Raw genomic sequence first — 40,969 nt, 5'->3', positions numbered from 1 at the left:
GAGTAGAATCAATACCGTGCGGCTTGTACAGCGAAATATTGCGTTCAGGACTCAAAAATCGTGCCAGACAGCCGTGGGACACGCCCGGCCATGACGGGAAGAGGGGGGTGCCTGGAACAGGCAGGGGACGCGGCCGGATGTTGAGAGCGAGGTGAGGGATTTCAGGCCGGTTTGCCAAGGGCCAGTAGGGCGGTGACCATGTTTTCGACGCCCATTGTCGCGTTCCATTGGCTGGCGGCGGTTTCGGCTCGGGCGGCGATGGTGTCGAAATCGGCCAGCGCCTGGCGGGTGGCGGCAACGATGCTGGTGGCGTTGTAGGCCTCGAAGGCGGTGCCGGGGCCGCCGTATTGGTCCAGCAGGCGGGATAGGGTCGTCTTTCCGGGCACGACCAAGGGGATGGCGTTGGCCAGGGCCTCGGTCGCCACGGCGGAATAGGAGGCAATGAACCGCGCGGGTTCGTAGGGGCAGAGGATCAGGTCGGATTGCCGCAGCAGGTCTTCCCACAGGTCGGGACCGGCGGTTTCCTCGTTCAGGGTCAGACGGTATTCGACGGCGGCGTGGGACCGCATCTCCTTCTGGACGCGCGGCATGAAGTCGGGCGCGCCGTTGTGGACCAGCAGCTTGATGTCGGGCTCCAGCGCCAGCAGCAGGCGGGCGATCTCCGGCATCAGGTGATAGCCCTTGTCCTGGCGTTGGTGGCCGAGCACCGAGACGGTGATGGGGCGGCGGCCGAGGCGGGGGGTGACGGTGGCCTTGGCGAATTGCGGCAGCGGCAGGACGCCGACCGGCTTGGCCAGCAGCAGGGCATAGATCGCCGAGGCGGCCGCGTCGAAGGTGACCATGTGGAAGCGGGCCAGATCGGGTTCGGTCAGGTGGCAGGCGGCGTGCCGGTAGAACATCGCGCGTGGGTCGTTGCGGTAGTCGCGCAGCCGCAGGCTGAATTTGCCGGCGTTGTCGCCGACGCCGAACTGGACGTCGACCGCCGGATCGGTGCCGAATTCCATGACGATGTGCGGTCGTTTCTCGGCCGGCAGGGTGGCGGACCATTTGACCAGCGCCATGAACTGGGTCGGCTGGGCAGAGTTGAGGTAGACGATGTCGTCCGCGGTGATGCCTTGCAGGCGCTGCAGGTCCTCGACCGTGGCGCGCACCGAGGTTTCGAAACAGTTGAGCCAGCCGGCGATCGGGTCGCCGTCGGTCTGCCAATAGGTGTAGGCCCTGAAGAACGGCAACGCGTGCAGTTCTTCCTTCAGTTCAGGGATGATGGTGGACAGGCCGAGGACGATGACGGTGATGCCGCGTTTTTCCAGCTCGCGCAGGATGGAGCGGCAGGAACTGGCGTGGTGGCCGAGATTGTCGCGCAATCCGGGGTCGGCGTAGATGACTCGCATGCCGGGTCAGGCCCTCAGGATGGGTTCGAGTTGGGTGCGTTCGGCTACCAGCCAGCGGTGGATGTCGGTCAGGATGGTGGCGACGTCCCGGGTTGGCCGCCAGCCGGTGGCCTGGGTGATGGTTCGGCTGTCGCTGACATACCAGGGGATGTCGGCGGGGCGGGTCTCGGGGTCCTGGCCGATGTCGAGGGCGCGGCCGGTCAGGGCGGCGCAGTGGCGGGTGAGTTCTCGCAGGGAGACGCTGACGGCTTGGCCGCCGCCGACGTTGAAGGTGGCGCCGTCCATGGCGGGCCAGTTGGTGGTCTGGAGGCGCAGCAGGTCGAACAGGTCGTCGACATGCAGGATGTCTCGGACCTGGATGCCTTGGCCGCCGAAGCCGCTGTAGGACAGTGGCCCGCCGAACAGGTGCCTCGCCATCCAGAGGACGACGAAACCCTGGTCGACCTTGCCCATCTGCCAGGGGCCGGCGAGCACGCCGCAGCGGTTGATGACCGCTTTGAGGCCGTACATCGCGCGGTATTCTTCGATCAGCAGTTCGGCGGCGAGCTTGGTGGCGCCGTAGAGCGAGCGGGCGCCGGTGAGCGGGAAGGTTTCGGCGATGCCGGCGGCTGACCAGCCTTGGCCGTCCTCGGTGAGTGTGAGGCGATCTTGCTGTTGGTGCAGCTTCAGGGCGCGTAGGGCGGCGATGGGGTAGACGCGGCTGCTGGACAGGAAGACCAGGTCGCCGCCGGTGCGGCGCAGGTGGTCCAGGCAGTTGATCAGGCCGGTCAGGTTGGTGTTCACCAAGTAGGCGGGGCTTTGGCCGTAGCCGGCGTGGACGCTGGGTTCGGCGGAGCACTCGATCATCAGGTCGACGGGGCCGATTGCGTCCAGGTCCTCGGGTGACCGGACGTCGCCGTGGTGGAAGGTGACGCCGCCGGCGCGCAGACGTGGCAAAGCGAGTTCGCTGCCTCGGCGTTTCAGGTTGTCGAGCGCGATGATTTCGGTGTTCGGGGTGTGGCGCTTCCAGTTCAGCGCCAGGTTGGAGCCGACGAAGCCGGCGCCACCGGTGACCAGGATTTTGCGGTAGTCCGCCATCGGGTCAGGTGGTTTCCATGCGGGCGGTGACGCCTTCGTGGATGTCCTCCATCAGGGTCTTGATGTCGTATTGGTAGTGCCACTCCGGATAGGCGGCTTGGAATTTGCTGACGTCGCTGATCCACCAGATGTGGTCGCCGATGCGGTTGTCCTCGGCGTAGCTGGTGTTCATGGGGCGGCCGGTTAGGGATTCCGCCATGGCGATGGCTTCGAGCATCGAGCAGTTGGAATGGCGGCCGCCGCCTAGATTGTAGACGGCGCCTGGGGTGGGGCGCTGGAAGACGTGCCAGAATGCGTTGGCGACATCGCGGACATGGATGTTGTCGCGCACCTGTTTGCCCTTGTAGCCGAACACCGTGTAGGGGCGGCCGGTGACGGCGCAGCGCATCAGGTAGGCGAGGAAACCGTGCAGTTGGGCGCCGGAGTGGCCGGGGCCGGTCAGGCAGCCGCCGCGGAAACAGGCGGTGCGCATGCCGAAGTAACGGCCGTATTCCTGCACCAGCACGTCGGCGGCCACCTTGGAGGCTCCGAACAGGCTGTGCAGGCAGGCGTCGATGGGCATGTCCTCGGGGAAGCCGCGTTCGGCCCATTGGTGGTCGGGGGCTAGTTCGTAGCGCGTTTCCTGCTCGATCAGGGGCAGGTGGTTGGGGCGGTCGCCGTAGACTTTGTTGGTGCTGACGAAGATGAAGGCGGCGTCGGGGGCGTGTTGGCGGGTGGCCTCCAGCAGGGTCTGGGTGCCGTTGGCGTTGATGGTGAAGTCGGCGACGGGGTCCTTGACCGCCCAGTCGTGTGAGGGTTGTGCCGCGCAGTGGATGACGGCTTCGATGTCTCGACCGTAGCGGGCGAAGATATTGGTGATGGCCTGGGCGTCGCGGATGTCGGCGTTCTGGTGGGTGTAGCCTGGTTGGGTGGCGAGGAGGTCGACCTGCCAGCTTGTGCTGGCCTCGGGGCCGAAGAAGGTGCCGCGCATGTCGTTGTCGATGCCGACGACGTCCAGGCCCCTTTCGAGAAACAATCTGGTCGTTTCCGACCCGACGAGGCCGCCTGAACCCGTTACAATCGCTATGGACACCGTTTTTCGTCCCTCCTGCTGCCCCGGGTGTGGTCCGGTTTTGGGCCAAACGGCTGTTGGCGGTTAACCGTCGAGGACGTGTCGCGCCCACGCACCGCTTTTTAACACAGAGGCAGAATGAGGACCACCGAGGACGCGGAGATGGAGCGATCGTTTCTGGGGATCGGTGGATTATTCGTGGGAGGCGACCTTGACTATTTTCCTATAAATTCCTTTATCCCTCGAAACCACGCCGGACGCGCTTATGTCCCTGCAAGATGCTTTTTCCCGACAGATCATGGCCTTTCACGGGGCCATCATGGACAATTGCGACCGAGCGGCGGGGGCGGATCGAAGCGATACGATGGCGCTGCGGCTGCGGAACAATGCGGTGGCGCTGGCCAAGATGCAGCTTGCCATGCTGGCGCTGACCAAGACCGAACCGGCGATACCGGGCGCGGAGGGTGGTGCCGAACCGGACGTTGGGCCGGACGAGGAGCCGGCCGAATCTGTGTTGGTAGAACCCGAACCAATGGCGTCTGACGGCGAACCGGTGGCGTTTGGCGGCAAACGCGTGCTGGCGGGGGATGCGCTGTCGCGTTTTGTGTCTCGCCCGCTGGGGGCGGGTGAATCGCCGCACGAGGTCTGGCGGCGTGAGCTGGACAATGACCCGGTTCGACGACGGCGCAACGCAGTGTTACCGGGGGCAGGCTTCCGGTCGCCGTCCTCGTGATGTAAACGGCCCGCCACCGTAAGCCGGAGCCTGCATGACCGCCCCGTTTTCACCGGCGTCCCTTGGGGCCTTCCCAAGGTTGGACGTGACGACCCCTTTGATTCTGGCGCTGCCCAAGGGGCGCATCCTGTCGGAATGCGGGGCCCTGCTGGCCCGCGCCGGTGTGGTCCCTGCCCCGGATTATGCCGATGAGGACAGCCGCCGCCTGCGGTTTCCGACGGATAATCCGTTGCTGGATGTGGTGCGGGTGCGGCCGTTCGATGTCGCCACGTTCGTCGCGTTCGGGGCCGCGCATATCGGAATCTGCGGCGCCGACGTGCTGATGGAGTTCGACTACCCCGAGGTTTACGCGCCTTTGGACCTGGGGATCGGCAAGTGCCGGGTGTCGGTGGCGGAGCCCGCGGAGACGGCGGGGACCGACGACCCGTCCCGGTGGTCGCAGGTGCGGGTGGCCTCGAAATACCCCAATATCGCTCGGCGGCATTATGCCAGCCGGGGCATCCATGCCGAGGTGGTGCATCTGAACGGGGCGATGGAGTTGGCGCCGGGGCTGGGGCTGTGCCGGGTGATCGTCGACCTGGTGCAGACGGGGTCGACGCTGAAGGCGAACGGGCTGGTGGAGACGGAAGTGATCGCCGACGTCACCAGCCGGCTGATCGTGAACCGGACGGCGTTGAAGACCCAGCCCGAGGCGGTGGGGGCGTGGATCGCTCGGTTTCGGGCGGCTTTGGAGGGGTAGGTTCGCGTTGATGGGTTTCGGCGGTTCCGTCGCGAAATGCGACGGATTTCCGGGGTCAGCAGGCCACTAGCATTGATTGGGTGGGCCGATTCACCCGACGCTTGGGAACCAAGCGTCGGGATCGGCCCTCTACCGCAACGCCACCGCCTCGACCGGCGATCGCATGCGCCGCATCGGGTCGAACGGGGCCAGATCGATCAATCCGGGCTGGCCGGTCACCAAATCCGCCAGCAGCCGGCCGGCAAAGGGGCCGATCGTCAGGCCGGCCGCGCCCAGGCCGTTGCCAACCGCAAGGCCCGCCACGCCCCGCACCCATCCCAGTAAGGGCCTTGTCTCGGCGCCAACGGGACGGAAGCCTACCCGGGTTTCGATCATCGTTGCCTCAGCCAGGCCGGGTGCGATCCGGAGTGCCTCGGACAGCACCTCCGCCTGCCCGGCGGCGGTGACCCGGTAGTCGAAGCCGGCGGCGGTTTCCCGCGTGGCTCCGGCGACAATCCGGCCGTTGTCGAACGGCACGATGTAGTGGCTGCCCGGCGGCAGGATGACCGGCCAGTCCTGCGTCTCCACGCCTTCCAGCCGCAGATGCATGATCTGGCCGCGTTGCGGCTGCACCGGCAGGCCGAGACCCAGCGGCCGCAGCACAGGATCGGCCCAGGCGCCGGCGGTGACGATCACCCGATCGGCGGGGATGCGTTCGTCCCCTATGTCCACGCCGACGATGCGGTTGGCTTCGACAGCGAGCGTCGCGAGGCCTTGCATAACGGGGGTTCGGGCGGCCCGCAGCAGTGCTGCCGCCAGGCGGCGCCCGTCGACCCGGGCGCCGCCGGCGACGTGGACGCCACCCAGGTTCGGCCGCAGCGGCGGGAACAGGGCCTGCGCCTCGGCCGGGGACAGGCGCGAGACCTGGTCCATCGCCGGCGCATGGCGTTGGCGGGCCGAACGCTCCATCCAGGCCAGTTCGTGCGGGTCGCCGGAGACCAGCATTGCCCCGGTTCGGCGGTAGCCCAGGTCGGTCTCTCCGGCTTCCGCCAGTGCCGCGATCAGGTCGGGGTAGTATTCGCCACCACCGGCATACAGGCGGTAGAATACGGGGTCCTCCACGCCGGATACCCAGGGACAGATGATGCCGGCACCGGCCGCGGTCGCCCGCCCATCCAGATGCGCGTCCACGACCGTGACGGCAGCCCCTGCCCGGGTCAGGTGGAACGCCGCGCTGGCCCCCAGCACGCCGGCCCCGATAATGACGATGCGCATGACAACTCCCTTCGCTGGCATGACCCAGAGCAGGTTCACGGGTGTGATCTCAGCCCTCACTGCGAGGGCACCCCGGTGTGGGTGTCACATTCGGCGGGAACGCGGGGATGTCAAGTCCGTGACACAGACCTACCGTCACCCCGAACCCGGCAACATTGCCGCCGGATAAACGTAAACATTGAAATGCGCGGCCGTGATCTCTACGCTAACGAGGTCTGCCAAGGGGATGGGGTTCCCCGAAACCGCCCTTACCGAGGGCTGATGACCCCTACCGCACACGATGCGGTGGGGTCCTGCACACCTCCATCGCGTGTCATCGAACCTCCACGCTCCGGCGTGGCACGACATGGAGGACATCATGGACAACATCTGGCTCGCGTCCGCCCTTTGGATCGGCCTCGCACTGATTGCGTCTGTCCTATCGGTTTGGGTCGCCATCTCGGTCGCACTGACCGAGATCGTCGTGGGCGCCATCGCGGGGAACATCATCGGCCTGCCGCTTGCGCCCTGGGTCAACTTTCTCGCCGGTTTCGGCGCGATCCTGCTGACATTCCTGGCCGGCGCCGAGATCGATCCGCAGGTCGTGCGCAAACATTTCTGGTCAAGCATGAGTATTGGTGTCGTCGGTTTCCTGGCACCTTACGTCGGCGTGTTGCTGTTTGCCCGTTACGGGATTGGCTGGCCCTGGCCACAGGCACAGATAGCCGGAATTTCACTGTCCACCACCTCGGTCGCGGTCGTCTACGCGGTCATGGTCGAGACCGGCTTCAACCGGACGGAACTCGGGAAGATCATCCTTGCCGCCTGCTTCGTGAATGATCTTGGAACCGTGCTGGCCTTGGGCTTTGTGTTTGCCCGCTTCGATGTCTGGCTGGGCCTGTTTACCGTGGCGACGGCAGTCGTGCTTTGGCTGCTCAGCAGGTTCGCACCGCGCCTGCTCGAAGCACTTGGGGACCGGGTCAGCGAGCCGCAGACGAAGTTCGTGACTTTGGTTCTGCTCTTCCTTGGCGGTCTGGCCAGTGTCGCGGGAAGCGAAGCGGTACTGCCCGCGTATCTTGTCGGTATGGTCCTTGCGCCAACCTTCCTGAAGGACCGCGAATTGCCGAACCGCATGCGGATCGTGGCCTTCACCATTTTGACACCGTTCTACTTCCTGAAGGCGGGCTCGCTGGTCGAGGCGCACGCGGTCATAGCCTCAGCGGGCCTCATCCTGATCTATCTCGCAATCAAGATGATGACGAAATTCGCGGGGATCTTGCCGTTGACCCGGATTTTCCGCTTCGAACCACGAGATGGGATGTACACCACGTTGCTGATGTCCACGGGCCTGACGTTTGGAAGTATCTCGGCGCTGTTCGGGCTGACGAACCATATCATCGATCAGCGCCAGTATACGATCCTTGTCACCGCGATTATCGGCAGTGCGGTGGTCCCGACACTGATCGCGCAACGCTGGTTCCAGCCCCAATACAAGCCGATCGAGGAGACCGTGGCGGTGACGGTCGCCGGAGAAGAAGCTTCCACGCCGATTGCGGCGCGCGGCGGATGACGATGTGGGTGGGTCTCGGTGCACGATCTGAGCACGTTGCGGCTCACAAACATGAGAACGGCTGTTGCACAGACACACGCTTCTGGCTCTGCGACGAAGACAGGACTAATCTCCGGCCTCCGCAGAGCGACTGTAGGCTGCAACGATCATGCCGAACGTGATCCTCGCCGTGGTGGAACTTCCAGACGTGGCCTCCCGCGTGTTGGCCGCTGCTGGATGTCTCGCGCAACTCACTGGCGCCGTTCGGATCAATGGGCTCGCGATCCGCCTTCCCCCCATCGAGACGGTGATACGAACAGAGGAAATCCTGAGTGAGAAGGCTGAACGCCGCATCCGAACGGAAGAGCGGCAGCGGGCCGATCGCCTGAAGGGCATCTTCGATGCCTGGGCTGTTACGGTGACACCGCAGACGGTCGTCACCACATGGCACGATGTGGAGGACCGCGCCGACAAGGTCGTCAGCGAATGGGGACGCCGGGCCGATTTTATCGTGCTGAAACGCCCATGGCAGCACACGTCGGAAACTGAGAGGCAGGCGATCCACGCGGCACTGTTCGAGACCGATCGGCCGATCCTGATGGTGCCGCCAGACCGTCCGCCGACATCATTCGGCAAGCGCGTGGCCATTGCCTGGCGGCAGGACAGCCGCACGTTGAAAGCCATGCTGGCCGCCTTGCGCTGCCTTCAAGGCGCGGAACACATCGACGTCCTGGCGGGGGTGCGGAATGGCGCGCCGCAGCCGCGACTGCCTGAGATCCTTGAGGAGCACGGCATCAAAGCCGATCTGCATGTGCTGCCGGTGACCGGCGACAGGGTGTTCGGCGAGGTGTTGCTCACCAAGGCCCACGCGCTGGGCTCCGACATGCTGGTCGTCGGAGCGTTCGCCCGTCACCCGATCCGGAGCCTGTTGCTAGGCGGCGTGACCCGCCACATGCTGACTCACGCCGACCTCCCTGTGCTGATGCGCCATTGATGGAGGGGCCGCTATGGCGGATGTGTTGCTGGTCGTGCTGGTGCGTCCGGACCGGGCGCCCGCCCTGCTGAACGCGGCATTGCGGATGAGCGATCTGGTGGACTGTGCCCGGATCAATGTTCTCGGGGTTCGCGAGCCCAACCCGATCCCGCCGCTGTCCGCCGAGGTTCTGATCGACGAAGCGGCTTCGGTCCTCGCCGGACGGGCACGCGAGGGCGAACGGATCACCGCGCTGAAAACGGCTTACGATCGATGGGTCGGCGAGGCCGGCGAGCGCGCGGCGATCACCCGTTGGGTCGAGGCGGAGGGCAGCGCGGCGGCCGTGGTGGGTGAAAGGGGCAGCCGTGCCGATATGGTCATTGCGAGTGCGCCTGCCGAGGATGATCACCTGGTGCGGCAGACGTTCCGAACGGCGCTGTTCGGGACAGGACGGCCGATCCTGACGGTTCCGGCAAACGCCGCGACGGCGTTCGGCCGCTGTGTCGTGATCGCCTGGCGGGATGACAAGCAGACCGCCCGAGCCGTGATACCCGCCCTGCGCTGCCTGACGAGGGCGGAGCAGGTGCATGTGGTCACCGGGATGGCCGACCGCGTCGAACGCCCGGTAATGCCCAGGATCCTGGTCGAACACGGTGTCCGCGCCGACCTGCATGTGCTTCCCATCGGCGCCGGGCCGTTCGGCCAGATGCTGCTGGATAAAGCGCATGCGCTGGGTGCCGACCTGCTGGTGATGGGGGCTTACGCGCACAGCCCGCTCCGCGAACTCATCCTGGGTGGTGTGACCCGCTATATGCTGACCCACGCCGATCTGCCCATTTTGATGCGGCACTGACTATGGGGGCGGTACTGCCTCAGCGGTCCCCCTTCGGTGCTGATTCACAACCGGTCGCGCAGACGCCGGCGCCCCAAGGTCCGGACGGTCGCATCCGGGGCCATGGCCTTGATCGCGGCCTGCATTTCGGCGCGTTTTTCGTGGATCGAGGCGATCACCGGGCCCATCGCCACGCCGACGTCGACCAGCACGGCCTCGGACAGTTGCAGGCTGGCCTCGATGGTCTCGGGCACCGCGTCGGAAGCGCCGGCACGATAGAGATGGGCGGCATGGGCGGCGTCGCGGGCTCGGGCGACGATCAGCAGATCGGCTCGTTCGGACCGGGCGCCGGCTACCAGCGCGTCGGCCGCGCCCGTGTCGTCCAGCGTCACCACCAAAGCGCGGGCGGTGTCCACATGCACCCGCCGCAGCAGCGCGATCTGCGTCATGTCGCCGAAATAGACTGGTTTGCCCTGTTTCCGCTGGGCCGCGACGCGGCGCGGGTCGCTATCGACCGCGACGTACGGCACCCGGTGCGCCTCCAGCATCGCCGCCACGGTCTGGCCGACGCGGCCGAAGCCGGCGACGATGACCCGGGGCAGCGCATCGGTCGTTTCCGGGATCAGCAATGCCGGGTCGATGGCGTTCGTCGGGGTCAGGCGCGGTGCGAGCCGGTTGCCGACGGCGGACAGCAGCGGGATCGTTGCCATTGTCAGCGCCGTTACGAACAACACCTCGCTGGCGGTGTCCGGTGCCAGCAGATGGGAGCCGATGGCCACCGCCACGATGACGAAGCCGAACTCGCCGCCGGGTCCGAGCAGGAGGCCGGTTTGCAGGCCGGTTGCCCAGGGCAGGCCGAACATGCGCACCAGCGGGGCGACGATCAGCAGTTTGAGCAGCACCATGGCGCCGGCGCCGCCGAAGACCAGCAGGGGGTGAGCGGCCATCGTGCGGATATCCAGGCTCATGCCGATGGAGATCAGGAACACGCCGACGAACAGGCCCTTGAACGGTTCGATGGTGACCTCGACCTGGCGGCGGTATTCGGTCACGGCCAGCAGCATTCCGCCGATCAGAGCACCCAGCGCCATGGACAGGCCCGCGGCGGCGGTCGCCAATCCTGTGGCGATCACCACCAGCAGGCAGGCGGCTACGAACAGCTCGGCACTGTGGGTGCGCGCCACGCTGCGGAACAGCGGGCGCAGCACCAGGCGGCCGAGGGCGACGATGGCGGCGACCGCCAGCACCGCCTGGCCGATGGCGAGACCGATATCCGTGGGGCTGGCCGCATGGCTGGCGGAACCGAGCGCGCCGACGGCGAACAGCACCGGGACGACGGCGAGGTCCTGGAACAGCAGGACGGCGAAAGCGGTGCGGCCGGTGGCGGTGTTGAGCCGCTTTTCCTCCGCCAGGACCTGGATCGCCACGGCGGTGGAGGACATCGCCAGTGCGAGGCCGATCACCACGGCACTGTTAAGGGCAAATCCCAGCGCCAGGGCGGCGGCGGCGAGGGCTGAGGCACACAACACGACCTGAAGGCAGCCGAGGCCGAAGACCAGGCGGCGCATCAGCCACAGACGCTCGAACGACAATTCCAGGCCGATCATGAACAGCAGCAGCACGACGCCGAGGTCGGCGATCGGCCGGATCGAGTCCGGGTCGCCGATGGTGATCGCCGAAAGCCAGGGCAGACGCGGCGCGAGCGAGGCGATGCCGAACGGTCCGACGACGATGCCGACCAGCATGAAGCCGAGCACCGAACTGACTCGCAGCCGGTGGAACAGCGGAATGACGACGCCGGCGGCGCCGAGGACGACCAGGGCTGCCTTATAAAGCGATATGTCGACCGTATGTGCTTCCATATGGACAGGCTAGCAGGATCGGGCCGCGCGATGGGTGTGCTTTGACACTCAAGGGCCTTGAAGCTTGCTGGTGCGGGCGGCAAGAGCCTCGGGTGCCCGATGCGGGCGGTCTATGTCCGGGCCGAGAATCTGGCCGGATGTGATTTTGGTCCGCGTTGACACTGACTCGTCAGGTTCGTCGTGAGCGGTGTCAGTGTCGGCCGTTTGTCGGGGTAAGGTGCTGGATCAGATGGCCCGGACTTAACGCCGGGCCATGACGAACCGAGAGCCGAACTCAACGCCGGGCCGTGACGAACCGAGAGCCGAACTCGACGCGGATTGGTATGATGCAGCGGCGACCGCCAGCGGACATGGCCGCGGACAACGGGGCACGCATTGCTTACCCCGAACGATCCTGCGACAGTGGCGGCCTGGATTTGCGGGCATCGCGGACTAATTCACGCATCTCTGCTTGAGCGCTATCCAATCTGCGGGCACATTCCCGCGCGGCGCGCCAGCCGGGGCGAGCCGCACCATCAGTCCGGCATGTCTTCAACCCCTCGGGGGAGCCTTCCCGTATGCGGCGTATCGCCCTGCTCTTACTACCGCTGGCTTTCGGCGGCTGCGCCTACAAGACGTGGTGGAATGCACCTTTCACCACTGGATCCAACCCAAACGCTCCGGTCGTTGATAGTGAAAACGCGCAACGGGCGCTGGGCGCTGCCATCGTTGCACCCCCGTTGCTACCGGAGCCGGGCGACATCTGGCCCGGCCCGTTGCCGCCAGCGCCAACGTTGCAGGATCTGGAGCAGCAAGGGCAGGTGACGGAGCCTGAGCAGCCGGTGCCCGGGTCGCCGCTGAGCCGCGGCACTGCGCCGCCCTATCCTTCGCCGCAGCCCTCGACCGGCAGCTCGACGCCGCCAGGCGCGAACCAGCCGCCGGTTCCGCTGCAATCCGCGCCGCCGCTATCCAGCTATGCCGCGCCGCATGCACCCGGACCGGGACGCCAGCCGGCCGGGCAGATTTACCAGACCCCGGGTGGTCCGGCGGTGACCAACGGCGGCGGGCCGGGCTATCAGACCACGACAACGCCCGGCGGCGGCAGCTCGATCATCGTGCCGAACGGCAACGGAACGAGCACGATCATCCACTCCGACGGGCGTATCGAGACGGTGCCGACGCCGAAGTAGCCGCTATTTCGGGTCTTGTGCGGCGAGGCGAGCCGTCAGTAGCCGGGTGCGGGCGCGATGCAGCGCGCGTTGGATCGTGCCGATGACGCCCGGGCTGGGACGGCGCGGGCCGGGGTTGATGTCCCACGGCAGGCGGGCGGCTTCGGCCACGGCGGCCGATGCGGAAATGCCGATGTCGGCGCGTTCGCGGGCGGTGAGCTGCGGCAGGGCCCGGCGGGTCAGGCAGGTGCGAAGGGCCAGGCGCAGCAACGGGAACAGATGACGCGCATCCGGCTGGCTGGCGGTCGCCCGGGCAGGCCGCGAATGGGTCACCATGAAGTCGGACATCGGATGGCTTCCTGAACGGATAAAGCTTGCGGCTTGTTTGTCAGCCAAACCTTGGAATCAGTAAAACAAATTGCTCTTATGATTCTGATAAAATATATTGATGAGCATGTTGACCGCCCCCAACATCGACCCCGAACTGCTGCGCGCGTTCCAGCTTATCGCCGAGGGTCATAGCTTCACGCAGGCGGCCGAACAGCTTGGCCGGACCCAGTCGGCCGTTTCGATGCAGATCAAGCGGCTGGAGGACATCCTTGGGCAGTCAGTTCTAAGCCGCGGCAAAGGCGGCGGTATCATGCTGACGCCGCATGGCCGCTATCTGCTGGGCCGGGTTCGGCTGATCCTGGCGCTGAACGACGAAGTGGTGGCGACGTTCCGGGCGCCGGCCATTTCCGGCGTCGTCCGGCTGGGCACCCCGGACGACTACGCGCTGTCGCATATTCCCGGCGTGCTGCGGCGCTTCGCCGAAACCCATCCCGCGGTACAGGTCGACGTGCTGTGCTCCTCCTCCACCGACCTGGTGGCGAAGCTGACGGCGGGCGAACTCGACCTGACCCTGGTGTCGGACGGCAACCAGCCGCGCAACTGGCCGTCGGTTTCGTTGTGGCGGGGGCCGTTGAGCTGGATCACCTCCACCCGCTATGCGCCGCACCGGCAGAGCCCGTTGCCGCTGGCCATGGCGCATGAGGAATGCGGCTGGCGGGCGTCGGCGCAGGATGCCTTGAACGATGCCGGCATCCGCTACCGGATCGCCTATTTGTCCGGCACGCAGGTGGGGACTCACGCGCCGGTGCTGGCCGGGCTGGCGGTCACCGTTTCCGCACTGACCGTGCTGCCGGAGGGCGTGCGGGCGATGCGGCCCGAGGAAGGCCTGCCGAAGCTGCCGGAATTCGGCATCGTCATGCTGAAGGGGCGCAACGCCGCCCAGCCGGTGACGGATGCGCTGGCGGAACATATCGAGGAACGTTTCCGGCTGGATTTCACCGCTCGGGATGCGGCGTAAGTGCCCGACGCGAAATAATCGCTCCCGGGAAAGGACGTCTACTTGATATCATCTGTGCCTTTTCCGAGATCAGCACTGGAAGGCGTGGATGGTGGGCCTGCGCCCACCATGACGTCGAGAGGCCGGCGCTCTAGCGTTTTGCTTGATCGGATGATTCACGCGCTCTGGACGTTCCGCCCAGCGCGATCATGCTCCAGACGATTCGGTTATTTCTCGTCGGCCCTGAGCACCTGTCACCATTTGTTACCCGATTTTAGGACTTTGTTTACCCTTCTTGCGCATGGTCCGGGAGAGCGATCGTCGGACGTTGCGTCGGGCCCTAGGCGCTCTCAAGCAAAAGAGTCATGGCGGGATGAGCGTCGCGGGCAATGTCATCGAGCGGTCGGTCCCCGGTTGGGGGAGGCGGCCGGTTGAACAGGCGGCTTCGGCGATGGACGACGCGGTGGTGGGCCGAACATCGCCGGGCGATCGAGTGCCGGCGTGTTGTGGGATGACCGCCGGCCGGGCGTTCTACTCGATCGAGGAACAATTTGGCCGTCCGGCCGTGCTGATCCTGACCGGCGCCGAGGCGCTGCCCGGCCTGTCCGCCGCGATCGGCGGCATCGCCCGGTGCCTGGATGCGTTTGCCGTTCGGGGCGCCGATGTTCTGCTGATGGTTGATGACAATCCGGCATGGCTTTGGCCGGACGATCCGCTGCCCATTCGAACCATCGATTGCGGCGATTTCCTGCGCCGATGCGGCGTCGATGCCCGGCAATCCGCGCTGCTGGTGCTGGACCGGAACGTGCGGATCGCGATGCGGTCGGACGTGCATGCGGATGCCGTGACAGCCTGCCTGGATTGCCTCGATGCTTTGCCGCGGGAGGAACCGCGCGATGCCCCCCTGCCCGCCCCTGTCATCGTGTTGCCCAACCTGCTGCCGCGGCCGTTTTGCCAGGACCTGATCGATCTGTTCGAGAGCAGCGTGACCATCGACGGCACGGTGTCCCGGATCGACGCCGACGGGACGGCCCGCAACGTGGTCGATCATGCCAAGAAGCGCCGGCGGGATATGCGGATCGCACCCGAGGACGACCTGCACCGGACCTTGGAACATCTGCTGCTCAGTCGATGCGCACCGGAAATCGCCAAGGCGTTCCAGGTCAATGTTACGCATATCGACCGGATACTGGTGTCCCGCTATGACGATTCAGGCGGCTGGTTCCGCCGCCACCGGGACAACACGGCGGATAATGTTGCGTTCCGGGAGTTCGCGATCTCGGTGAACCTGAACACCGAGGGATACGAGGGCGGTCATCTGCTGTTTCCGGAGTACAACGACCATCGCTACAGCCCGCCCACCGGCGGCGGGTTGATCTTCTCGGCCGGCATCCTGCACGAAGCGGCGCCGGTCACCGCCGGGCTTCGTTACGTGCTGCTGACGTTCTTCCACAGCGATGCCGCGGAGGCCCGGCGCCTGGCCGGTGATGCCGGGACGCTATAGGCGCGGCGTCAGGCGGACATGGGCCGGATGGTCCGGTTGCGTGGTGACGATGCCGATCGGCAGCACCTGCCGTGCATCGACACGCGTCATGCGGAACCGGCCGATCAGCGCGGCGAGGACCAACGTGGCCTCGGTCATCGCGAACTGGGCGCCGACGCAGATCCGGGGGCCAGCGCCGAACGGCATGAAGGCGAAGCGCGGCGGCGCCGGCTGGTCTGGCATGAACCGAGCCGGGCGGAACAGCGCGGGATCGTGCCAGAGGGCGTGATGACGGTGCAGCACCCAGGGGGCGATCATCACCAGCGCCCGCGGCGGCAGCACAAGATCGCCGATCCGGTCCGCGCCGATCGCCTCCCGCACGATCAGGAAGGCGGCCGGGAACAGCCGCAGCGTCTCATTCACCACCGCTCGGGTGCGGATCAAGGTGGCCGTGGTGGCGTAGGCGGTTTCGGGTTCGATCGTTGCGTTTATGGCTTCCTCGGCGAGCCAATCCTGTTCCTCCGGCGCCTCGGCCAGCATAATCAGCGCCCAGAACAGGGTCACCGCGGTTGTTTCATGTCCGGCGAGGATCAGCGTGGCGACCTGGTCGCGAAGCTGCCCGGGGGAAAAGCCAGCCCCGGTTTCAGGATCGCGCGCGGCCCGCAGCAGATCGAACAGATCGCGCGGCGTTTCGGGCTCCGGCGTCGCCAGGCGGGTAGATAGTATCGTTTCCATCAATCCCATCCAGCGGCGGCGAAACCGAGCTCGGCCGATGTCGCTGGGCGTTGGGATCGATGGCGGCAGCAGCATGTCGAGCAGGCGCGGCTGGGCGTATTTCTCGCCGAATTCCGTCAGCATTCGGCGCATGGCAGGGCCGTACCGGTCCATCTCCAGCGAGAACATCGAGCGGCCGGCGATATCCAGCGCCAGGGTCTGCATGGTCGCCAGCAGGTCGAGCGGCTGACCGGATTGGGCGGTCAATCGCGCCAGGGTTTCGTTGGTCGCGGATACGATGTGACGCGCCAGCATCGGCATCACCCGCGGCGCCAGGGCGGGTGCCACGGTTCGGCGCTGTAGTTTCCAGTCGTCGCCCTCACTGAGGAGCAACCCTTGGCCGGTGATCGGCCGCAGGATCCGGATCGAGGCGGGCGACCGGCGATAATTCCCCGGATTGGCCACAAGCACATGATGAATGGCGTCGGGGGTGTTCAGCAAAACGTTGGTGCGGCCGAGGAAATGCCGAACCGTGGCATCCTGGTGGTAGGCGGCCTGGGGCCAGATGGTCAGCGCGTTGGTGCGGATGGCGCGCAGGAAGGCCCGCAACGCAAGGGGCGCTTCGGGGGCGGCCGGAACCGGTGGAGTCAGGGGCATGACGCGGGAGAGAATGCCATTTCTAGGCGGGCAAGGCGATCCTGCGTCCGGCGCCTTTCGGAAGTGTCGCCGGCGCGTACTCCCGCACCGCCTGTTGCAGGGCCGCATATCTCTCGGCTGGATAGGGTGCGACCCGGCGGACGCGCATGTCGATGTGCAGCGCCATCAGTTCCTGCACCGCCGATCGTTCGCCGCTATCGACGTGGAACATCTCGTGGAAGTAATGGAGGCGCTTGGTGTCGGCCCCCAGCAGCCAGCCTTTCACCAGCAGTTTGTCGCCGAGGCGGACTTCCCGCTCATACAACGTGTGCGTTTCGGCGGTGAAACAGGAATTGCCCGACATTTCGCGATACGCGTCGCCAATACCCAGCGCGGCGTAAAGCGCGTCGGTGGCGAGGTCGAATACCACGACGTAATAGGCAAGATTCAGGTGTCCGTTGGAGTCGATCCACTCCGGCCGGACGACGGATTCATATTCGATGACAGGTTTGCTCATGATACCGAGCACCTTGTTGGGGAAGGCGGTGATGGTCAAGCCGGGACTCTGGTCAAGCCGGGACTCTGGCCAAGCGCGTGGAACCCTGCGTAGGCTTTTGTCGAAACGTCCAATAAGGATCATCAATGGCCCTCGTCACTGCCTCCGCGCGGATCAAGCGCATCCAGCGCAATTCGATCGGCCTGATCACGCTTGGTTGCGCGGTGAACTATATTGACCGCTCGACCCTTTCCGTTGCCAATCCGCTGATCCGGCACGATCTGGGGTTTTCCATCGCGGAGATGGGCCTGCTGCTGTCGGCGTTCCTGTGGGCGTATGCCGCGTTCCAGCTTCCCGCCGGCGCGCTGGTGGATCGGTTGGGACCGCGCAAGCTGCTGGGGGCCGGCATGTTCGTGTGGTCGATCGCCCAGGCGGCAGGTGGCTTCGTCGGTGGGTTCTGGCAGTTCGTCGGTGCTCGGGTGTTTCTGGGGGCCGGCGAGTCGCCGCAGTTCTCCGGCCTGGTACGTGTCGTGCGGGACTGGTACAATGTCCGCGAGCGGGGGTTGCCCACCGGGATCGGGCTTTGCGGGTCCAAGCTGGGGCCTGCCATCGCGCCGCTGATCCTGACCGCGCTGATGCTGTCGTTCGGCTGGCGCTGGATGTTCGTCGTCATGGGCGTGGTCGGTATCGGCGTGTCGCTGATCTGGTATGCGGTTTATCGGGAGCCGCGCGAGATCGATCTGACGGCGGACGAAAAAGCCTATCTGTCCGATGGCGAGGTTCCGACGACCGCGGATCGGGTGACCTGGGCCGACTGGAAGCACCTGTTCGCCTATCGCGCGACGTGGGGCATGGTCTTGGGCTTCTTCGGCGAGGTCTACATGGGTTGGGTCTACCAGTCCTGGCTGCCGGGCTACCTGGAGATCGAGCGGCACATGAGCATCCCCAACACCGGCTGGATCGCGGGCATCCCGTTCGCGTTCGGCGTGATCGGCAGCCTTGGGTCCGGCTGGTCGGCGGATTACCTGGCTCGGCACGGGGTTTCCCCCGTTAACAGTTGCAAGATTCCGGTGGTGATCGGGCTGGTGGGTATGTCAGGCTTTACCGTCGTCGCGGCACTGACTCCCAGCACGTTCGTTGCGGTCGCCGCGATCTCGACGGCGTTGCTGTTCAGCGGGATGGCGGGGGCGATGTGCTGGGCACTGGCGAGCGTGATCGCGCCGCGGCATTGCACGGCGTCGCTGGGCAGCATCCAGAATTGCGGTGGCTATATCGGCGGGGCGCTGGCGCCGGCGGTGACGGGGTTCATCGTGCAGGATACCGGGAGTTTCGTGCCGGCGTTGTTGTTCAGCGCGGCGTTGGGGATGGTCTGTGCAATGATGTATGTGTTTGTCGTGCCGGGGAAGCCGATCGATGCGGCGGCGTTCGAGCCCAGGGTGGTGACGGCTTAGAGCGCTTACAAGCTGACTGTGAACAGTCAGCGCGCTCTAACTCTTTGTTTGATCGCGTGATTCACGCCCTGTTGGCGTTCCGCCCAGGGCGACCACGCTCGTTGTTTTCAGTGGCCTGCCGATCCCAGAAATCCGTCGCAGTATGCGACGAACTTCTGGGGCAGGACACTGGGGGGGGCGCGGCGCTCGCCGATCCTGACCGGCGAGCCGGGTTGCGCCACCTGCATCGGCGTGGCGCAACGGGTGCACCTTCACATCGTTACGCGGCCTTTCCGGTCGCCAACGCATGAACGTCCCCCGTGGTCAGGGCTTTCCCGCCAATTCCCCAATCGCCACTTTCCACTTCCTCGACGACGCACCAGGTGACGCCGCGCATATTTTCACCCTCGATCGAGACCATCGCATCGGTAAGCCTGGGGATAATCTGGCTCTTCTGCTCCTTGGTGAATACGTCCTTGATAATGCGAACCTGAATGAGTGGCATTTGGATCCCTCCTTTTGTGGGGTTGCCGGTACCGCGGCGAAAGCGGAGCCTTTGCGTGACGCGCGCTGGCTGAAGAACGGCTATCTTGCCAAAAGACTCAACTAGACGGTAATAGACAGTTTCAACATCACTTAACGGAACTGTACCGGTCCGACGACCGGGCCAGTTGAGCGGGAGGCATCACAAGTAGACCCGGCATGTTGTCTCTTCCAATCAGCCATGGAAACGGCCAGCCGCTCGCGGCCCAGATCGTTGCCGGCATCAAGCGGCAGATCGAGGAGCGCCATTTGCGGCCAGGGACGAAGCTGCCGTCGATCCGCTCCTTCGCCGATGTCCACCATGTGAGCCGGTTTACCGTGGTCGAGGCTTACGATCGGCTGGTCGCCATGGGCTATTTGCAATCGAGGCGGGGCGCGGGGTTCTACACGACGATACCCGCCGCCGCGGCAAGGCCGGAACGCGCCACGACCGATGACCACAAACGCAATGAGGAGCTGGTCTGGCTCGTCCGCCGCCTGCTGGAGGCGGGCGAACATAAGCTGCTCGCGGGCGGCCCGTGGCTGCCCAATTCCTGGCTCGACGAAGCCGGTATTCGCCAGAGCCTCAATGTCCTCGCGCGCAAGAACGGCGCCTACCTGCTGGAATACGGCCACCCGTTCGGGTATCTGCCGCTGCGCGAGCATCTGACGTTGATGCTTTCGGAACTGGGCATCACCGCACATCCCGGGCAAATATTGCTGACGCAGGGGACCAGCCACGCGCTGGAACTGGTGATCCGCTATCTGCTGAAGCCCGGCGATACAGCGCTGGTGGACGATCCGGGATATTACAACATGTTCGGCAACCTGCGCTTGCAAGGCATTACGATGCTGGCGGTGCCGCGGAATCGTGACGGGCCGGACGTCGGCGTGCTGGAGACGCTCGCTGCCGCGCACCGGCCCAAGGTTTACTTCACCCAGTCGGTTATGCAGAATCCGACCGGTACCGACATGAGCCCGCACATCGCTTTCAAGGTGCTGCAGGCAGCCGAACGCCACAATTTCTTCGTCGTCGAGGATGACATCTTCTGCGATCTGCAGGTGAAGACGACGCAACGGCTGGCGACGCTCGACCAGCTTAACCGGGTCATCTACGCCCGCAGTTTCTCGAAGACGCTTTCCGGCAGCCTGCGCGTCGGGTTCCTGGCCTGCGCCCAGGGCATCGCGGAGGAGCTTGCCGACATCAAGATGCTGACCAGCATCACCACATCGCAATTCACCGAACGACTGATTTATCTGATGCTGGTCGACGGGCATTACCGAAAGTATTTGTCGCGCCTGCATGAACGGCTCGGCGAGACGCGGATCAACGTGGTGCGTGCCTTTGGCCGCCTGGGCATGCAAATGTTCGTCGAGCCCACCGGCGGCATGTTCGTCTGGGCACGCTTCCCGCACATCGACGATTCGCTTGCCCTGGCGGAGGCATCGCAGCGTGAGGGCATTATATTGGCACCGGGTACGGTATTCCGTCCGCACCTTGAGCGCTCGCCATGGATGCGATTCAACGTCGCGGTTTGCGAGGACGCGCGGGTGCAGCGCTGGCTGCAGCGACAGGCGATTCCCTGCGAATCCGAGGGCTATGGGGGCGCATTTTCGATGCGGGCTGAGCCGGCTGGACGGGGCGGCGATCGAACGCCTGCCCAAACGACGTGAATCTGGGACCCTAACGAAATATTCATCCCTGCCCCCCCTTGGCTTAATCCGGCGTCTCGCCCATGGTGCCAGCCATGTCACATGCCACAACATCCGGTCCAGAACCGGCACGCCGCGACTTCCTGCAATTGATTGCCATCGCAGGCGCGGCGATCGGGACAGGCGCGATCGCCTGGCCGCTGATCGATTCCATGAACCCCTCGGCCGACGTGATCGCCGCCGGGGCGCCTATCGACATCGACATCTCGAAGATCGCGCTGGGACAGCAGATCGTCGTGCTGTGGCGCGGTGCGCCGATGCTGATCGTCAACCGGACTCCCGAGGCCCTGAAGACCTTGCAGGAGCCGGCCGTGATCTCCCTGCTGTCCGATCCCGAGTCCGGCGTGAATCAGCAGCCGCCCTACGCCGAGAACTGGCATCGTTCGGTGAAGCCGGAATACGCGGTGATGGTTGGCATCTGCACGCATCTGGGCTGCCTGCCCGGCTACATGCCCACCCCCGACCCGGCGAGCCCGGCGCCCAACTGGCCCGGCGGGTATTTCTGCCCGTGCCACGGTTCGAAGTATGACCTCGCCGGACGGGTGTACAAGGGCGTTCCGGCGCCGTACAACCTGCCGGTGCCGCCGTATAATTTCATCAACGACAAGACGTTGCGCATTGGCGAAAATCCAAAAGGCGCAGCCTTCGAACTGTCCTCCGTCGTTCAGATGTAAAGCGGGCAAATGTAGGGCGGGCGTCTCGACCGGCGGGATGGTTCGTGCGACCATGCGGTCCTGATTGAAAGGACCACCGCATGACGACAGGCCCCCTCGCCCGCTTTAAGGTCATCGACCTCACCCGTGTGCGGGCCGGCCCTACAGCGGTGCGCCAGTTGGCCGATTGGGGGGCCGATGTCATCAAGATCGAATCGCCCGCGGGCGATGCCGGGCTGGGCGGTGAGCGTCATGGCCCGGACTTCCAGAACCTGCATCGTAACAAGCGCAGCCTGACGCTGAACCTGAAGGCGCCGGACGGCGTCGCGGTGATGAAGCGCCTGGTGGCGCAGGCGGATGTGGTGGTGGAGAACTACCGTCCCGACGTCAAATTCCGACTGGGCGTGGATTATGAGAGCCTGAAGGCGATCAATCCTCGGATCGTCTATGCCAGCATCTCGGGGTTTGGGCAGGACGGGCCGTATATCGATCGTCCCGGTTTCGATCAGATCGCCCAGGGCATGGGTGGTCTGATGTCGATCACGGGCGAGCCCGGCCGCGGTCCCATGCGCGTCGGGATTCCGGTCGCCGACCTGACCGCCGGCATTTTCGCCGCCATGGGTATCCTGATCGCGCTATTGGAGCGGGAGCAATCCGGCGAGGGCCAATGGGTCAAAAGCTCGTTGCTTGGTGCGCAGATCTCGATGCTGGATTTCCAGGCGGCGCGGTGGACGATCGCGAAGGAGGTGCCCGGCCAAGCGGGCAACAACCATCCGACCAGTATCCCGACCGGGGTTTTCGCGACGGCGGATGGCTACATCAATATCGCGGCGGCGGGCGACGATATCTATCGCCGGCTGTGCAAGGCGTTGGGCGCGGATCATCTGATAGCGGATCCGCTTTATGCCACCGGGCGGGCCAGGTCGCAGAACCGCGACGCGCTGAACGAGGCGATCGGGGCGATCACGCGGGGGAAGACGTCCGCCGACTGGATCGATACGCTGAACAAAGCGAGCGTGCCCTGCGGGCCGATATACAAGATGAATGAAGTATTCGCCGATCCCCAGGTGAAGCATCTGGCGATGACGCGGACGGTGCCGCACAAGGTGCTGGGCGATGTGGAGGTGGTTGGCCAGCCGATCGAACTCAGCCGCACGCCGTGGAGCATTCGGAGCGCGACGCCGGAAGCGGGGGAGCACACGGACGCGATCTTGGATGAACTGGGGTACGGTGGGGAGGAGATCGCTCGGTTGCGTGCGGCGAAGGTGGTGTAGGGGGCGGTTTTTAACCGTTATGGCCGGGCGCTGACCGGTCCGTATGCAGGCGTATCATGTTGGATCGAATGGCCCGGATTGCGCCGGGCCATGACGGGACGGGGGAGAAACGAAAATGGACTTTACCGGAAAGGTGGCGCTGATAACGGGCGGTGGCGGTGGCATCGGCCGAGCGACGGCGTTGGGGTTCGCGTTGCGGGGCGCCAAGGTGATGGTGGTGGATGCCGATGCGGATTCCGGCCAGGCCAGTGTCGATATCATCGCCCAGCGCGGCGGGACGGCGGCGTTCGTGCAGGCTGATGTCACCAAGTCCGCATCCGTGAAGGACTATGTGGAGAAGACGCTGGCGGCGTATGGCCGGATCGACGCGTTCTTCAACAATGCCGGGATCGAGGGCAAAGTCGTTCCGACCCAGGATTATGACGAGGACGTTTTCGATCGTGTCATCGCGGTCAACCTGAAGGGCGTTTTCCTGGGAATGCGCCATGTCCTGCCGGTGATGTTGAAGCAGGGGTCGGGGGCGATCGTGAACACGGCCTCGGTGGCCGGGCTGTTCGGATCGCCGGGGATGCCGGCTTATGTCGCGTCCAAGCATGGCGTCCTGGGGCTGACGAAAGTCGCATCGACCGACGTGGCGGGGCTTGGCGTGCGGGTCAACGCGGTGTGTCCCGGGCCGGTGGAGACACGGATGATGCGCTCGCTGGAATCGCAGCGGAATCCGAACGACCCCGAGAGCATCCATGCCGCCTATGCCGCCGGCATTCCGACCGGACGCTATGCACTGCCGGAGGAAATCGCCGGGGCGGTGCTGTATCTGTGTTCCGACCTGTCGGGGGACGTGACGGGCACGCATATCGTCATCGACGGAGGCCGTTCCGGGTCCGGCGGTGTCGCTCCGGTGAAACGGATTTAGGGGAGGTCTTGTATCATGCCTGATTTTTTCGAGATTATCGGTACTACGCGTTCGATGCGGCGGCTGAAGCCGGATCCCGTGCCGGATGCGCTGATCAAGCAGATCCTGGAGGCAGGCACTGCTGCCGCCAATGGCGGGAACACGCAGAAATGGCGGTTTCTGGTGATCAAGGACCCGGCCATCAAGAAGGCCGTGCAGGTCTGGTACAAGAAGGCATTCGATGAGGTCGTCGGACCTCGTTACGCCACCAGTGCGCCGCCGCCGGGCGTATCGCCAGATCGTTACGGTCGCCAGCATGGTGCGGTGGAATACCTGACGGAGCATTTCCATGAGGCTCCGGTGTGGATCGTTGCTTGCCTGGAGGATGGACCGAACCCGACGCGCGGCGCCGGTGCGTCGATCTATCCGGCGGTGCAGAACATGTTGCTGGCGATACGGGCGCTGGGCCTGGGATCGACGCTGACGACGCGGCATCTGCTGCATGAGAAGGAAGCCGAGGCGGCGCTGGGTCTGCCGCCGGGGGTGCATTCCTACGCAATCCTGCCGGTTGGGTATCCGATGGGCAAATTCGGTCCGGTTGGGCGCGGGAAGCTGTCGGACTTCGTGTTCCTTGATAAGTGGGACCAGCCGTATCCGGCGGTGGCGGGGAGCTGATTTCAGACGCAGGGCTGGTGTTCGGTTGCCTGGGTGTCGATATTGATATCATCTTTCAGGATCGTCTCATGGCAACCGAACAACTCTTACTTCGCCTTCCTGAAGAACTCGTCCGCAAATTCCGCCGGGCTATTCCGGAGCGGCAGCGCAGTGCGTTCGTGCGCGCCTTGCTGGAACAGGCGCTCAAGGCCGACTCCGACGACGATGCCGACCCGTTATATTTGGCAGCCCTCGCTGTCGAGCAAGACGATCACCTCACCGACGAGATGGCAGAGTGGCAGAACGCGACGGTGTCGGACGGTCTCGATGAAGCCTCTGCCCATTGATGGGCTCGCCCGATGATCCGTCTGGTGGGTTGATCTGGATCCACCGTGCCTCGCGGGCACGTTATCCGGCGTTAATCTGGGGGCGGTCGAGAGCGGACTTCGGGCTGTCCTGAAGCTTTGACGCTACCCGCCCTCAATCCGCGGAATGAAGAATACCTCCGCGCCCGGTGGCACCGGCTGGAAATACCCGGTCTCGTGGTATTCGCCGTTGATGGCGACGGTGGTTTCTTCTTCCAGGTGCTCGCCCAGGCCGGGATAGAGGTCATCCATCGCTTTCAGGACGCCGCGCAGGTTTTTCGCTTCCACCTCGAACTCCCGCACGCCGCTGGTGTAGCGGCGTGCGAAGCCCGTGGTGAACACGACCTTTGCCACACACTCAGTCCGACAGGGCGGCGAGCAGGCGTGGCGGGGACATCGGCAGTTCAGTCATGCGCTTGCCGGTGGCCATCGCGATGGCGTTGGCGATGGCGGCCATCGGCGGGCAGATGCCGACCTCACCAACGCCTTTGGCGCCGTAGGGATGGGTCGGGTTGGGGACTTCGACCATGACCGCATCGATCATCGGCAGATCGGAAGCAACTGGGCAGCGGTAGTCGAGGAAGCCCGGGTTATCCAGCAATCCCTTGGCGTTGTAGATGTATTCCTCGTTCAGCGCCCAGCCGATGCCCTGCACAACGCCACCCTGGATCTGGCCTTCCACGTAGGCTGGGTGGATGGCGCGGCCGACATCCTGGGCGGCGACGAAGCGCAGGATGGTGACACGGCCGGTTTCCGGGTCGACCTCGACGTCGCAGAACTGGCTGGCGAAACCGGGTGCCTGGCCGCCGGCGTTGACGCCGTGGGACGCGGTGATCGGGCCGCCGGTGGCCGCCGCTTTCGCCGCGATCTCGCGGAACGACAGGGTCTTGTTGTCACCGGCGTTGGCTGGCTTGGCAACGCCGTCATCCCAGATTACGGCGTCCTCTTCCACGCCCCAGATCAGCGCGGCGCGTTTGCGCATCTCCTGCACCACGGTTTTCGACGCGTTCACCACCGCCGTTCCAGTGGCAAAGGTGACGCGGGACCCGCCGGTGACGTGGGTGTAGCCGATCGATCCGGTGTCGGCGACGATGGCGCGCACCTGGCTGTAGTCGATGCCCAGCGTCTCGGCCGCCATGATCGCCATCGAGGCACGGGAGCCGCCGATGTCCGGGCTGCCGGTCGCCACAAGCACGGTGCCGTCGGCGTTGACCTGCAGCGTGGCGCTGGATTCGCCGCCGCCGTTGAACCAGTAGCCGGAGGCGACCCCCCTGCCCTGGTTCGGACCCAGCTTAACCTTGTAGGCGGGGTGGTTCATCAGCGCTTCCAGCGTCTCGGCGTAGCCCGCATGGGCGTGCTTCGGGCCGGCCAGCGTCGGCGTGCCGATGCGGCAGGCGTTCTTGTGGCGCAGGTCCAGCGGGTCCATGCCGATGGCCTTGGCGCACATGTCCAGCACGCTCTCCACCGCGAAGGCGGAGATCGGCGAGCCAGGCGCGCGATAGGCCGCGGCTTTGGGCCGGTTGGACACCACGTCGAAGCCGACGGCGCGCTGGTTCGGGATGGTGTAGGGCGCATAGGCGCACAGGCAGCCGTTCATCACCGGCGAACCCGGGAAAGCGCCGGCCTGGAACTTGTAGATGCCGTCGGCGGCGACGATCGTGCCGTCTTTCTTGACGCCGATCTTCACCCACATCGACGCGCCGGAGGTCGGACCGGAGGCGCGGAACACGTCTTCCCGGGTCATTTGCAGGCGAACCGGCGCACCGGCTTTCTTCGACAGCGTGGCGGCGATCGGTTCCAGGTAGGTCACGGTCTTGCCGCCGAAGCCGCCGCCGATCTCGGCCGGGGTCACGCGCAGATCGCCCAGCTTGGCACCGATGATTTGCGCCGTCAGCGCGCGCATCTGGAAATGGCCCTGGCTGGAGGACCAGATTTCGCACTGGCCGTCGGCTTCATACTTCGCGACGCAGGCGTGCGGCTCGATATAGGCCTGGTGGACGGCGGCGGTCTTGAATGCCTTCTCGATCACGACGTCGGCCTGCTGGAAGCCGGCCTCGATGTCGCCCATGGAGAATTCCAAGCGCTTGGAGATGTTGGAGGGCTTGGTCGGCGCCGGGTCGATGCCGCGGGTGATCATGTCCTCGAACAGCAGCGGTGCGTCGTCGGCCATGGCTTCGTCGACGTCGATGACGTGCGGCAGGACTTCGTATTCCACCTTGATCAGGGATGCGGCGTGGTCGGCGATGCTGGCGCTGATCGCGGCGACGGCGGCGATGGCGTGGCCTTCATACAGCGCCTTCTCGCGCGCCATGATGTTGCGGGTGACGTGCCAGAAGTTCACCGCGACGCGTTCGGGGCCGATATAGTCGAATTTCTGCTGCGGCAGGTCGTTGGCGGTCATGACCGATTTCACGCCGGGCAGCGCCTCGGCGGCGGAGATATCGATCGACTTGATGCGGGCGTGTGCGTGCGGGGAGCGAAGGATCTTGCCGTACAGCATGCCCGGCAGCTTCAAATCCGCGCCGTACAGCGCTCGGCCGGTGACTTTGGGGACGCCATCGGGACGGATCGGACGCGTGCCAACCCATTTGAAACGCTTGACTGAGTCGGTCACGATCGTGGAGTCGTTCACGGCATCCTCGCTTTGCTTATTTTGGCCCAGGCCGATGCGCTAAAGTTGCCCATGCGGCGGGGAAACGCAAGCGGACCGGGTGCCGCGGATTTTCGCTATATCCAGATGGGAACAGCGACTTTTGCAGACAGGGCGTCCTTGGAACGACATGCCTCGGATGCCGGATCATGCCGCCGGCGCGAATTGTCCCGGCCATACCGCTGCCGTGCCCTATCGTTCCGCTGGCGGCACGTCGTGAATCGACACATCTCGAAATTTACCGAAAAATCAACAATTTCATCGTCAAATCTAATCCATTTTACTGACTGGCAGAGTTCTTGGACAGACACTAATGCGGTTGTGCTGAAGGCTCATCGATCGCGGAATCATACGCCGGTCAGTTGGCTGACCATCAGAGGGGGATGGCCCCAGGGGTGGCTGGTTTTGCCGAGGGGAACATCGTCCCTGCCACCGGGCCGCGACCGGTATAGCCGATTAGGAGCGAAGGAATTCGCGCGGGAAATGGGGAAATGCCTGCCGGGATTCGTAATGGTTTATTGATGATATGCGCCGTGCTGATAACGGCGTTGCCCGCATATGCTGAAACGCGAACGTTTGCCGACCTTCTGGCCCAAGCGAAACTCCAGGCCGCCGAGGGTCACCGCTGGGCGCCCCCAGGGGATAATATGACCGAAACGGTCATGCACATGATGGATATGCTCGGCACGGCCACGCCCGCCCAACTGTCGGAACTGACGGGCTTGCTCGACGGCGGCATGACGGTCCTACCGCCCCCAGCCGTCAGTGGGGCTTCACCGCCCGAGGCGCAGCCAGCCCAGGCCGTACCGGCACCCTTGGCCAGTCCGCCTCCCCCAGCCTTGGCGCTCGCCCCGCCAACATCGCTTCCGGCGTTGCCGGCCCGTCCTGAACCAGCACCGGCCAGGGCCAGTCCGCCTCTCCCGGCGTTGGCGCTCGCTCCACCGACATTGCCTCCGGCTTTGCCAGCCCGTCCTGAACCAGCACCGGCCAGCCCGATCGTTTCAAGCCAGGCTTTCCCGGCCCCGGGAAACCGAGCGGGGGCACTGTTTGCCCGGGGCCTCGATGCGGAATTACATGGTGATATCTCCGGCGCACGCCGCTTCTACCTCAGCGCCGCCAACCAAGGCGACGCGGCAGCCGCGCGTAATCTTGGGCGTCTCTATGATCCAGCCTACCTGAAACAGACCGCGCTGGGTGGGGTCGATCCCGACCCGGCCCAGGCGCGGCATTGGTACGAACGCGCTGTCAGGCTCGGGGACACCGAGGCTGGCCTGCTCCTTGAAGCCCTGCCAGTGAGGTAAACATGTATCGTCGCTCCCTGCTTTCGGTTCTTCCAGCCGCCGCGCTGATCGGGGTGGCACGCGCCGCCACGCCGGTTGTCGCGCAACCGATCACCATCGGGATCATGGGCGGCGAAATCGATGGCACCTTCATGCGAATTACCACCGATCTGACTTCGGTGCTCAATTCCGATGACCTTCGCGTCGTGCCTATCGTGGGCAAAGGCTCTCTTCAGAACCTTGGCGATTTGCTGCATTTGCCCGGTGTGGACCTCGCATTGATCGCCGCGGACTGTCTTGCCTATGCGCAGGCGACACACCTGTATCCGACGGAAATCGTAAAGATCGAATATATCTGCAAGCTTTACGACAACGACATGCATGTTTGCGCGCGACCGGAAATCCAGACCCTGGCCGATCTTCAGGGCAAGCCTGTCAATATCGACGTCGAAGGCGCCGGCACCAACCTGACCGCACGTACCGTCTTCAAGACACTTGGTATCCAGCCGGATCTTCGCACCGACGAACCGACCATCGCACAGGACAAACTCCGCCACGGGGCGATCGCCGCCAACGTCTACCTCGGCGGCAGGCCGATCCGTCTGTTCGCGAGCCAGCCCGCCGATACGGGCTTGCATATGGTCCCCGTGCTATCGACCCCGGAACTTGAAAAAACCTACTTGCCGGCTGGCCAGTTGACGCATGCCGACTACCCGACCCTGATCCCGGAGGGCCAGACTGTCGAGACCATTGGGGTCGGCGTCACCCTGGCCGCCTTCGGATGGAAGCCAGGGGCAATCCGCTACCGGAACCTCGTGGTCTTCGTCGATAGGTTCTTTACCCGCTTCCCCGACCTTCTGAAGCCGCCGCACCATCCGAAGTGGCATGATGTCAATCTTAGCGCCGAACAGCCTGGTTGGGTTCGGTTCCCGCCGGCTGCCGCATGGCTGGCCGACCATCACGCGGGCACGGCGGTTGCTTCCGAAGGCGTCGACGCCAAGCTGAAAACAACGCAATTCGATCAATTCCTGGCCCAGCGCGGCGGACAGCACCTGACGCCTGCCCAACGGGACGCCACCTGGCAGTATTTCGAGCAAGAGCGGCAGCGGAGCCGGTAGAGCGCGATCGCGCTGAACGGCATGCTCAAAGCGCGTGAGTCATACAATCAAACAAAGAGACAGACCATTTTCAGGCTGCACTGTCAGCCTGAAAATGGTTCAGCGTCGATGCTGGCTGATTTGACTCGATCGGTGGCTTTTCATTTTCGCAGGGACGCGTGTTCGATGTCTTCCTTCAGGTCATCGTGTTCCTCACATCCGAACGGCCAGCAAATCTTATGCAGCTTCGCGAGGTTCTCCTTCGCTTTGTCGATTTGTCCAATCTCGACATATAGTTCGCCCTGGTACTCCAGCGCGCCCTTGTGCGTGGGATCGGCCTCCAGCGCCTTGCGATAATAGGTCATCGCCTGCGCCCGATCGCCGGTTTTGCGCAGCGCGAAACCCATCAGGCTATAGACGTCGGGATGTGAGGATGTGGCCACAATGACCTTCAGTTGGGCCAAAGCCGAGTCGTAATTCTTCGCCTTGATCGCCGCGCGCACCCCCCTCAGGTCGGGCGTGTTGCTGCTAACGGCGGTGTCTGCCGCGTTCGCGGCCGGTGCGATCGCCGCTGCAACAATCAGGCAGGCGAAAGTCCGACGAGGAACCAAGGTTGACATGGCATGAACTCCTTCCGCTCAAGGGTGTCTCGGGCTGGGCGAGTTGCTGACGGCGTCGGCACCATCGCACAGAAAGCAATGGCGGTGGCTCATCCTAATCGCGGACCGGCATTATATACCGGATTGCAATATCCCGCGACAGCTTAAGGGCTCGCCGGGGAATAAGCGAATTGTCCGGCGAACGCCGCCGGCCTCTCATCGTCATGGCGGGCGAAGGCCCGCCATCCACGCCTTGCTGTGTAGGTCTCGGAAAAGGCGTGGATCGCAGGCCTACGCCTGCCATGACGGGACTGGGCGACAGTGCCAACATCGAAGCATTTGTTTATGCACGAAGCCTAAGTTAAAGCAAGAACCTGCGCCGGAATCTGGATCTTCGCTTTTTCCCAGGGCCAGCGATGACTGCCCCCCCTCCAGTTCCTCCTTCGCCCAATCGATCGGTTGTTTGATCGACTGCCCGCTGTACAGCCTGGCGAGCGCGTTCAGCATCGTCGCGCGACTGACGATCGGGGCTGACATGACGGGGCCAGCCCTAGGTGGGCGGCCCGCTGCCGTGCCACGGGCGGATCGGATATTTGGAGAAAACACCCAGTGGCGACCCGAAACTCCCCCGCGCCGAGCTCCGGTAACGACCCATTCCCTAACGGACGATCGCCAGAACGATCTCCACGAAGATCAGCACCAGGATCACGATCTCCAGCCATTCCGACCGGCTGCTGTGCGCCTCGTCGTAGAGGGCCGTGTAGGTGTCGCGGATAATCGACAGTTTCCGGTCTACGGCGGCGCTGACGGTGGGAACCCGGAACAGCTCCAATGCGGCGGCGTAGATGCGGGCGAGGTAGACGTCCTCGGTCACCTGCAGCGCGTTGTCCACTTTCTCGGTCAGTTCCGTTACTTCGGCGACCATGGTGTAGAGCCGTCGTGCCAGGTCGGCGAAACGGCGTGCGCCCGGCAGCATCCAGCGCCGCCTTGTTGCCTCCACCAGGTCGTACATGCGGGGTAGCTCGGCATCCAGCAGTTCGTCGTAATACCGCATCTCCAGCAACTGGGCGTTCGCCACTTCCAACACGTCGATGACGTCGGTGTCGCCGCGCGGTTCGTAGATGAACGCGCGGTCCCAGGTCAGCACCACCATGTCGTCGGTGTAGTAGGAATACCGGTGGCGCAGCAGGTCCCGCCGAGCGCCTTCCGATAGCGGGCGCTGCTCGCCAGACAGGAGAGGGATGAGGTCCAATTGTCCGATCAGCGTCTCGGCGGTTACCGGTTCGCTGAAGGCGTTGGCGACGCCGACGAGGTAGTCTTCTTCCAGCGTGGACGGGATCGGCCGGACCAGGGCGTCGCCGATCCCTTGGCGGACACGATCCAGCAGTTCGGTCCACAGAGCCGTGGCGGGCGCGAGGCCGACGGCGCGGTCCACGGCGTTCAGGCGTTGGGAGAAGGCCGCCCAGGACAGATCGGCCACGGGCAGGCGCAGGGCGATGCTGATGACGCCGAAATCGTAAAGCCGAGCGGTCACGGTGACCTGCAGGGGGCTGTCGGGCATTGGCAGGGCGATGGTGCCGAGGCCGAGGGAGACAGGGGGCACCCCGAAGGCGATCGCCTTGGGCGGTGTGTTGGTCAGGCGTCCGCGCGAGCTTCCGGTGCGGACGGTGCGGGCCCAGGTGTCCTCGGCCTTGCCCAGGTCGATGGCGTAGGCGACGTCGAACAGGCGGTAGGCCAGGATATAGCCCGCCGAGACGTCTAGCGTGGGTTTGGAGGCGATGTCCGTGGTCACGGACGGCTTTTACTCCGCCTTCTGCTGCCCGTCCAAAAACCGTCGAGCGTTCGCCGGATCGATCAGCGCGTGTACCTGGAAGGTGGCGGGAATGATGTCGGCCCAGGCGTTCAGGTGGGCATGCAGAGCCTCATTGGATGGAACGTCGAACAGCACCGCGGCACCGCGGCCGCCTTGGCGTGAACCGAACGGACCTCACCCTTGTCGATCAGGGGCTGGATCCAGGTCCAGTAGCTTTGCCGTGCCGCCGTGACGCTGGATGGGCGTTCGGGGCGGGGTTCGCTGATGACCAGGAATAACATCAGACCTCTTCTCTCAAGCCACGCTATCGATTTCTTGACGCATGATCAGCTAATCCGCCGCCTCGACAGCCAGCACCATCCGGGCGCCGCGCGCCAGCAACGCCGAACGGCTGGCGTGCGCCCGATTGGCAAGATTGTCCAGACGGGCGACCAATCCTTCGTCCATGGTGACGTTGATGCGCACGGATCGACCGCCGACCTCCACGGGTACCAGCACGATACGTGGATCGTGATAATCAGCCGGGTTATAGTTCGACGAATCAGGTGAGACATCGAAACTTTCGGGAATCGGGCAGCCGTCCTCCTCCATGGCGGCGACGACGGACGCAAGAGCGTCGCGCGCGTTCGTCATCAATTCGGCGAAGTCGCAACCCGTCGTGACGGTGCCGGGAAAAGCCGGAAAGCTTATGGACCAGTTCTCCGGCAAGGGTTCGGCTATCCCTAGATAATGACGCGTGCTCATCCGGCGTTCCTGTTCAGCGATGCGGTGGATATTCCCAGCTTGCGGCGGCGCAGACACTGCGCAACGTGCCCGGCGCCAAATCGCCGCGATGGTTTGGCAGCACCATAATGGGATGGTTCGGCTTTTTGTAAATCGTGTGAGATCCCTTGCCTGGACGGGAGATCCAACCTTCGCGTGCCAGCCTGTTTGCCGCTTCCCGTGCCGTCACGCGCCACGCTCCCGATGTGTATTGATACGCACAAACGGCAGGTGATGCAAGAAATATACACATGCATGCGCATAGTTGCCCGATACTACGCGCGAATCGCCGGTGGGCGGCGCAGTGCCCAGAACGCGACGCTGCCGCAGACGTAGAAAAAAATCGACAGGCCGAACGCGACCTTATAGCTGCCGGTGGTGTCGAACACGAAGCCCGCCAGCCAGGCTCCGCCGGCCGCGCCCAGCCCGGTACCGATGGTGATCACGCCCAGGATCGCGCCCAGGTTCGGGCCGGGAAACAGATCGGCGGTCTTGGCGGTGATCGCCGGCCCCCTTGCGCCCCAGGTCAGGCCGAAGAAGCAGGCGTGCAGCCACAACAGCACATGCTGGTCAGGCGAGGTGATCATCATGGCGAATGCCACGCCCAGGATCGAGGTTCCGTAGGTGACGACAGCGGAAACTTCCCGCCCGACGTAGTCGGACAGCGTGCCGGTGACGATCACCCCGGGAAGCGACAGGAACGCCCCCATTCCCAGCACCCCGGCGGCATAGAGCTTGTCGAATCCGATATCCACCGCGAACGCCAACTGGTGCAAGGCGACGAGGAAGCTGCCCAGGCCGGTGAACATGTAGACCGCGAACAGCAGCCAGAAATGCGGGGTGCGGATGGCCTGGCGGACTGTCCAGCCCTCGCCATCCGCAGTGCGCCGCCGGCTGCCGTGGTTTACGCCGCGGAACAGCGATGCCAGCGGCAGCAGAATGACGCCCATGAACACGCCTTGCCACAGATACGCCGCTCGCCAGCCCAGCCCCGAGATCATCAGCGTGGTCACCGGCGCCGAGAACGCTCGGGCGAATCCGTTCGCGGATTGCACGACCGACACCGCCATGCCTCGATTCCGGACGAAATACCGAGACAGCAACGGCACGAACACCACCAGCCCGAGGCAATTGGCGCCCAGCGTCATCACCACGCCATACAGCACGACGATGTGCCAAAGCTGGGTGGCCCAGGCGTTCGCCAGCAATCCGATGGTCAGAAGCGCCCCGCCCATCAGCACCAGTCGGGGCGGTCCCAGACGATCCACCAGCCAACCGACCAGTGGCGAACTAATGCCCGTCACCATCTGCGACACCGAATAGGCCAGCGAGACTTCCGCCCGGCTCCAGCCGAACGCCTCGATGAAGGTGACCAGGAAGACGGTGTAGGCGTGCATGAAGCCGGCACCGATGGAGAAGGTGCCGAAAGCGGCGGCCAGCAGCAGCCACAGGCGGACGTTGGAGAGTGGTTTCAGATCGGACATGAGGCAACCATGTCTGGCCTGGAGCGCGTTGCCCAGCCCTGGCCGTGGGCCGGCGACGCGAACGATGCATCCGCGCGATTTACAGGCGGCGGAGGAATGATAGGGTGCGGCTGCCATGTGCGGCGTCGGAGAGCGCCGTCCTGTGCATTGTTACGGCACATGCCGCGCCTCGACCCCGGTATGACACACAGTGAAATCCGCACTTCGTTGAATTCCTGCCAATTCCGAACCGCATCAATCAGCCAGGAGGAACACCATGCCCAAATCCTTCACCCAGATAACGACCGACCATGACGGACAAATGGTTTTCACCTCGTCGCAAGATTCAATCACCAATTTTCTGTCTGGACCGATGATAACCAACTATGCCGGAATTTGTCTCGCTCTGGTGATGATATGGTTATCGCAGGATTCCTGTAAGAAGAGTCCGTTGAAGGGTATCGTAAACAAAACCAGAGCGCTTGCGTTGCAAGGCAGCATGGAATCCAATTGGAACGGCTTCTCAACCGTCGAGAACCAGGGGACGACGGTTATCAATAAACATTTCTGGTGGAAGTCGACTCAGATGGAAAGCCTGCTGACCGGCGATCCGGACGTATATCTGCAAAACGATCCCAAAAATAAACGTGACGGCCTTCATATCTTTGTTTTGTACTTCCCAAGCGGGCCGGCGCACGGGATCGGAGTCTGGCGGTTTCCGACCACCGCAGTGGTCTTGTACGATCCCAATGAGGGCGCCTGTGTCCAATCGAGTGGGAAGTTCAAGGGTTTCCTGACCGAGTTCATCAAGGAAATCTACCCCAAGGCGACCCATTTCGCCGTATGCAGTTGGTATTCGGACCCAACCGGCTGAAGCAACGATACAGACTTTCCCCGGAACCCGATCCGGCCCGACGCCATGGGCGCCATCCTGCCCGTGGACATCCTGCGGCCTCCGACGCGCTTCGGCTTCGAATCTGCCCGGCTGCCGATGCCTGCCCCATCTTGCCCGCAACCTGCCCGAGATGCCACGCTGCATCCAATCAGGAAACGGAGCGTCCAGATGATCCACAGCCACGCCCAATGGGGACCCAGCGACCAGATCGGCGCGGGGAATTTGCTGACGGTGGACAAGCGCCTCGCGGCGTTGGCGTCGGTCCGGCAGGGCCGCATGTATGACGTCAGCCACGAGATCTACATGGGCGCGCCGTATATGGCGCCGAACCAGACTCCATTCCTGATGTCGATTTTCGGGTCGTGGCGCGACACCATCAAACGCCGCCGCAAGACGGGGGCGATGAACGATGCCGGCACCAATCTGGAGCGGATCGAGATGACCGCGCATGTGGGGACGCATATCGATGCGCTGGGGCATTTTTCCAGTGGCGACATGTTGTATAACGGCAATGCCTGCGTGGACGTGGTGACCGATTGGGGGCTGGAGCGGCTGGGGATCGAGCATGCGCCGCCGATGATCACACGGGCGGTGCTGTTCGACGTGGGCGGTGCGTCGCATTTGTCGCCAGGACAGACTGTTACGCCAGACGATCTGAAACGGGCAGCGGATGCCGGCGGATTTGCCGTGGAGCCGGGTGATATCGCGCTGATCCGCACCGGTTGGGGGCGGTATTTCGGGGTCGACAACACCCGCTATCTGGAAGGCGAGCCGGGCATCGACGTGCCGGCGGCGAAATGGCTGATCGATCAGGGGATCGTTGCCATCGGCGCCGACAACATGGCGGTCGAGGTGCTGCCGAATCCGAACAAGAGCGTGATGATGCCGGTGCATCAGTTCGCGCTGGCCGAATGCGGCGTCTATCTGATCGAGAACCTGGCGCTGGAGGAACTCGCAGCGGCGCGGGTTTACGCGGCGTGTTTCATTCTGCTGGCGACCAAATTCCGGGGCGCGACGGGCGCGCCGGTGCGTCCTATCGTGATGGTGTAAGTCATGGATTACGAACCTGTTGATGTCCTGGTCATCGGTGCCGGCAATGCCGCCGCCAATGCCGCGCTGGCGGCGCATGAGGCTGGTGCCCGCGTTGCCATGCTGGAGACCGCGCCGGTGGATGCGCGCGCGGGAAACTCGGCGTTTACCGGCGGGGCATTTCGTTTCGTGTATGACGGTATCGATGAACTGCTGAAGCTTGATCCGAGCATTGCCGATTTGGATCTGGCGAATATTGATTTCGGTACGTATACGACCGAGCAGTATTTCGATGATATGGGGCGGCTGACGGATTATCGTTGCGACCCGGATCTGACCGAGGTGCTGATCGGCGGGTCCTATCAGTCGGCGCTTTGGCTGAAGCGGCATGGCGTCAAATTCCAGCCGGCGCTTGGGCGGCAGGCGTTCAAGGTGGACGGGAAATTCAAGTTCTGGGGTGGGCTTGCGTGCCATATCCATGGTGGCGGACTGCATCTGGTGGCGGCGTTGCATGCGGCTTTGGAGAAGGCGCGCATCCCGGTTCACTACGACACGACCGCGTATCAGTTGCTGACCGGCGACGCGGGGATTCAGGGCGTGAAGGCTCGCCGGGGCGGGCGGTCGTTCGATCTGCGGGCGAAATCGGTTGTCCTGGCATGCGGCGGTTTCGAATCCAACGCCGAAATGCGGGCCCGCTACATCGGGCCGAACTGGGACCTGGCGAAAGTCCGGGGCACTCGCTTCAACAATGGGTATGGACACCGGATGGCGATGGACATCGGCGCCGCCTCGGCCGGCCACTGGTCCGGCGCGCATGCGGTGCAATGGGATATGAACGCGCCACCCTATGGCGACATTTCCATCGGCGACCGGTTCCAAAAGCACAATTATCCGTTTGGCGTGATCCTGAACGCTCGTGGGGAGCGGTTCCTGGATGAGGGGCTGGATTTCCACAGCTACACCTATGCGAAATACGGCCATGAGGTCATGAAACAGCCGGGCCTGTTCGCCTGGCAGGTGTTCGACCAGAAGATCGTCGGCCTGCTGCGGGAGGAATACCGCATCGCACGCATCACCAAGGAAACGGCGGGTACGCTGGAAGAGTTGGTGACCAAACTGACCGGCGTCGACCCTGTCGCGGCGCTGGCGACGCTGAAGGCCTATAATGCCGCGCCTCGGCCGGATGTCCCGTTCAACCCCAACGTCCATGACGGTTTTCGCACCATCGGGCTGCCGATCGATAAGACAAACTGGGCACAGAGGCTGGATACGCCGCCGTATCACGCCTACGGCGTCACCGCCGGGGTTACGTTTACCTTTGGTGGGCTGAAAGTCAGCACCGAGGCGCAAGTGCTCGATACCTCGGGCAACCCGATCAACGGCCTTTTCGCGGCGGGGGAAATCGTTGGCGGACTTTACTATCATAATTATGGTAGCGGGACGGGTCTGGTTGCGGGCGTAACTTTTGGGCGTATTGCTGGTGAGGGTGCCGCTAGAGCCTGAGGTGGGAGAAGGAAGGCCGGGCGCTGCCCGGACCCGCAAAGGGGCGCGGCCCCTTTGATCCCGTTTATTATTTGGGGTGTTGTCAGGAGGGGGCAACCGAGACGGTTGCAACCCCCGTGTTGCCCCCTCCTGACAACACCCCACAATGAGTGGTTCCAAGGGCGATGCCCTTGGCGGGGTGCGGGGCAGCGCCCCGATCTTCCTCCCCCCACCTCCAGGGCTTTATCCCGCGCGCGGACCCGGCTAGCGTTCCCTGGTTCGGACCAAACCGGACGTTCAACAAATCCGGACGTGACGGCACGGCCGGATAAGGGAAGGAATACGTCATGCCTTTAAAGCCTACGTGGAGTTGGTTGCCAATTATTGCCGGCGGCCTGTTGATGGCCACCTCGATCGCGAACGCGGCCGATCCGGCACGCGGTGTGACCGATACCGAGATCGTCATTGGCACCATCACCGATCTGTCAGGCGTGACCGCCGTGCAGGGCGTCAACAACAGCGACGCGATCCGGATGGCGTTCGACGAGGCCAATGCGGCCGGCGGCGTGAACGGCCGCAAAATCAAATACATCGTCGAGGACAACCAATACACGGTGCCTCGCTCGGTGCAGGCGATGAACAAGCTGCTGAACAGCGACAACATCTTCCTGGCGATCGCCGATGGCGGCACGCCGATGAACGACGCCGACATGCCGGCCCAGTTCGCCAAGAACGTGCCGAACGTGTTTCCGCTGACGTCCGCACGGTCGATGTATGAGCCGTACAACAAGCTGAAATTCGCGCAGTTCGCCTCGTACTACGACCAGATGCGCTCCGCCGTGAAGTACTTCGCCCAGACCAAGGGGCGCAAGAAATTCTGTGTGGCCTACCAGGATTCCGATTTCGGCAAGGACGTGCTGGCCGGGGTGGTCGCCGAGACCGCGGCCCTGGGCCTGAAAGTCGTCGCGACGACGGCGCACCGCCCGACCGACACCGATTTCAACGGCGCGATGGAAAAGCTGCATGATGCCGGGTGCGACGCGATCATGATGGGCACGATCGTGCGCGACACCAACATCATCATCCAGACCGCCCGCAAGATGAACTGGAATGTCGATATGGTCGGCCAGTTCGCGTCCTATGACACGGCGGTCGCCACCCTGCCGGGCGGTGCGACCGAGGGCTTCTACTGCATGACCCCTGCCCTGTACGCCTATCCGGACGATCCGCGGCCGGCGGTGCAGGATTTCGCCAAGCGCTACAAGGCCCGCTATGGCCGCGAGCCGAACTTCCATGGCGAGGTCGGCTATACCGCCGCCCAGGTTACCCTGCTGGCGCTGAAGAATGCCGGCAAGGACCTGACGACGGACGGGTTCATCAAGGGGATGGAGAGCATCCACGACTACACGGATATCTTCGGCTCCAAGCTGTCCTTCGGTCCGGAGCAGCACCATGCCTCGACCAGCTCGTTCCTGACGGTGGTCAAGAATGGCCGCTGGGTACCGGTCGAGACGACCGCCCTGGGCTACTGATCGTTACCCTGTCCACACCGCTGTCATGATGGCGGTGTGGACAGCCTGTATGCCGCCCGAGGCGTCCAACAGAACGCAACGCTTCGGGTCGGCTGCCGCGATTTCGCGAAATCCCTGCCTGACACGGGCGTGAAACGCCGTATCCAGTTGCTCGTAGCGGTCGGTATCGCCGCCGCGCCGGCGCATCCGTTCGGCGGCGACGGCATCCGGGACGTCCAGCACGATCGTCAGGTCCGGAACGATACCCAGCAGACCGATCAGCGCAGAGATGAAACCCCGGTCGGCGCCCTGCCCATAGCCTTGATAGGCCAGGGTGGAATCGAAGAACCGGTCGCAAACAACCCAGGTGCCAGCCTGCATCGCCGGCCGAATGGTCTTTGTTACGTGTTCACACCGAGCGGCGAAGTGCAGAAGGGTTTCGGCGGGGGGAGACCAATCGATGGTGCCGCCCAACAGGATGCCGCGCAGCAGTTCGGCCCCAGGCGAGCCACCGGGTTCGCGGGTGCGCAGCACGGGGATCTCTCGCGCCGCCAGCGCCTGAGCCAACAGCGCGGACTGGGTGGTCTTGCCGGCGCCCTCGCCACCTTCCAGCGTTATGAAACGACCCGGCTTCACGTCCCTGTCACATATTTCGACAGCACTGCCATCGCTCGGCCTGGCAGGCTCAGCCGCGGCACGTCCGCCCCGGCCATCAGCGGCACATCCAGATGCGGCACGCCGTCGCCGGTCACGGACAGCTTGCCGACCGGGTCGCCTTTGGAAACGGGGGCACTCAGCGGCGCATCATAGCTGACCTTGATCGAGGCTTTCTGGCGCCAGTTGCGCGGCATCGTCACGATAACGTCGTGGCCTGCCACCAAGGGCACCGTATGCGATGTTCCCAGCCATACCGGAACGTTCTCCACGGCATCGCCGGCGCTGAACAGGGTGACGTCCTCGAAATTGAAAAATGCCCAGTCCATCAGCCGTTCGGATTCCTCGGCACGTTCGCGCATCGTTGCCATGCCGTTCAGCACCAGGATCACCCGGCGTCCGTTGCGCTTGGAACTGGCGGCCAGACCGTAGCCGCCGGCTTCCGTATGGCCGGTTTTCAGCCCGTCGGCGGTGCCTTTCTGCACCATCGGATTACGGTTGCCCTGCTCGATGCCGTTGTATTTGAACGTCTTCTCGGAATCGTAGTGATAATAGGCCGGAAAAGTCCGGATGATCGCACCGGCCAGAGTGGCGATGTCACGGCAGCTCATGTGCTGGTCGGGGTCGGGCCAGCCGGTGCAGTTTTTGTAGAATGTATGCGTCATGCCAAGTTCCTTGGCTTTCGCATTCATTTTCTCGACGAATTGTTCCTCCGACCCGCCGATCGCCTCGGCCAACACGATGGCCGCGTCGTTGCCGGACTGGACGACAACGCCACGGATCAGGTCCTCCACCGGCACCGAACTGCCGATCGCCACGAACATTTTCGAGCCCTGCATACGCCAGGCCTTTTCGCTGACCGGCAGTTCGTCCGTCAGCTTCAGCTTGCCCTGTTTCAACTGGTCGTATGTGAGGTACAGCGTCATCAACTTGGTCATTGATGACGGCGGTATCTCGTCGTCCGCCTCCTTCTCGAACAGCGAGGCG

40 protein-coding genes and 2 riboswitches are annotated in these 40,969 nt (G+C 64.2%); of the genes, 21 read left to right on the top strand and 19 right to left on the bottom strand.

The genetic code is table 11. The annotated features are described in order from the left end of the window. Window positions 1-161 precede the first annotated feature (161 nt). Genes GSQ89_RS39910 through GSQ89_RS32210 form a run of 3 tightly spaced genes read right to left on the bottom strand, consistent with a single transcriptional unit; the run spans window position 162 to window position 3,540 of the window. Entirely contained in the window at window positions 162-1,391 is a 1,230-nt protein-coding gene (locus GSQ89_RS39910) for a glycosyltransferase family 1 protein (protein WP_158932210.1), read from the bottom strand. Window positions 1,392-1,397: 6 nt separating this feature from the next. After that, window positions 1,398-2,468 (bottom strand): NAD-dependent epimerase/dehydratase family protein, encoded by a 1,071-nt coding sequence (locus GSQ89_RS32215; protein WP_158932209.1) that lies wholly within the window; start codon window positions 2,466-2,468, stop codon window positions 1,398-1,400. A gap of 4 nt (window positions 2,469-2,472) precedes the next feature. After that, complete coding sequence (locus GSQ89_RS32210) at window positions 2,473-3,540, bottom strand: NAD-dependent epimerase/dehydratase family protein (protein ID WP_158932208.1); 1,068 nt, start codon at window positions 3,538-3,540, stop codon at window positions 2,473-2,475. 244 nt (window positions 3,541-3,784) lie between these two features. Here GSQ89_RS32210 and GSQ89_RS32205 point away from each other — a divergent pair, with 244 nt between their 5' ends. Beyond that, complete coding sequence (locus GSQ89_RS32205; RefSeq protein ID WP_158932207.1) at window positions 3,785-4,252, top strand: hypothetical protein; 468 nt, start codon at window positions 3,785-3,787, stop codon at window positions 4,250-4,252. Window positions 4,253-4,286: 34 nt separating this feature from the next. Continuing rightward, a complete protein-coding gene (gene hisG, locus GSQ89_RS32200) occupies window positions 4,287-4,991 on the top strand; it encodes an ATP phosphoribosyltransferase (RefSeq protein ID WP_158932206.1) in 705 nt (234 codons plus the stop codon). Window positions 4,992-5,120: 129 nt separating this feature from the next. Here the strand turns inward: hisG and GSQ89_RS32195 are convergent, their stop codons facing one another. Then, window positions 5,121-6,245: an FAD-binding oxidoreductase gene (locus GSQ89_RS32195; protein WP_158932205.1), complete on the bottom strand. Its 1,125-nt coding sequence runs from the start codon at window positions 6,243-6,245 to the stop codon at window positions 5,121-5,123. Further along, window positions 6,234-6,330, bottom strand: a riboswitch (TPP riboswitch). It overlaps the preceding gene by 12 nt. A gap of 128 nt (window positions 6,331-6,458) precedes the next feature. Then, window positions 6,459-6,523, top strand: a riboswitch (Fluoride riboswitch). 80 nt (window positions 6,524-6,603) lie between these two features. Here GSQ89_RS32195 and GSQ89_RS32190 point away from each other — a divergent pair. The 3 genes from GSQ89_RS32190 to GSQ89_RS32180 all read left to right on the top strand — a co-directional run bounded on the left by GSQ89_RS32190 (window position 6,604) and on the right by GSQ89_RS32180 (window position 9,599). Then, the gene (locus GSQ89_RS32190) at window positions 6,604-7,794 is read left to right on the top strand and encodes a cation:proton antiporter (RefSeq protein WP_158932204.1); all 1,191 of its coding nucleotides are present in this window, start codon (window positions 6,604-6,606) and stop codon (window positions 7,792-7,794) included. A gap of 148 nt (window positions 7,795-7,942) precedes the next feature. Next, on the top strand, window positions 7,943-8,767 hold the full coding sequence (locus GSQ89_RS32185; protein WP_158932203.1) for a universal stress protein: 825 nt from the start codon (window positions 7,943-7,945) through the stop codon (window positions 8,765-8,767). Window positions 8,768-8,780: 13 nt separating this feature from the next. Then, window positions 8,781-9,599: a universal stress protein gene (locus GSQ89_RS32180; RefSeq protein WP_158932202.1), complete on the top strand. Its 819-nt coding sequence runs from the start codon at window positions 8,781-8,783 to the stop codon at window positions 9,597-9,599. A gap of 44 nt (window positions 9,600-9,643) precedes the next feature. Here the strand turns inward: GSQ89_RS32180 and GSQ89_RS32175 are convergent, their stop codons facing one another. Beyond that, complete coding sequence (locus GSQ89_RS32175; protein WP_158932201.1) at window positions 9,644-11,440, bottom strand: cation:proton antiporter; 1,797 nt, start codon at window positions 11,438-11,440, stop codon at window positions 9,644-9,646. 557 nt (window positions 11,441-11,997) lie between these two features. On the opposite strand from GSQ89_RS32175, the gene GSQ89_RS32170 reads away from it, so the two are divergent. After that, window positions 11,998-12,609 (top strand): hypothetical protein, encoded by a 612-nt coding sequence (locus GSQ89_RS32170; protein WP_158932200.1) that lies wholly within the window; start codon window positions 11,998-12,000, stop codon window positions 12,607-12,609. 3 nt (window positions 12,610-12,612) lie between these two features. On the opposite strand, the gene GSQ89_RS32165 is transcribed toward GSQ89_RS32170, so the two are convergent. Continuing rightward, window positions 12,613-12,936 (bottom strand): DUF1127 domain-containing protein, encoded by a 324-nt coding sequence (locus GSQ89_RS32165; RefSeq protein ID WP_158932199.1) that lies wholly within the window; start codon window positions 12,934-12,936, stop codon window positions 12,613-12,615. Between the two features lie 100 nt (window positions 12,937-13,036). Between GSQ89_RS32165 and GSQ89_RS32160 the strand changes: the two genes are divergently transcribed. Both GSQ89_RS32160 and GSQ89_RS32155 read left to right on the top strand, forming a co-directional pair. Further along, on the top strand, window positions 13,037-13,936 hold the full coding sequence (locus GSQ89_RS32160; protein ID WP_158932198.1) for a LysR substrate-binding domain-containing protein: 900 nt from the start codon (window positions 13,037-13,039) through the stop codon (window positions 13,934-13,936). A 352-nt stretch (window positions 13,937-14,288) separates the two neighbouring features. Then, window positions 14,289-15,419, top strand: coding sequence for a 2OG-Fe(II) oxygenase (locus tag GSQ89_RS32155; RefSeq protein WP_158932197.1), 1,131 nt, complete (start codon window positions 14,289-14,291; stop codon window positions 15,417-15,419). Here the strand turns inward: GSQ89_RS32155 and GSQ89_RS32150 are convergent. Beyond that, window positions 15,414-16,769, bottom strand: a complete 1,356-nt coding sequence (locus GSQ89_RS32150) for a cytochrome P450 (protein WP_216856521.1) — start codon at window positions 16,767-16,769, stop codon at window positions 15,414-15,416. The two genes, GSQ89_RS32155 and GSQ89_RS32150, sit on opposite strands and share 6 nt — an antisense overlap. 22 nt (window positions 16,770-16,791) lie before the next feature. Next, window positions 16,792-17,265, bottom strand: a complete 474-nt coding sequence (locus GSQ89_RS32145) for a thioesterase family protein (RefSeq protein WP_158932195.1) — start codon at window positions 17,263-17,265, stop codon at window positions 16,792-16,794. Window positions 17,266-17,390: 125 nt separating this feature from the next. Here GSQ89_RS32145 and GSQ89_RS32140 point away from each other — a divergent pair, with 125 nt between their 5' ends. Then, window positions 17,391-18,695 carry an MFS transporter gene (locus GSQ89_RS32140; protein WP_158932194.1) on the top strand — a complete coding sequence of 435 codons (1,305 nt, stop codon included), beginning with the start codon at window positions 17,391-17,393 and terminating at the stop codon, window positions 18,693-18,695. A 259-nt stretch (window positions 18,696-18,954) separates the two neighbouring features. Here GSQ89_RS32140 and GSQ89_RS32135 read toward each other — a convergent pair whose 3' ends face one another. Continuing rightward, on the bottom strand, window positions 18,955-19,179 hold the full coding sequence (locus tag GSQ89_RS32135; protein ID WP_158932193.1) for a tautomerase family protein: 225 nt from the start codon (window positions 19,177-19,179) through the stop codon (window positions 18,955-18,957). A gap of 197 nt (window positions 19,180-19,376) precedes the next feature. On the opposite strand from GSQ89_RS32135, the gene GSQ89_RS32130 reads away from it, so the two are divergent. From GSQ89_RS32130 to GSQ89_RS32105, 6 genes are all read left to right on the top strand, one after another. Next, window positions 19,377-20,870: a PLP-dependent aminotransferase family protein gene (locus GSQ89_RS32130; protein WP_158932192.1), complete on the top strand. Its 1,494-nt coding sequence runs from the start codon at window positions 19,377-19,379 to the stop codon at window positions 20,868-20,870. Between the two features lie 74 nt (window positions 20,871-20,944). Beyond that, window positions 20,945-21,583 carry a ubiquinol-cytochrome c reductase iron-sulfur subunit gene (petA, locus tag GSQ89_RS32125; protein WP_158932191.1) on the top strand — a complete coding sequence of 213 codons (639 nt, stop codon included), beginning with the start codon at window positions 20,945-20,947 and terminating at the stop codon, window positions 21,581-21,583. An 80-nt stretch (window positions 21,584-21,663) separates the two neighbouring features. Then, window positions 21,664-22,836: a CaiB/BaiF CoA-transferase family protein gene (locus GSQ89_RS32120; protein WP_158932190.1), complete on the top strand. Its 1,173-nt coding sequence runs from the start codon at window positions 21,664-21,666 to the stop codon at window positions 22,834-22,836. Window positions 22,837-22,951: 115 nt separating this feature from the next. Further along, window positions 22,952-23,749, top strand: a complete 798-nt coding sequence (locus GSQ89_RS32115) for a glucose 1-dehydrogenase (RefSeq protein ID WP_158932189.1) — start codon at window positions 22,952-22,954, stop codon at window positions 23,747-23,749. Between the two features lie 15 nt (window positions 23,750-23,764). Then, window positions 23,765-24,403, top strand: coding sequence for a nitroreductase family protein (locus GSQ89_RS32110; protein ID WP_158932188.1), 639 nt, complete (start codon window positions 23,765-23,767; stop codon window positions 24,401-24,403). A 68-nt stretch (window positions 24,404-24,471) separates the two neighbouring features. Next, window positions 24,472-24,729: a hypothetical protein gene (locus GSQ89_RS32105; protein WP_158932187.1), complete on the top strand. Its 258-nt coding sequence runs from the start codon at window positions 24,472-24,474 to the stop codon at window positions 24,727-24,729. Window positions 24,730-24,852: 123 nt separating this feature from the next. Here GSQ89_RS32105 and GSQ89_RS32100 read toward each other — a convergent pair whose 3' ends face one another. Continuing rightward, complete coding sequence (locus GSQ89_RS32100) at window positions 24,853-25,101, bottom strand: MoaD/ThiS family protein (RefSeq protein WP_158932186.1); 249 nt, start codon at window positions 25,099-25,101, stop codon at window positions 24,853-24,855. A gap of 4 nt (window positions 25,102-25,105) precedes the next feature. Continuing rightward, a complete protein-coding gene (locus GSQ89_RS32095; RefSeq protein ID WP_216856520.1) occupies window positions 25,106-27,379 on the bottom strand; it encodes a xanthine dehydrogenase family protein molybdopterin-binding subunit in 2,274 nt (757 codons plus the stop codon). A gap of 665 nt (window positions 27,380-28,044) precedes the next feature. Here GSQ89_RS32095 and GSQ89_RS32090 point away from each other — a divergent pair. After that, window positions 28,045-28,698, top strand: coding sequence for an SEL1-like repeat protein (locus tag GSQ89_RS32090; protein WP_158932185.1), 654 nt, complete (start codon window positions 28,045-28,047; stop codon window positions 28,696-28,698). Window positions 28,699-28,700: 2 nt separating this feature from the next. Continuing rightward, window positions 28,701-29,795: a TAXI family TRAP transporter solute-binding subunit gene (locus GSQ89_RS32085; protein WP_158932184.1), complete on the top strand. Its 1,095-nt coding sequence runs from the start codon at window positions 28,701-28,703 to the stop codon at window positions 29,793-29,795. A gap of 140 nt (window positions 29,796-29,935) precedes the next feature. Here the strand turns inward: GSQ89_RS32085 and GSQ89_RS32080 are convergent, their stop codons facing one another. The 6 genes from GSQ89_RS32080 to GSQ89_RS32055 all read right to left on the bottom strand — a co-directional run bounded on the left by GSQ89_RS32080 (window position 29,936) and on the right by GSQ89_RS32055 (window position 34,432). Beyond that, window positions 29,936-30,394, bottom strand: coding sequence for a tetratricopeptide repeat protein (locus GSQ89_RS32080; protein WP_158932183.1), 459 nt, complete (start codon window positions 30,392-30,394; stop codon window positions 29,936-29,938). A gap of 637 nt (window positions 30,395-31,031) precedes the next feature. Next, complete coding sequence (locus GSQ89_RS32075; RefSeq protein WP_216856519.1) at window positions 31,032-32,165, bottom strand: hypothetical protein; 1,134 nt, start codon at window positions 32,163-32,165, stop codon at window positions 31,032-31,034. Window positions 32,166-32,174: 9 nt separating this feature from the next. Then, on the bottom strand, window positions 32,175-32,321 hold the full coding sequence (locus GSQ89_RS38840; protein WP_216856518.1) for a hypothetical protein: 147 nt from the start codon (window positions 32,319-32,321) through the stop codon (window positions 32,175-32,177). A gap of 195 nt (window positions 32,322-32,516) precedes the next feature. Next, the gene (locus tag GSQ89_RS32065; RefSeq protein WP_158932182.1) at window positions 32,517-32,930 is read right to left on the bottom strand and encodes a type II toxin-antitoxin system HicB family antitoxin; all 414 of its coding nucleotides are present in this window, start codon (window positions 32,928-32,930) and stop codon (window positions 32,517-32,519) included. A gap of 13 nt (window positions 32,931-32,943) precedes the next feature. Next, a complete protein-coding gene (locus GSQ89_RS40355) occupies window positions 32,944-33,201 on the bottom strand; it encodes a type II toxin-antitoxin system HicA family toxin (RefSeq protein WP_371734318.1) in 258 nt (85 codons plus the stop codon). A gap of 22 nt (window positions 33,202-33,223) precedes the next feature. Next, on the bottom strand, window positions 33,224-34,432 hold the full coding sequence (locus GSQ89_RS32055; RefSeq protein ID WP_158932180.1) for an MFS transporter: 1,209 nt from the start codon (window positions 34,430-34,432) through the stop codon (window positions 33,224-33,226). A gap of 256 nt (window positions 34,433-34,688) precedes the next feature. Here GSQ89_RS32055 and GSQ89_RS32050 point away from each other — a divergent pair, with 256 nt between their 5' ends. The 4 genes from GSQ89_RS32050 (at window position 34,689) to GSQ89_RS32035 (ending at window position 39,349) form a co-directional block, all read left to right on the top strand. After that, complete coding sequence (locus GSQ89_RS32050) at window positions 34,689-35,285, top strand: hypothetical protein (RefSeq protein WP_158932179.1); 597 nt, start codon at window positions 34,689-34,691, stop codon at window positions 35,283-35,285. Between the two features lie 189 nt (window positions 35,286-35,474). Then, entirely contained in the window at window positions 35,475-36,356 is an 882-nt protein-coding gene (locus GSQ89_RS32045; RefSeq protein ID WP_158932178.1) for a cyclase family protein, read from the top strand. Window positions 36,357-36,359: 3 nt separating this feature from the next. Beyond that, window positions 36,360-37,838, top strand: coding sequence for an FAD-dependent tricarballylate dehydrogenase TcuA (gene tcuA / locus GSQ89_RS32040; protein WP_158932177.1), 1,479 nt, complete (start codon window positions 36,360-36,362; stop codon window positions 37,836-37,838). Between the two features lie 326 nt (window positions 37,839-38,164). Next, window positions 38,165-39,349, top strand: coding sequence for an ABC transporter substrate-binding protein (locus GSQ89_RS32035; RefSeq protein WP_158932176.1), 1,185 nt, complete (start codon window positions 38,165-38,167; stop codon window positions 39,347-39,349). A 3-nt stretch (window positions 39,350-39,352) separates the two neighbouring features. On the opposite strand, the gene tmk is transcribed toward GSQ89_RS32035, so the two are convergent. Further along, entirely contained in the window at window positions 39,353-39,964 is a 612-nt protein-coding gene (tmk, locus tag GSQ89_RS32030) for a dTMP kinase (protein WP_158932175.1), read from the bottom strand. Continuing rightward, a partial coding sequence (locus GSQ89_RS32025) for a D-alanyl-D-alanine carboxypeptidase family protein (protein WP_158932174.1) occupies window positions 39,961-40,969 on the bottom strand: 1,009 nt, incomplete at its 5' end. The genes tmk and GSQ89_RS32025, both read right to left, overlap by 4 nt.

It is taken from the genome of Acidisphaera sp. S103 (assembly GCF_009765975.1).
GTDB lineage: Bacteria > Pseudomonadota > Alphaproteobacteria > Acetobacterales > Acetobacteraceae > Rhodopila.
This window is presented reverse-complemented; position numbering and strand designations above follow the sequence as displayed.

Excerpts from the sequence above, each read along its gene's own strand:
- GSQ89_RS39910 (WP_158932210.1), bottom strand. The coding sequence starts at position 1,391 with ATGCGAGTCATCTACGCCGACCCCGGATTGCGCGACAATCTCGGCCAC.
- GSQ89_RS32215 (WP_158932209.1), bottom strand. The coding sequence starts at position 2,468 with ATGGCGGACTACCGCAAAATCCTGGTCACCGGTGGCGCCGGCTTCGTC.
- GSQ89_RS32205 (WP_158932207.1), top strand. The coding sequence starts at position 3,785 with ATGTCCCTGCAAGATGCTTTTTCCCGACAGATCATGGCCTTTCACGGG.
- hisG (WP_158932206.1), top strand. The coding sequence starts at position 4,287 with ATGACCGCCCCGTTTTCACCGGCGTCCCTTGGGGCCTTCCCAAGGTTG.
- GSQ89_RS32195 (WP_158932205.1), bottom strand. The coding sequence starts at position 6,245 with ATGCGCATCGTCATTATCGGGGCCGGCGTGCTGGGGGCCAGCGCGGCG.
- GSQ89_RS32190 (WP_158932204.1), top strand. The coding sequence starts at position 6,604 with ATGGACAACATCTGGCTCGCGTCCGCCCTTTGGATCGGCCTCGCACTG.
- GSQ89_RS32185 (WP_158932203.1), top strand. The coding sequence starts at position 7,943 with ATGCCGAACGTGATCCTCGCCGTGGTGGAACTTCCAGACGTGGCCTCC.
- GSQ89_RS32180 (WP_158932202.1), top strand. The coding sequence starts at position 8,781 with ATGGCGGATGTGTTGCTGGTCGTGCTGGTGCGTCCGGACCGGGCGCCC.
- GSQ89_RS32175 (WP_158932201.1), bottom strand. The coding sequence starts at position 11,440 with ATGGAAGCACATACGGTCGACATATCGCTTTATAAGGCAGCCCTGGTC.
- GSQ89_RS32170 (WP_158932200.1), top strand. The coding sequence starts at position 11,998 with ATGCGGCGTATCGCCCTGCTCTTACTACCGCTGGCTTTCGGCGGCTGC.
- GSQ89_RS32165 (WP_158932199.1), bottom strand. The coding sequence starts at position 12,936 with ATGTCCGACTTCATGGTGACCCATTCGCGGCCTGCCCGGGCGACCGCC.
- GSQ89_RS32160 (WP_158932198.1), top strand. The coding sequence starts at position 13,037 with ATGAGCATGTTGACCGCCCCCAACATCGACCCCGAACTGCTGCGCGCG.
- GSQ89_RS32155 (WP_158932197.1), top strand. The coding sequence starts at position 14,289 with ATGAGCGTCGCGGGCAATGTCATCGAGCGGTCGGTCCCCGGTTGGGGG.
- GSQ89_RS32150 (WP_216856521.1), bottom strand. The coding sequence starts at position 16,769 with ATGCCCCTGACTCCACCGGTTCCGGCCGCCCCCGAAGCGCCCCTTGCG.
- GSQ89_RS32145 (WP_158932195.1), bottom strand. The coding sequence starts at position 17,265 with ATGAGCAAACCTGTCATCGAATATGAATCCGTCGTCCGGCCGGAGTGG.
- GSQ89_RS32140 (WP_158932194.1), top strand. The coding sequence starts at position 17,391 with ATGGCCCTCGTCACTGCCTCCGCGCGGATCAAGCGCATCCAGCGCAAT.
- GSQ89_RS32135 (WP_158932193.1), bottom strand. The coding sequence starts at position 19,179 with ATGCCACTCATTCAGGTTCGCATTATCAAGGACGTATTCACCAAGGAG.
- GSQ89_RS32130 (WP_158932192.1), top strand. The coding sequence starts at position 19,377 with ATGTTGTCTCTTCCAATCAGCCATGGAAACGGCCAGCCGCTCGCGGCC.
- petA (WP_158932191.1), top strand. The coding sequence starts at position 20,945 with ATGTCACATGCCACAACATCCGGTCCAGAACCGGCACGCCGCGACTTC.
- GSQ89_RS32120 (WP_158932190.1), top strand. The coding sequence starts at position 21,664 with ATGACGACAGGCCCCCTCGCCCGCTTTAAGGTCATCGACCTCACCCGT.
- GSQ89_RS32115 (WP_158932189.1), top strand. The coding sequence starts at position 22,952 with ATGGACTTTACCGGAAAGGTGGCGCTGATAACGGGCGGTGGCGGTGGC.
- GSQ89_RS32110 (WP_158932188.1), top strand. The coding sequence starts at position 23,765 with ATGCCTGATTTTTTCGAGATTATCGGTACTACGCGTTCGATGCGGCGG.
- GSQ89_RS32105 (WP_158932187.1), top strand. The coding sequence starts at position 24,472 with ATGGCAACCGAACAACTCTTACTTCGCCTTCCTGAAGAACTCGTCCGC.
- GSQ89_RS32090 (WP_158932185.1), top strand. The coding sequence starts at position 28,045 with ATGACCGAAACGGTCATGCACATGATGGATATGCTCGGCACGGCCACG.
- GSQ89_RS32085 (WP_158932184.1), top strand. The coding sequence starts at position 28,701 with ATGTATCGTCGCTCCCTGCTTTCGGTTCTTCCAGCCGCCGCGCTGATC.
- GSQ89_RS32080 (WP_158932183.1), bottom strand. The coding sequence starts at position 30,394 with ATGTCAACCTTGGTTCCTCGTCGGACTTTCGCCTGCCTGATTGTTGCA.
- GSQ89_RS32065 (WP_158932182.1), bottom strand. The coding sequence starts at position 32,930 with ATGAGCACGCGTCATTATCTAGGGATAGCCGAACCCTTGCCGGAGAAC.
- GSQ89_RS40355 (WP_371734318.1), bottom strand. The coding sequence starts at position 33,201 with ATGTGTATATTTCTTGCATCACCTGCCGTTTGTGCGTATCAATACACA.
- GSQ89_RS32055 (WP_158932180.1), bottom strand. The coding sequence starts at position 34,432 with ATGTCCGATCTGAAACCACTCTCCAACGTCCGCCTGTGGCTGCTGCTG.
- GSQ89_RS32050 (WP_158932179.1), top strand. The coding sequence starts at position 34,689 with ATGCCCAAATCCTTCACCCAGATAACGACCGACCATGACGGACAAATG.
- GSQ89_RS32045 (WP_158932178.1), top strand. The coding sequence starts at position 35,475 with ATGATCCACAGCCACGCCCAATGGGGACCCAGCGACCAGATCGGCGCG.
- tcuA (WP_158932177.1), top strand. The coding sequence starts at position 36,360 with ATGGATTACGAACCTGTTGATGTCCTGGTCATCGGTGCCGGCAATGCC.
- GSQ89_RS32035 (WP_158932176.1), top strand. The coding sequence starts at position 38,165 with ATGCCTTTAAAGCCTACGTGGAGTTGGTTGCCAATTATTGCCGGCGGC.